This is a genomic window from Gemmobacter caeni (assembly GCF_003054195.1).
GTDB classification, from domain to species: domain Bacteria; phylum Pseudomonadota; class Alphaproteobacteria; order Rhodobacterales; family Rhodobacteraceae; genus Gemmobacter; species Gemmobacter caeni.
Genome location: NZ_QBKP01000023.1, coordinates 1 through 57437 on the forward strand (window position 1 = coordinate 1; position 57437 = coordinate 57437).

The 57437-nt window shown below is 63.7% G+C and carries 49 protein-coding genes (1 of these 49 running past the window's edge); 30 read left to right on the plus strand and 19 right to left on the minus strand.

Annotated elements, in window-relative coordinates:
* Positions 1 to 314 precede the first annotated feature (314 nt).
* The 5 genes from C8N34_RS22565 (at position 315) to C8N34_RS22585 (ending at position 6359) form a co-directional block, all read left to right on the plus strand.
* Positions 315 to 2234, plus strand: coding sequence for a polysaccharide biosynthesis protein (locus C8N34_RS22565; protein WP_108130591.1), 1920 nt, complete (start codon positions 315 to 317; stop codon positions 2232 to 2234).
* Between the two features lie 60 nt (positions 2235 to 2294).
* Complete coding sequence (locus C8N34_RS22570) at positions 2295 to 4460, plus strand: YjbH domain-containing protein (RefSeq protein WP_054304140.1); 2166 nt, start codon at positions 2295 to 2297, stop codon at positions 4458 to 4460.
* Positions 4457 to 5125 carry a YjbF family lipoprotein gene (locus C8N34_RS22575; RefSeq protein ID WP_054304139.1) on the plus strand — a complete coding sequence of 223 codons (669 nt, stop codon included), beginning with the start codon at positions 4457 to 4459 and terminating at the stop codon, positions 5123 to 5125. Before C8N34_RS22570 ends, C8N34_RS22575 begins: the two co-directional genes overlap by 4 nt.
* 77 nt (positions 5126 to 5202) lie before the next feature.
* Positions 5203 to 5415, plus strand: a complete 213-nt coding sequence (locus C8N34_RS22580; RefSeq protein ID WP_054304138.1) for a hypothetical protein — start codon at positions 5203 to 5205, stop codon at positions 5413 to 5415.
* 83 nt (positions 5416 to 5498) lie between these two features.
* Positions 5499 to 6359, plus strand: a complete 861-nt coding sequence (locus tag C8N34_RS22585) for a YihY/virulence factor BrkB family protein (protein WP_108130592.1) — start codon at positions 5499 to 5501, stop codon at positions 6357 to 6359.
* On the opposite strand, the gene C8N34_RS22590 is transcribed toward C8N34_RS22585, so the two are convergent.
* The 4 genes from C8N34_RS22590 to C8N34_RS22605 form a co-directional block, all read right to left on the minus strand.
* Positions 6353 to 10174: a translocation/assembly module TamB domain-containing protein gene (locus tag C8N34_RS22590; RefSeq protein ID WP_108130593.1), complete on the minus strand. Its 3822-nt coding sequence runs from the start codon at positions 10172 to 10174 to the stop codon at positions 6353 to 6355. The genes C8N34_RS22585 and C8N34_RS22590 overlap by 7 nt on opposite strands.
* Positions 10174 to 11988 (minus strand): autotransporter assembly complex protein TamA, encoded by a 1815-nt coding sequence (locus C8N34_RS22595; protein WP_242013890.1) that lies wholly within the window; start codon positions 11986 to 11988, stop codon positions 10174 to 10176. Before C8N34_RS22595 ends, C8N34_RS22590 begins: the two co-directional genes overlap by 1 nt.
* A 200-nt stretch (positions 11989 to 12188) precedes the next feature.
* The gene (locus C8N34_RS22600; RefSeq protein ID WP_054304134.1) at positions 12189 to 13094 is read right to left on the minus strand and encodes a LysR family transcriptional regulator; all 906 of its coding nucleotides are present in this window, start codon (positions 13092 to 13094) and stop codon (positions 12189 to 12191) included.
* A gap of 135 nt (positions 13095 to 13229) precedes the next feature.
* Positions 13230 to 14507 carry an ROK family transcriptional regulator gene (locus C8N34_RS22605; protein WP_054304133.1) on the minus strand — a complete coding sequence of 426 codons (1278 nt, stop codon included), beginning with the start codon at positions 14505 to 14507 and terminating at the stop codon, positions 13230 to 13232.
* A 213-nt stretch (positions 14508 to 14720) separates the two neighbouring features.
* Here C8N34_RS22605 and xylF point away from each other — a divergent pair, with 213 nt between their 5' ends.
* The 21 genes from xylF to C8N34_RS22710 all read left to right on the plus strand — a co-directional run bounded on the left by xylF (position 14721) and on the right by C8N34_RS22710 (position 36160).
* A complete protein-coding gene (gene xylF / locus C8N34_RS22610; RefSeq protein ID WP_054304132.1) occupies positions 14721 to 15746 on the plus strand; it encodes a D-xylose ABC transporter substrate-binding protein in 1026 nt (341 codons plus the stop codon).
* A 139-nt stretch (positions 15747 to 15885) separates the two neighbouring features.
* Entirely contained in the window at positions 15886 to 17199 is a 1314-nt protein-coding gene (locus tag C8N34_RS22615; RefSeq protein ID WP_054304131.1) for a sugar ABC transporter permease, read from the plus strand.
* A 12-nt stretch (positions 17200 to 17211) separates the two neighbouring features.
* Positions 17212 to 17970: an ATP-binding cassette domain-containing protein gene (locus C8N34_RS22620; RefSeq protein ID WP_054304130.1), complete on the plus strand. Its 759-nt coding sequence runs from the start codon at positions 17212 to 17214 to the stop codon at positions 17968 to 17970.
* Between the two features lies 1 nt (position 17971).
* On the plus strand, positions 17972 to 19411 hold the full coding sequence (gene xylB, locus C8N34_RS22625) for a xylulokinase (protein WP_108130595.1): 1440 nt from the start codon (positions 17972 to 17974) through the stop codon (positions 19409 to 19411).
* Complete coding sequence (gene xylA, locus C8N34_RS22630) at positions 19408 to 20709, plus strand: xylose isomerase (protein ID WP_108130596.1); 1302 nt, start codon at positions 19408 to 19410, stop codon at positions 20707 to 20709. Before xylB ends, xylA begins: the two co-directional genes overlap by 4 nt.
* Before the next feature lie 124 nt (positions 20710 to 20833).
* Positions 20834 to 22921 carry a xanthine dehydrogenase family protein molybdopterin-binding subunit gene (locus tag C8N34_RS22635; RefSeq protein WP_108130597.1) on the plus strand — a complete coding sequence of 696 codons (2088 nt, stop codon included), beginning with the start codon at positions 20834 to 20836 and terminating at the stop codon, positions 22919 to 22921.
* Positions 22918 to 23871, plus strand: coding sequence for a dihydrodipicolinate synthase family protein (locus tag C8N34_RS22640; RefSeq protein ID WP_108130598.1), 954 nt, complete (start codon positions 22918 to 22920; stop codon positions 23869 to 23871). Before C8N34_RS22635 ends, C8N34_RS22640 begins: the two co-directional genes overlap by 4 nt.
* A gap of 16 nt (positions 23872 to 23887) precedes the next feature.
* Positions 23888 to 24436, plus strand: a complete 549-nt coding sequence (locus C8N34_RS22645) for a 3-hydroxyanthranilate 3,4-dioxygenase (protein ID WP_108130599.1) — start codon at positions 23888 to 23890, stop codon at positions 24434 to 24436.
* Positions 24437 to 24520: 84 nt separating this feature from the next.
* A complete protein-coding gene (locus tag C8N34_RS22650; RefSeq protein ID WP_054304124.1) occupies positions 24521 to 25678 on the plus strand; it encodes an ABC transporter substrate-binding protein in 1158 nt (385 codons plus the stop codon).
* Between the two features lie 66 nt (positions 25679 to 25744).
* Positions 25745 to 26659, plus strand: a complete 915-nt coding sequence (locus C8N34_RS22655; RefSeq protein WP_054304123.1) for a branched-chain amino acid ABC transporter permease — start codon at positions 25745 to 25747, stop codon at positions 26657 to 26659.
* A 3-nt stretch (positions 26660 to 26662) separates the two neighbouring features.
* Positions 26663 to 27634: a branched-chain amino acid ABC transporter permease gene (locus tag C8N34_RS22660; RefSeq protein ID WP_108130600.1), complete on the plus strand. Its 972-nt coding sequence runs from the start codon at positions 26663 to 26665 to the stop codon at positions 27632 to 27634.
* The gene (locus C8N34_RS22665; protein WP_108130601.1) at positions 27631 to 28386 is read left to right on the plus strand and encodes an ABC transporter ATP-binding protein; all 756 of its coding nucleotides are present in this window, start codon (positions 27631 to 27633) and stop codon (positions 28384 to 28386) included. Before C8N34_RS22660 ends, C8N34_RS22665 begins: the two co-directional genes overlap by 4 nt.
* Positions 28380 to 29081, plus strand: a complete 702-nt coding sequence (locus C8N34_RS22670) for an ABC transporter ATP-binding protein (protein WP_108130602.1) — start codon at positions 28380 to 28382, stop codon at positions 29079 to 29081. The genes C8N34_RS22665 and C8N34_RS22670 overlap by 7 nt, the downstream gene beginning before the upstream one ends.
* Complete coding sequence (locus C8N34_RS22675) at positions 29068 to 29877, plus strand: aspartate dehydrogenase (RefSeq protein WP_108130603.1); 810 nt, start codon at positions 29068 to 29070, stop codon at positions 29875 to 29877. The genes C8N34_RS22670 and C8N34_RS22675 overlap by 14 nt, the downstream gene beginning before the upstream one ends.
* A gap of 12 nt (positions 29878 to 29889) precedes the next feature.
* A complete protein-coding gene (locus tag C8N34_RS22680; RefSeq protein WP_054304118.1) occupies positions 29890 to 30321 on the plus strand; it encodes an SRPBCC family protein in 432 nt (143 codons plus the stop codon).
* Entirely contained in the window at positions 30318 to 31166 is an 849-nt protein-coding gene (locus tag C8N34_RS22685) for an alpha/beta hydrolase (RefSeq protein ID WP_108130604.1), read from the plus strand. The genes C8N34_RS22680 and C8N34_RS22685 overlap by 4 nt, the downstream gene beginning before the upstream one ends.
* Before the next feature lie 73 nt (positions 31167 to 31239).
* Positions 31240 to 31914 carry a transglycosylase SLT domain-containing protein gene (locus C8N34_RS22690; RefSeq protein WP_242013889.1) on the plus strand — a complete coding sequence of 225 codons (675 nt, stop codon included), beginning with the start codon at positions 31240 to 31242 and terminating at the stop codon, positions 31912 to 31914.
* A gap of 10 nt (positions 31915 to 31924) precedes the next feature.
* On the plus strand, positions 31925 to 33985 hold the full coding sequence (flhA, locus tag C8N34_RS22695; protein ID WP_108130605.1) for a flagellar biosynthesis protein FlhA: 2061 nt from the start codon (positions 31925 to 31927) through the stop codon (positions 33983 to 33985).
* Positions 33982 to 34755 (plus strand): flagellar biosynthetic protein FliR, encoded by a 774-nt coding sequence (locus C8N34_RS22700; RefSeq protein ID WP_108130606.1) that lies wholly within the window; start codon positions 33982 to 33984, stop codon positions 34753 to 34755. The genes flhA and C8N34_RS22700 overlap by 4 nt, the downstream gene beginning before the upstream one ends.
* On the plus strand, positions 34752 to 35834 hold the full coding sequence (locus tag C8N34_RS22705) for an EscU/YscU/HrcU family type III secretion system export apparatus switch protein (protein WP_108130607.1): 1083 nt from the start codon (positions 34752 to 34754) through the stop codon (positions 35832 to 35834). Before C8N34_RS22700 ends, C8N34_RS22705 begins: the two co-directional genes overlap by 4 nt.
* Positions 35831 to 36160: a hypothetical protein gene (locus C8N34_RS22710; protein WP_108130608.1), complete on the plus strand. Its 330-nt coding sequence runs from the start codon at positions 35831 to 35833 to the stop codon at positions 36158 to 36160. The genes C8N34_RS22705 and C8N34_RS22710 overlap by 4 nt, the downstream gene beginning before the upstream one ends.
* Before the next feature lie 2 nt (positions 36161 to 36162).
* Here C8N34_RS22710 and gyrB read toward each other — a convergent pair whose 3' ends face one another.
* The 9 genes from gyrB to mutM all read right to left on the minus strand — a co-directional run bounded on the left by gyrB (position 36163) and on the right by mutM (position 46200).
* Positions 36163 to 38613 (minus strand): DNA topoisomerase (ATP-hydrolyzing) subunit B, encoded by a 2451-nt coding sequence (gene gyrB / locus C8N34_RS22715; protein WP_108130609.1) that lies wholly within the window; start codon positions 38611 to 38613, stop codon positions 36163 to 36165.
* Between the two features lie 80 nt (positions 38614 to 38693).
* The gene (locus tag C8N34_RS22720; RefSeq protein ID WP_108130610.1) at positions 38694 to 39314 is read right to left on the minus strand and encodes a LysE family translocator; all 621 of its coding nucleotides are present in this window, start codon (positions 39312 to 39314) and stop codon (positions 38694 to 38696) included.
* Positions 39315 to 39321: 7 nt separating this feature from the next.
* Entirely contained in the window at positions 39322 to 39750 is a 429-nt protein-coding gene (locus tag C8N34_RS22725) for a VOC family protein (RefSeq protein WP_108130611.1), read from the minus strand.
* A complete protein-coding gene (gene recF / locus C8N34_RS22730; protein WP_108130612.1) occupies positions 39747 to 40838 on the minus strand; it encodes a DNA replication/repair protein RecF in 1092 nt (363 codons plus the stop codon). Before recF ends, C8N34_RS22725 begins: the two co-directional genes overlap by 4 nt.
* Before the next feature lie 82 nt (positions 40839 to 40920).
* On the minus strand, positions 40921 to 42039 hold the full coding sequence (dnaN, locus tag C8N34_RS22735; RefSeq protein ID WP_054304107.1) for a DNA polymerase III subunit beta: 1119 nt from the start codon (positions 42037 to 42039) through the stop codon (positions 40921 to 40923).
* A 156-nt stretch (positions 42040 to 42195) separates the two neighbouring features.
* Positions 42196 to 43572, minus strand: coding sequence for a chromosomal replication initiator protein DnaA (gene dnaA, locus C8N34_RS22740; RefSeq protein ID WP_108130613.1), 1377 nt, complete (start codon positions 43570 to 43572; stop codon positions 42196 to 42198).
* Positions 43573 to 44083: 511 nt separating this feature from the next.
* Positions 44084 to 44350 (minus strand): 30S ribosomal protein S20, encoded by a 267-nt coding sequence (gene rpsT / locus C8N34_RS22745; RefSeq protein WP_054301982.1) that lies wholly within the window; start codon positions 44348 to 44350, stop codon positions 44084 to 44086.
* 149 nt (positions 44351 to 44499) lie between these two features.
* Entirely contained in the window at positions 44500 to 45276 is a 777-nt protein-coding gene (locus tag C8N34_RS22750) for an enoyl-CoA hydratase (RefSeq protein WP_054301981.1), read from the minus strand.
* A 72-nt stretch (positions 45277 to 45348) separates the two neighbouring features.
* Positions 45349 to 46200, minus strand: coding sequence for a bifunctional DNA-formamidopyrimidine glycosylase/DNA-(apurinic or apyrimidinic site) lyase (gene mutM / locus C8N34_RS22755; RefSeq protein ID WP_108130614.1), 852 nt, complete (start codon positions 46198 to 46200; stop codon positions 45349 to 45351).
* A 94-nt stretch (positions 46201 to 46294) separates the two neighbouring features.
* On the opposite strand from mutM, the gene ubiE reads away from it, so the two are divergent.
* Positions 46295 to 47044 (plus strand): bifunctional demethylmenaquinone methyltransferase/2-methoxy-6-polyprenyl-1,4-benzoquinol methylase UbiE, encoded by a 750-nt coding sequence (ubiE, locus tag C8N34_RS22760; RefSeq protein WP_108130623.1) that lies wholly within the window; start codon positions 46295 to 46297, stop codon positions 47042 to 47044.
* A complete protein-coding gene (ubiB, locus tag C8N34_RS22765; protein ID WP_108130615.1) occupies positions 47044 to 48567 on the plus strand; it encodes a 2-polyprenylphenol 6-hydroxylase in 1524 nt (507 codons plus the stop codon). Before ubiE ends, ubiB begins: the two co-directional genes overlap by 1 nt.
* Before the next feature lie 6 nt (positions 48568 to 48573).
* Here the strand turns inward: ubiB and C8N34_RS22770 are convergent, their stop codons facing one another.
* The 6 genes from C8N34_RS22770 to C8N34_RS22795 all read right to left on the minus strand — a co-directional run bounded on the left by C8N34_RS22770 (position 48574) and on the right by C8N34_RS22795 (position 55747).
* Positions 48574 to 50235 (minus strand): Na/Pi cotransporter family protein, encoded by a 1662-nt coding sequence (locus C8N34_RS22770; protein WP_108130616.1) that lies wholly within the window; start codon positions 50233 to 50235, stop codon positions 48574 to 48576.
* 269 nt (positions 50236 to 50504) lie between these two features.
* Positions 50505 to 51929, minus strand: coding sequence for an FAD-binding oxidoreductase (locus C8N34_RS22775; protein WP_199750754.1), 1425 nt, complete (start codon positions 51927 to 51929; stop codon positions 50505 to 50507).
* A gap of 2 nt (positions 51930 to 51931) precedes the next feature.
* On the minus strand, positions 51932 to 52831 hold the full coding sequence (gene dapA / locus C8N34_RS22780; RefSeq protein ID WP_108130617.1) for a 4-hydroxy-tetrahydrodipicolinate synthase: 900 nt from the start codon (positions 52829 to 52831) through the stop codon (positions 51932 to 51934).
* 23 nt (positions 52832 to 52854) lie between these two features.
* Positions 52855 to 54156, minus strand: coding sequence for a TRAP transporter large permease (locus C8N34_RS22785; protein WP_108130618.1), 1302 nt, complete (start codon positions 54154 to 54156; stop codon positions 52855 to 52857).
* A 3-nt stretch (positions 54157 to 54159) separates the two neighbouring features.
* Positions 54160 to 54675, minus strand: coding sequence for a TRAP transporter small permease (locus C8N34_RS22790; protein WP_108130619.1), 516 nt, complete (start codon positions 54673 to 54675; stop codon positions 54160 to 54162).
* A 46-nt stretch (positions 54676 to 54721) separates the two neighbouring features.
* Positions 54722 to 55747, minus strand: a complete 1026-nt coding sequence (locus C8N34_RS22795; protein ID WP_158640785.1) for a TRAP transporter substrate-binding protein — start codon at positions 55745 to 55747, stop codon at positions 54722 to 54724.
* Between the two features lie 266 nt (positions 55748 to 56013).
* On the opposite strand from C8N34_RS22795, the gene C8N34_RS22800 reads away from it, so the two are divergent.
* Together C8N34_RS22800 and C8N34_RS22805 are read left to right on the plus strand one after the other, a co-directional pair.
* Positions 56014 to 56637 (plus strand): helix-turn-helix domain-containing protein, encoded by a 624-nt coding sequence (locus C8N34_RS22800; RefSeq protein ID WP_054301972.1) that lies wholly within the window; start codon positions 56014 to 56016, stop codon positions 56635 to 56637.
* 1 nt (position 56638) lies between these two features.
* Positions 56639 to 57437, plus strand: partial view of an alpha-hydroxy acid oxidase gene (locus C8N34_RS22805; RefSeq protein ID WP_108130621.1) — the 5' portion only. 320 nt of this gene lie beyond the right edge of the window; only the first 799 of its 1119 coding nucleotides appear in the window; its start codon is at positions 56639 to 56641; its stop codon lies off the right edge, out of view.

Here is a 57437-nt window from a genome sequence, read left to right on the forward strand (position 1 = left end):
CGACGACAGACACCGCTCGGGGCGAAAAACGCTTGCCCAGCGAGCAAAATCAGGCGATCTTGAAGTCAAGCGGCAGGCCACTTGGGGAATGTCGGATCAGAGCGTGTGTTTCGACCTTGTGTTGCTCTGGCGTACCGGCTCGGGCGTATTGTTACGCAAAATGCTGGGAAAATAGGCTGAATCGCGCGAAAACGGGGCAAAGCCGCCATGGCCCGGCTTGTTGGACGTGTCGGCTTCAGGTAGTTTTCCACCGACTATCCCGGTTGGCCTCCTGCGAGTTCGCCTGTCGCTGCGCCGAGCAAGAAGGTTGTTGAATGAACATTATCAGACGCGGCCTTTATGCCTTTCAGTCGGGGCTGAGCCGCAAGAACAAGCAATTTGTTTTGTTCATGATCGACGCCATTCTGCCGCCGGTCATTCTGGTATTGGCCATCGCGGTTACCTACAACGGCTTTTCCCTGTTCACGCGACTGCCGCAGGTGTTTTACCTGCTGCCCGCGCTTTCACTGACCGGCGGGGCGGTCTCGGCCTGGCTGGGTATTCCGCGCGTTCAGCTCAAGTCGTTCGAAACGACGGCAATGCTGCGGACGGCGCTTTACTCCGTGCTCGTGACGGCGGTTGCCGCCGTGATCTCGCGTTTTGTCATGCCCGGTTTCGGCGTGGCGGGCATCACGATCTACGGCTTGATGCTGTTTCTCGCCGCAGTCAGCGTCCGGCTTGGCATGCTGCATCTGCTGCTGTGGGTGCTGCGCAATGGCCAACCCAAGCATCGCGTGCTCATCTATGGTGCGGGGACGACCGGGGTGCAGCTTGTCGCGGCGCTGCGCGCGCACGAGCGGATCGTGCCGGTGGCTTTCATCGACGACAACGAGGCGCTGCATTCGATGACGGTGGCGGGGCTGCGCGTGCTGCCACCCTCTGATCTGAAGGAACTGGTGGAACAGCGCGACATTGACCGCATCATTCTGGCCATGCCGTCGGTCTCTGCGCCCAAGCTGGCACGACTGACACGGAATTTGCGGCAGATGGGCCTCAAGGTGCAGTCCTTGCCGTCCTTCGCCCAGCTTGTCGGCGAGGAAGAGCTGATTGACAACCTGTCGCCTGTTGCGCCGGGGCAGTTTCTGGGGCGCGATCAGGTGGGTGACATGCTGGCCGAGGGCGAGCAGGCCTATCGCGGCAAGGCAATTCTGGTTTCCGGCGCGGGCGGTTCCATCGGGTCTGAACTCTGCCGCCAGCTTATCCCTTGCGGACCGGCCTGTGTGGTGCTGTACGAAGTCAGCGAGGTCGCACTTTATACGATCGAGCGCGAGTTGCAGGAACTTGCCGCCGGCACCGGGGTGGAGATCGTGCCGGTCTTGGGTTCTGTCACCGATTCGCGGCTGACCCGTATGGTGATCAACGATCACAGGATCGAGGTCGTGTTCCACGCCGCAGCCTACAAGCATGTGCCGTTGGTCGAGATCAATCCGCTGGCCGGGCTTGCCAACAACGTTCTGGGCACCCGCACGCTGGCGGAAGCGGCCAATGATGCCGGGGTGGGGCGGTTCATCCTGATTTCCTCTGACAAGGCGGTGCGCCCCACCAATGTGATGGGAGCCTCCAAGCGCCTGGCCGAGCTGGTCGTGCAGGATATGGCCAAACGCTCGCGCGGGACGCTGTTCTCGATGGTGCGCTTTGGCAATGTTCTGGGGTCGTCCGGTTCCGTCATTCCGCTGTTTAAGGAACAGATCGCCAAGGGCGGCCCGGTCACGCTGACACATGAGGATGTGACCCGTTATTTCATGACGATTTCCGAAGCCTCGCGTCTGGTGCTGCTGGCAGGCTCTTTCTCGGATGCCGAAACCTCGCGGGGCGGGGATGTCTTTGTGCTGGATATGGGCAAACCCGTGCGTATCCGCGATGTTGCGGTGCAGCTGATCAACGCCGCGGGCTATTCCGTGCGCGATGACGCACACCCCGAGGGTGATATCGAGATCGTCGTGACCGGCCTGCGTCCGGGCGAAAAGCTGCATGAGGAACTGCTGATCGGTGCGGGCCTGCTGACTACGCCGCATTCCAAGATCCTGCGCGCCCGCGAAGACAGCCTGTCCGAACTTGAGATGGCCAAGGCCCTGCGCGCCCTGCGGTCGGCGATTGCCGTCGGCGACCATGACGGCGCGCGCCGGGTCATCAAGACCTGGGTGCATGGCTACAGGGCACCTGTTCAGGAAACGATCCGCGCAATACGTCGGTGACAGATTGTTGAGCGCGAACGATTGCCTTAAACTGCCGCGGATAGCATAGGCGGAGCGACGATGAGTGCATTCAAGACCCCGGCGGGAAGGTTCCTGCTTGCGACCTCGGTGGTTGCCCTTTGCGCCTCGGGATTTGCGGTTGCGGAAACCGCGCCTTCGCTGAACTTCTACGGCGCGACCGGCCTGATCGACATGCCCTCGGGCGAGGCGCAGCCGGATGGCAATCTCACCGTTTCGAGCGGCCATTTCGGCCCGATCAGCCGCACGACGCTCAGCTTTCAGGTGACGCCGCGCATCTCTGCCAGCTTCCGGTTCCTCGGTATCCGTGACTGGAACAAGAACAGCGCCTGCCAGCCGAATTGCAATTCAGGCATTGATCAGTTCGACATCTACTATGACCGTTCGTTCGACCTGCGCTACAAAGTGCTGGATGAAAGCCGGTATCTGCCTTCGGTTACCGTCGGCTTGCAGGATTTCGCGGGGACGGGGATCTTGTCCGGCGAATATATCGCAGCCACCAAACATATCACCCCGAGCCTGAAGGCTACGGTTGGCGTCGGCTGGGGACGGCTGGGCAGCTATGGCTCGATGGGGTCGCCTTTCGGCCCGCGTGACCCGATTGACGTTGGTGAAGGCGGCAAGGTGAACTTCGGCCAGTGGTTCCGTGGCCCCGCCGCGCCTTTCGCGGGCGTGGAATGGCAGGCGACCGACCGGCTGTCGCTGAAGGCCGAATATTCGTCTGACGATTACGGGCTGGAGGCTGACAAGCGCGGCACCTTTGACCGCAAGAGCCCGCTGAACTTCGGCGCGGAATACAAGCTGAGCCCCTGGATCACCCTTGGCGGCTATTACATGTACGGCAGCGAACTGGGTTTCGCGGCGCATTTCCTGATGACACCGGGCCAGCGTCCGCTGGGCGGTGTGAAGGATGGCGCGCCCGATCCGGTGAAGCTGCGGCCGTCGCGGTCGGTCGATGCCGATGCCTGGTCGCCGGAATGGGTCACGCAGGAAGGCGCTGCACCCATCTTCATCACCAATCTGAACAAACGGCTGAAGCAGGACGGCATCGTGGTCGAGGCCATCGGTTACAGCGCTAACACCGCCGAAGTGCGCATCCGCAACAGCCGCTACGACGCCGAGGCGCAGGCGATTGGCCGGGTGGCGCGGGCGATGTCGCATGTGATGCCGGCCTCGGTCGAAGTATTCGAGATCGTGCCGCTGGCGAATGGCATGCCTGCCTCGCGTGTGAAGGTGCGCCGTTCCGATCTGGAGCGTCTGGAATACGATCCGAACGCCAGTGCGGCCATGCAGAATGCAGTCACCGTGTCGAACCCCGGTCAACGGGCACCGAACCTGACCTACGACCCTGATCTGTACCCGAACCTGTCGTGGTCCATCGCGCCCTATAACCGGGTACGGCTGTTTGACCAGCGCTCGCCGTTCAAGATGGACGTGGGGCTGCGCTTCGCAGGCCGGTATGAATTCGGGCCGGGCTGGGTGCTGCAGGGGTCTGCCACCAAGAAGATCGCGGGTAACCTGGACGAGCCGCCGCCTGACATCACGACGGGCCTGCAGCCCGTGCGTTCCGACGTCGACCTGTATGACGCCAACGCCGACCCGGCGCTGGAAAGCCTGTCGGTGTCGAAATACGCCTATCTTGGCGGTGATGTGTATGGCCGCGTCTCCATCGGTTATCTGGAGCGGATGTTCGGTGGTATCTCGGGCGAGGTGCTTTACAAGCCGGTCAACAGCCGCTGGGCCGTCGGGGCAGAGCTGAACTATGTTGCGCAGCGCGATACGGACGGGCTGTTCGGGTTCAGCGAGTATGATTACCGCGTGGCGACCGGCCATATCTCGGCCTATTACACCTTTGCGCCGGGCTTCCATGCGCAGCTGGATGTGGGTCGCTACCTGGCGGGCGACGTCGGGGCTACGCTGGCAGTGGACCGCGAATTCTCGAACGGCTGGCGTGTGGGGGCATTCGCCACCAAGACCAACGTCTCGTCTGAAGATTTCGGCTCCGGCTCTTTCGACAAGGGGATTCGCCTGGAGGTTCCGCTGACCTGGGGCACCGGCAGCCCGTCGCGGCGGAAGTATGAAACGGTCATCCGTCCCTTCGGCCGCGATGGCGGCGCGAAGCTTGATATCGACGGGCGCCTGTACGAGACGATTCGCGATTATCAGGACGCAGGCATTCAAGAGCAGTGGGGACGATTCTGGAAATGAAGCTGCTGAAATCTGCCCTTGCCCTGCTGACCGCCTGTGCCGTTCTTGCCGGTTGCAGCAGCGACAGCGAATCCGGTTCGCCGCTGGTCTCTACGGCAAAGAACCTGTCCTCCGCGATGCTGAAAAAGCGTTCGGCGGGTGCCGCTGCGCCTGTCACCCGTGCGGATCTGGCCAAGCTGAATGTCCCGGTCATCAAGGGAGAGTTGAAGAGCGGCAATTCGACCATCTATCTTGTGCCGATCGCGCGGAATGGCGCCGTCGACACCTGGTCGACCTCGGATGACCTGACCATTTCGTTTCGGGATGGCGTGATGCTGACGACGCGGGGATTCGGTCCCGACATCATGCAGGCGGTCGTTCCGAGCCGCGCTCAGCTGGCTTCTGGTGGCGGTTCACACCGCCGGAGTTATTTCTACCTGGACGGTGCCGATAAAATGCACCGCTTCGATTATGATTGCAGCGTTTCGGTGATTGGGGGGGAAACAATCACTGTGGTAGGACGGCAACATTCGACCCGTCATGTGGCAGAAACCTGCCGGGGCGGGGGGCGTGAATTCACCAACGAATACTGGTTCGAAGGGGGTAATTTTATTAGGAAATCCAAAGAGTTGCTGGTCCCGGAATGGGGCTATCTTGAACTGGCCCGGGTCATTGACAACGGCTAGAGAATACTACTTACTTTGAGTGTCGCGTTGTGGTATCCGAATGCCCAATCGCCAAACAAAATGTCATGGAGAGACAGATGAAAAAGTTCGCTTTCGCCGCTCTGGCAACCGCTCTGACCGCTTCGACCGCTTTCGCCGGCGGCCCGGTCATCGTTGAAGAAGAGCCCGCCCCGGCTGTGGTCGTGGCTCCGGCTTCGTCGGGTTCGCTGGGTGGCGGCGCTGCTCTGGCCGCTCTGGCCGGCATCGTTGTCGTCGCCGCTCTGGCGTCGAACGACTCGGGCAGCCACTAATCCACGCCTCTCGGCACGGACGAAAATCGTTCCACGGAAGGGCCCGGAAACGGGCCCTTTCCATTTTGTGCCCCTGATTACGGATGAAGATGCTCAAGCGACTGAAACGCAGACTGTTGCGCATCATGACGCGGGCATCACAGGCCAATCTGGGCATGGTGGCCGCCGGTGTGGCCTTCTTTGGCTTCCTGTCCCTGTTCCCGGCCATCGCATTTGTCATGGCGCTCTGGAGCTTTGCAGCCGATCCGACAGTGATCCGTGACGAGATGGCGCTGCTGGCCGATTTCCTGCCACAGGATGCCTTTTCCGTTCTGAACACCCAGGTCGAGGCGCTGCTGTCCGCAAGCAGCTCCAGCGAGCTGGGCTGGACCTCGATCCTGTCGCTGCTGGTGGCCTTCTGGTCGGCCCGCTCTGGCGTCGCAGGCATGATTTCCGGCCTGAATGCCGTGCACCATCACCCGGAGCGGTCAGGGCTTTACGCCATCCTTCTGTCGATGGGCCTGACCCTTCTGCTGGTGGTGATCGCGCTGGCGGCGTTGCTGGCGTCGATTGTCGTGCCCGTCCTGCTGCGGTTTCTGCCGCTGGGGCCTTTTGCGGCGCTGGTGCTGGATCTGGGCAATATGGCGCTTGCGCTGGGCCTTCTGGTGCTGGGGCTGGCGCTGACCTATCGCTTTGGCCCCAATCGCCCCGATCATATCGAGGTGCGCCTGTTCACCCGCGGCTTGCTGGTGGCCATGGTGCTGTGGTTCGCGGTATCACGCGGCTTTGTGCTCTATCTGGCGAATTTCAACAGCTACAACCAGGTTTACGGCTCCATCGGGGCCGTGGTGATCCTGATGATGTGGCTGTATTTCAGCGCGTATGCGGTGCTGCTGGGCGCGGCGGTCGATGCCGAAGCGGCGAATGTGCCAGAGCCGGGGTTGCCCCCGGCGCCGGATCAGTAATCTTTTTCTTTGAAGATCCCGATGCTGGTCTCGCCCTCACCACCGACGGAGCCGCGCAGCGTGACCGTCTTGCTGAGGTCGAGGTTCAGGTTGATCTTGGCCTGACCGTTCTGGTCCACCTCAATCTCGGTATAGGCCTTGGACGAGATGTATTTGCCCGCCTTCAGCGTGGTATCTCCCTGCGCATCGGTGCTGACATCCAGATCGTCGAGGCCAAAGCCCTTCCGCAGCTTGCCGATGATGCCATCGCCGCCCTTACCCGCAAGCGTTGCCACCGCGCTGGCCAGTTGCGCCGCCTGGAAGGCCGACAGCGAGGTCAGGTCGCGCCCGAACAGCAGATGCGACAGCACCTCTTCCTGCGGCAGTTCGGGCTGCGAAACGAAGGTGATCTTCGGGTCGGTCGCCTGCCCCTCGATCTTCACCGAACTCACGATCTCGCCGTCGTCGTTGGAGGCGAGAATGCTGATGAACGGGTCGAAATCGCCCTGAAGCTGCAACAGCGCCTCGGACAGTGTCAGTCGCTTGCCAAGGATGTCCAGCCGCCCGCGTACCAGGTTGAAGCTGCCGGAGGGCACGACGTTGGCTGTGGTGCCTTGCAGGCGCAGTTCACCGCCCAGTTCGGCATCCAGCCCCCGGCCCCGGATGAACAGCCGCTGCGGCGCTGAAATGCGAAGATCGAGCGGATAGGGCCGCCCGCTGCCCGCCCCATCGCCCGCGGCCGTGTCCAGCAGCCCGGCACGCGCGCGTGTGGCATGGACATCCGCAGGCTCCGACACATGGCGCAGCCCCTCCAGCCCGCCCGCAGCGCCGAGCCCGGTGGAGGGCACGACAAGCTCGGTCTCGCTGAGGTCGATATTGCCTGCGATCTGTGCCCCGCCGGTCAGCGGGCCCTGCATCGTGACCCTGCCGTTGATCCGCGTGGTGAAGAGTTGCGGGTCCTTCACGATCAGCTGCTGAAGCTGCACCACAAGATCGGCCACATAAGGCGCGGCGAGGCCGATGGCGCCGCCAATCAGGATGTTGCCGCCCGAGGTCGAACTGCCGGACAGATCCAGCGCCGCGCGGCCGCCTGACAGGCTGATCGTGCCGTTGAAGCCGGTCAGGGCGGTCGGCAGTGACGGATCGCTGACACGGATGTCTGACAGGCTGATGCGACCGCTGAGTGAAGCGGGTTGCAGCGGGCCGCGCAGCGCCAGGTCATACCGGATGCCACCCGAAACCGTGCGCGGGTCGATGAAGGCATTGCCCAGCGCGGCCTGTGCCGCGCCAACAGCTGTCAGATTGGCGGTGCGGAAATCGGGGCTCATGGTGCCTTGCACCTTGGCGTCGATCCCGCCCGGCCCCTGGCCGGTCAGATCCAGCCGATAGCTGTTGCCGTCGTCCACGATCTGACCGCGAACTGACAGGCGGCCCGGAAACTCCGGCAAGAGTGTCGCAAGATTCACCAGATCGGCGGTCAGGTTTACCTGCCGCGTGGCATCAGTGATATTGCCGTCTGCGGCGACACGCAGTTGCGGATTGTCCAGCGTGGCGGTGTTGACCTTGATCCGCCCGCCATCCAGCATCAGATCGGCGGCCAGTCGGGTTTCCCCCGCCAGAAGCCGGTCGGCCTCGGCCTGCCCTATGGCGAGGTTGCGGCCCGTCGCCTTCGCGGTCAGCTTGCCCGCTTCCGGTGTGCCGCTGAAGCTGGCCGTCGCGCTCAACGCGCCGCGATAGGCGCCGCCAAGGGCGCGCAGGTCGCTGAAATCCAGTTCCGCGCTGACATCGCTGCCGGTCTTTGCCAGTGTGCCACGCGCCGAAGCCGCAAGACTGGCGGCCTTGATATCCAGCTTGCGCAGATCAACAGTCTCTCCGGCGATGCCTGCTTCTGCGGAGATGGCTGAGTCGCCTTTCAGCAGAGAGTCGGCCTCGGGAATGCCGATCTTCAACGCCTTGCCCGTGCCATCGAAGGTCACGGTGCCCGCTTCTGGTGTGCCGGTGAAGCGTGCGCGCCCGGTCAGCCCGCCTCCATAAGGCCCGCCCAGCGCGGACAGATCGGTGAAATCCAGATCGGCAGACAGGTCACTGCCGCTGGTGGCCAGTTGGCCGCTGATCTTTGCGCGCAGGCTTGCCGCTGCAAGATCAAGCTGCCGCACCCGCAGCCCGGTTTCGTCGCGGATTACCGAAAGGTCTATGGTGCTGGACCCGGCCAGCAGGTTGTCGGCCTCGGTGATGCCCGTGCGCAGCGCAGTCCCGTTGATCTGGCCGGTCACGTCAAACTTGCCGCCCAGCAGGGCATAAGACCCGCCCAGGGTCATCTCTGCCCGGCCACCAACAGGCTGCCCGGCCAGCGCGGCAAAGCGGCTCAGATCATCGGCGCGCAGGTTACCCTGCCCGGTGAGTGACAGCGCCTCCTCAAGCCCCGCAATGTTGACGGTGCCATCAAAGCTGTAGTCGGCCCCATTGAGCGCCAGTTTCGTCAGTTGCAGCGCGTCATAACCTTCGCGCCAGCGAAACCCGACGCTGCCCTTCACACCTGCGCCCAGCGCCTGCGCCAGTGCAGGGTCCGTCGGTTCAATCCCGTCGGCGGTGATGTCGAAATCGCCCGAGACGGCGGGCTTGCCCTCTTCGCGGGTGATCAGGCCCTTGCCCGCGATTTTCGCCTCGCGCAGCTTCAGGTCAGCCCGGTCGAAGCCCGTCATCGCGATATCGGCAGTCCATGCCTCCGCCTCGGACGCATCGAAGCCGAGCGCGATATCGGCATGGGTGATCGAGGTCGGAATATCGGTGCTGAGCGGCAGCAGGACCGGCGTGCCATCCTGCCCCAGCGACCCGCGCAGGGCAAAGCGTTCGGGCAGCCCGTCCGCCGCCAGCGCCAGATTGCCCCGCAAGTCCAGCGCCTGGGTGCGCAGCGTCAGATCATCGACCGTCAGCCGGCCATCCGCGGCCTTCGTGCCCTGGGCGGCCAGTTTCACATCATCGCCGAAGAATTCGGCGTATTCCGGCAGAAACATCGGGGCCGGATCGCCGCCCAGATCGGCCGTGAAGCGCATCCCGCCATCTGCGGCTTCAGCGAGCGTCACCTTGCCGGCCAGTCGTTCCGACCCGCCCGAGGCCAGCCGGATATCAGCCGCATAGTCGGAAAGTGGGCCTTCACCTTTCACGGTCAGCTCGATTGCCGGATTGCCGGGCAGACCGATCAGCGAGGAAGCAATGCCGCCTGCGGCCTCTTCCACGGCCAGATCCAGCGCCAGAACACTGGTTTCATTGGCATAGCTGGCGGTCAGGGAGACATCGCCCGCAGGCCCGTCATCCGTCCGCCTGAGGGTCAACGTGGCCTTGCCCTCGCCTCCGGCGAGGCTGGCCGAGGCATTCAGCGTCGCCTCGACCGGCTGGCCCAGCACGGTTGGCCCCAGGACGATATGGTCGGCGCCCAGGGTGCCGATCTCGACTGAAACGGGCAGATCGGGCAGGGCAAAGGCCGTGGCCTCGGGCGCGGGCAGGCTGGTATCGGCACTGGTCGCGGGCAGGCGGTCAAGCACGATCTCCGCTGCCGTCAGCCGGTCGACGGACAGGCGTCCGGTCAGCAGGGCCGACCGGCTCCAGTCCAGCACCACCTTGTCCAGCGTCAGCCAGATGCCGGTATCATCGGCGATGGTCAGCTTTTCGATAGTGGCCTGTGACGACAGCGCCCCGGCAAAACCGGTGATCGTCACCTTGCGCCCGGCGTCGGAAAGGTTGTCCTCCAGCAGAGCGGTCAGCCAGTCGCGGTCATCCTGCTGTGCATGCGCCGCGAAGGGCAGGATGCAGAGGGCGAGAACAAGGATGCGTTTCATCAGAAGGACTGCCCGATACCAACATAAATCTGAACGCCGTCGCCGGTGCTGCCCGCGACCGGGGCCGCGACATCCAGCCGGATCGGCCCGAAGCCCGTGTTGTAGCGCAGGCCGAGGCCGGCGCCTGCATGCCAGTCGCCGTAGGAATCGCCGAAATCGGTGGCGCCGATATAGCCCGCATCAGCGAAGCCAACGATCCCGATGGTGTCGGTGACGCGGGCGCGCACCTCTGCCGAAAGCGCCGCGAAGGCCATGCCACCGATCTTTTCGCCGTAAAGCGCCTTCGAATCGATACCAAGGGATTGATAGGGCTGGCCCCGCACTGTGCCGCCGCCGCCCGAATAGAACAGATAGTCGCGCGGTGTGCCCAGAAGATCGCCGCCGAAGATCGCACCGACCTGCGCCCGAGCGGCAAGGGTGATGGGGCGCTTGTCGCCAAATGTCAGATAGGCCCTGCCGTCTGCCTTGAGCCGCGCGCCGCTGTCAGTGATGCCGAAACCCAGATAGGGACGCAGCTCGGCATCCAGGTAATAGCCTTCCCGCGCATCCATCTTGTTGTCGCGGCTGTCCCAGGTGGCGCCGATCGGCAGGGCGAGATGTTCGTAGGTATAAGAGGCGATGATGTCATCGACCTTGGCATAGGTGAATTCCAGTCCGACGCGCCCGGTCAGTTTTTCCGAGAAGTACTGGCTGAAGCCGATGCCAAGCGTGCCAATGTCGGCGGTGTAATCCTCTTCGTCCAGATGGGCCACCTTGGTTGAAAAGCTCAGGGTGGTATCCGGTGTCAGGGTTGCGGGACGATCAATCGTGACGCCCAGACCGTAGTCCACGCCACTGTTCTGCGCGCCGATATTGTCGATCTCGCCCTCGACCTTCAACCGCTCGCCGCCGCCCATCAGGTTGCGGTGCAGCCAGTAGCCGGTCAGGCTCATCCCGTCGAGGCTCGCGATTTCGGCGCCGATGGAATAGCGGCGGCGCTTTTCCTCGACCACGGTGGCGGTGATACCGATAAAATCGGGCGAGGTGATGGTTTCATCCTCGGTCAGCGTGACCGAGCGGAACACCCCGGTACGGCGCAGCCGTTCCGCGCTGCGTTTCAGGGCGTCGGGGTCAAAGACCTCACCCTCCGGCAGGCCCGCGATCTTGTGGATGCGGCGCTCGCGCATCCGCTCTTCTCCCTCGATCTTCAGCTTGCCGAAGCGCAGTTTGGGGCCGGGTTGAAGGCCGACCCGTGCGGCAAGCGTGTTGCTGCGGTGATCGGCCACAATGTCCTGACTTGCAACCTCGGCCTTGGCGTGGCCGTCGTCGCGCCATGCGTCAACGCCGGTCTGCACTGCCTCCTGCACCAGCCCGCTTTCGGCGGGTTTGCCGGGGGCGAATCCCTCGGGCATTTCGGTTCCGGCGGGAACCGGCGCGACGCGGGTTTCCGAGAATTTGAACGCCGGGCCGGGGTCGATGGTCACCCGGACCGATCCGATGGCCTTCGGCGCATCCAGCGGGGCGATGCCGGCGGCTTCCCGCCCGTCGATCAGGACGTGGACGACAGGCGAGTAATAGCCGGCGGCATAGGCGGCGCTGACCAGGCGGCCATATTCAGCGCGGGCTGCCGAAAACACATCTTCCGCAGCGGTCTTGCCTTCGGATTGCAGGCCCAGCAGGGCGGAGGCATTGCGCAGGTCTTTCTTCAGCCCGTCGGGGCCGGAAGTCACTGTAAATTCTACAGGTTCAAGCGCACCGGCCGGGGTGGCAAGGGCTGCAAGGGCGGTCATTCCGCCGATCAGGCCAACTACTGGAAACGAACGAAACCGGGCCACGCGCCTCTCCCCTGACAAGAGTTGCGAAAACTATCGCATCTTGTGGGGTGAACCACAATCGCCGCTATCCATGGGGCGGCGCAGGTTCCGGGGGGCGGGCGTTGATTCGCCGGTGCGTGCGGGTAAAACAGAAGGGCGGAGATCTTGCGATCTCCGCCCAGTTGGTCACCGCACCGTAAAGTCGTGCCGTCGCGTCGCCGTCACCAGTTATCCGGCCCCTTCTCGATGAAGCGGCGGGCGAGGAAGTCAATGAAGGCCCGGACCTTGGGCTGAGTGAAGCGTCCGGGCGGATAGACCGCATAAATGCCCAGCATTTCCACCGGCAGACCGGGAATCGCCTCTTCCACCTGACCCTTGCGCATTGCTTCGGCGCAGAGGAACGAAGGCAGGAAGGCAATGCCAAGCCCGGCAATGGCGGCATTCAGCAGCGACTGGCCATCGTTGACCGTCAGCCAGCCGTTCGAGCGCACCTGCCGCTTTTCGCCCGAAGGCGCCGTCACCTTCCAGACGTTGCCATTGGCCTGGTTGGAATAGTGCAACAGCTTGTGTTCGTTCAGGTCGTCGATCTTCAGCGGGCGGCCATATTTCTGGAAATAGCCGGGTGCCGCGATCATCCGCTTGGAGGTTTCGGTCAGCTTGCGGGCGCGGAGGCTCGAATCCTCCAGCTCGCCCACGCGGATTGCCATATCGAAGCCTTCGGAGATCAGTTCCACATAGCGGTTGTTCAGCACCATGTTCACGGTGATTTCCGGGTATTCGGCCAGAAACTCGCCGAGAATCGGCGACAGGAGGTTCACGCCGAAGTCTGTTGCCACCGAAATCCGCAAGAGGCCCGAAGGCGCGCTTTGCATCGAGGTGACCAGCGCATCGGCCTCTCCCGCATCGTTCAGCACGCGGCGGGCGCGGTCATAATAGGCAAGCCCGATTTCGGTCGGGCTGACGCGGCGCGTGGTGCGGTTCAGCAGACGCGCGCCAAGCCGCGCCTCCAGCGCCGAAACGTGCTTGGACACGGCGGATTTCGAGATGCCCATTTTCTTGGCTGCATCCGTAAAACCACCCTGATCCACCACGGTGGCGAATGCTTCCATCTCGGTCAGTCTGTCCATTGTCGTCCCCATGCGTCTTATGCAGGTCCATGAGGGACTATTGGTTTCGAATTGGGGCGAGACAGGGGCAAGGACGCGACGAACCGGCGGTATATTGGCGGATCGTTCATGGCATGGCACCAATCCTGACCCGGATTATTGTGCCGCCACCTCTCGCGACGGGGCCAGAAGGCGTTCGCTGACCTCATGCAGGGCCAGTGCCGCCGCGCCATGCGCCCAGAGCAGATCGCCCCAGGCGTGGATCTTGACCGGCGGTTTCGGGCGCCCGGTCGAGATGGCAAGCTGTTCCATCTCGGCCAGAGTTTCGGCGGCATACAGATAGTCGTAGCGCATCCGTTCCCCCGACAGGATGATCAGCGAGGGGTCGAACAGGTTCACCACATTCGACAGCCCGACCGCGAGATATCGCCCGGCGCGGCGAAAGATCGACCGCGCGGCGGTATTGCCTGCCTTCGCATGGTCATACAGGCTTTCCAGAAGGACATTCATCGACTGCCCTTCCTTGTGCGCCCAGTTCAGCGCGGTGGTCGCCTCGCGTGCAAGCGCATAGTCGGCGACATAGGCTTCAAGGCAGCCGCGTTGCCCACAGCGGCACAGCGCGCCATCCAGTTGCACCTTGGTATGGCCAAGCTCCATCCCGAGTCCGCGTGCCCCGCGATAGATCCGGTGATTGATGACGCAACCCATACCGACGCCGTGTTCAATGGTGACCACGGCGAAATCGGCAAGGCTGCGGCCCGCGCCGAACCATAGCTCGGCCAGCGTCACCAGATTTGCGTCATTGTCGATATGTACCGGCAGGCCGATGCGCGCGGTAGCGGCCTGGGCCAGCGCCACACCCCGGTCCGCCAGAACCGAGGACCACATCACCATTCCCTGTTCGCAGTCCACAAAACCCGGAACGCCGAGGCCCATGGCCGAAAGATCGCGCGGGGTGATGCCCGCCTTGGTGCAGACGCGGTGCAGCAGGGTATCCATCGCGTCCAGCAGTTCGGGCAGGTTCATGGCGCCCGGTCGGCGCGGGATCACGTCGCCCGCGATCAGCTTGCCCGCGAAATCGACGACCACGGCAGTATGTTCGCGGTCCGAGAGTTTCATGCCGGCCACAAGATGTGCTCCGGCGCGCACGCCCAGCGCTACCGCAGGGCGACCACGACCGGGCTGGTCGCCGTCACGCGGGGCCGCGACCTCCTCAATCAGACCGCTTTCGATCAGTTCCTGCGTGATCGTCGTGACAGAAGCAGGCGAGACGGCCAGTTCCTTGGCGACCTGAACGCGCGGGATCAGCCCGGCGGCGCGTACCCGTTCGAAAACCTGCTGCCGCAGGGGGCGCGTCTGTTCGGAAAGCGGGGCAATCAGCGGGCCGCATCCAACCCGGTCCGGGGTCCGACGCTCGGGTTCATGCGGTTTCATTTATTTGACCTCCAAATAAAAACGCTGCATTGCGGCGCGTATGTGGCGGAATTTCTGCGCTGCGGCGTCATGTTTCGGTCTTTTTTTAAGCGTATCCAGTGTTTGACGATTATTTTTATTTTGACAACTGAAATTATTATGGGCAGTTTCAGGGCGTGCCGACGAATCCGTCGGACCGGCCATTCGCTGGCCGCATCCATAGGGAGGAGAAACATGCGTAATGCGCTGATCGCCGCGGTCGTGGCGGCTGCCGGGTTCAATTCGGCCGCGCTGGCCGAGGGGCTGACCATCGGTGTGAGCTGGTCGAACTTTCAGGAAGAACGCTGGAAAACCGATGAGGCCGCGATCAAGGGTGCGCTGGAAGCAGCGGGCAACAGCTATATCTCGGCCGATGCCCAGGCATCTGAGGCCAAGCAGCTGACGGATATCGAGGCGCTGATCACCCAGGGCGCCGATGCGCTCATCGTGCTGGCCTATAACAAGGACGCCATCGGCCCGGCCATTGAGAAAGCCGCAGCCGAGGGGATTCCCGTTGTGGCCTATGACCGGCTGATCGAAGACCCGCGCACCTTCTATCTGACCTTCGACAACAAAGGCGTTGGCAAGATCATCGCCGAGAAGGTCGTCGAGGCGGCGCCGAAGGGCAATTATGCCATCATCAAGGGTGATCCGGGCGACGCCAATGCGGGCTTCCTGCGCGAAGGCATGGAAGAGGTTCTGGCGCCGAAAGTGGCCGCGGGCGATATCACCATCGTGGGCGAGCAGTTCACCCAAGGGTGGAAGCCCGAAGGTGCGCAAGAGAACATGGAGCAGATCCTGACCGCCAACGACAACAAGGTCGATGCGGTTCTGGCGCAGAATGACGGCATGGCCGGCGGCGCCATCGCTGCACTTCAGGCGCAGGGTCTGAATATTCCGATCGGCGGGCAGGATGGCGACCTCGCCGCGCTGAACCGCGTGGCGCGGGGCACCCAGACTGTTTCGGTCTGGAAAGACTCGCGTCAGCTTGGCGCCAAGGCGGCCGAGATCGCTTCGGCACTGGCCGGTGGCACCGCGCTGGATGCCGTTGACGGTGCGTCCAAGTTCTCGGGCGGGGAAAAAGGCGTTGAAATGAACGCCATCTTCCTCGCGCCGACCCCGATCACCAAGGAAAACCTGAATGTTGTGATCGACGCTGGCCATATCTCGAAAGAGCAGGCCTGCGAGGGGGCTGCCGACGACGTGGCGGCCTGCAAGTAAGACCTGCATCGGCGGGGGTCTTTGACCCTCGCCGACTTTCATGGGCGGCGAGGCTGCCCGAGCTGCGACAACGGCCCGGCGGATATGGCCCTTCGCCTCGCCCGTCTGCACCCTTTTCACCGTAGTGCCGGACGATCCCATGTCATCATCCTCGAATACCCGCGCCGGAGCGACCTCCGGCCCCGTGTCCCGTTTCCTGAAAGCAACCGAAATCGACACCCGCCTGTTGGGCATGATCGGCGCGCTGTTGCTGATCTGGGTCGGCTTCCACCTTTTCGGTGTTTTCTTCAAGGGTTCGGGTTCGTTTCTGACCCCCCGCAACCTGTGGAACCTGTCGGTCCAGACCGCCTCTATCGGCATCATGGCCTGTGGTATGGTGCTGGTCATCGTCACGCGCCATATCGACCTGTCAGTCGGTTCGGTTCTGGGCTTCTGCGCCATGGTCATGGGCATCGTGCAGGCTCGCATCCTGCCCGAGTTTCTGGGGCTGGGTCACCCGCTGATCTGGGTGATTACGGCGCTGGTCGGCATGGCGCTGGGCGCGGCCATCGGGGCCTTCCACGGCTGGCTGGTGGCCTATCGGGGTATCCCGGCCTTCATCGTGACGCTGGGCGGCCTGCTGGTCTGGCGTGGCTTTGCCTTCCTTCTGGCGCGTGGTGAGACGATCTCGCCGCTGGACAGCACGTTCTCGCTGCTGGGGGGCGGGCCTTACGGGGCGATTGGCGCCATGGGAAGCTGGATCGTTGCCCTGATCGCCTGTGCCGCAATCCTGTGGATGTTGTGGAATGGCCGCCGCACCCGTGCGCTGCATGATTTCCCGCAACGCCCGGTCTGGGCTGAGGGCGTGCTGGCTGCGCTGGGCTGCGGTCTGGTGATCGGCGCGACGCTGCTGGTCAACGCCTATCCCTGGCCCAAGGGAATCGTGCGCCAGTATGCAGCTGCAAATAATCTTGAAGTGCCCGAGGCGGGACTGTTCATCAGCCATGGCTGGGCCATCCCGGTGCTCATCATGCTGGGGGTTGGTGTGGTGATGACAGTCGTTTCCACCCGCACCCGCTTTGGCCGCTATGTCTTTGCCATGGGTGGCAACCCCGACGCGGCCGAGCTTTCTGGCATCAACACCAAATGGATGACGGTCAAGATCTTCGCCGTCATGGGCTTCCTGACGGGCCTGTCCTCGGTCGTGGCCTCGGCCCGCCTGAACTCGGCCACCAATGCGCTGGGCACGCTGGACGAGCTTTATGTCATCGCGGCGGCGGTCATCGGCGGCACCTCGCTGGCGGGCGGCGTCGGCACCATCTACGGCGCGATCATCGGGGCGCTGGTGATGCAGAGCCTGCAAACCGGCATGGTGCTGATCGGCTTCGACGCGGCGCTTCAGAACATCGTCGTCGGCTCGGTTCTGGTGCTCGCCGTGTGGCTGGACATCGTTTACCGCAAGCGCGCCAAGTAAGGGGGACGGAACATGACGAACAAGGGAACCCCGCTGGTCGAGATGCGCGACATCTCCATCTCCTTCGGCGGCATCAAGGCGGTCGATCATGTGACGATCGACCTGTATCCGGGCGAGGTTGTGGGTCTGCTGGGCCATAACGGCGCCGGGAAATCGACGCTGATCAAGTGCCTGTCAGGCGCCTACCAGATGGACAGCGGCGAGATTTTCATCAACGGCAACAAGGCCGAAATCCGCAGCCCCCGCGATGCGCGCGGTTATAATATCGAGACGATCTACCAGACGCTCGCGCTGGCCGACAACCTCGATGCCGCCTCGAACCTGTTTCTGGGGCGGGAACTGATCGGGCCGGGCGGCTTTCTGAACGACATCGCGATGGAGGCCGAGACCCGCAAGATCATGGGACGGCTGAACCCGAACTTCCGCAAGTTCAACGTGCCGGTTTCGGCACTGTCGGGCGGACAGCGGCAGTCGGTCGCCATCGCGCGCGCGGTCTATTTCAACGCCAGAATCCTGATCATGGACGAGCCGACCGCCGCGCTTGGCCCCCACGAGACGCAGATGGTGGCGGAACTCATTGCCGAACTGAAAAAGCAGGGTCTGGGCATCTTCCTGATCGAGCATGACATCCATGCGGTGATGGAACTGTGCGACCGTGCCGTGGTGATGAAAAACGGCCAGCGTGTCGGCACGGTGAACGTGAGTGATGTGACGGATGATGACATTCTGGGAATGATCATCCTGGGCAAGAACCCCCCACAGGCCTATTGATATGTATATCGGGCTTGATCTTGGCACCTCCGGCCTCAAGGGCGTGGTGATCGACGAAAACCAGGGGGTCGTGGCGGAAGCCACCGCCTCTCTGGCGGTTTCGCGCCCGGCAGAAGGACAGAGCGAACAATCCCCGGCCGACTGGATCGCGGCGGCGGAAACGGTGATGGATGGTCTCGCGCGCCGGACCAGCCTTGCGGCCGTCAAGGGGCTCGGCCTGTCGGGCCAGATGCATGGGGCGACGCTGCTGGATGCGGCGGACGAGGTTCTGCGCCCCTGTATCCTGTGGAATGACACGCGCGCCCATGCCGAGGCGGCAGTGCTGGACGGCGACCCGATGTTTCGCCGCATCACCGGCAATATCGTCTTTCCCGGCTTCACGGCCCCCAAACTCGACTGGCTGCGCCTGCATGAACCGCAACTCTGGCAGCGCGTTGCCAGGGTGCTGTTGCCGAAGGATTATCTGCGGCTCTGGCTGACCGGGGAGCATGTGGCCGAGATGTCGGATGCCGCCGGCACAAGCTGGTTCGATACCGGCGCGCGCGACTGGTCTGATGACCTTCTGGCAGCTACTGGCCTTTCTCGGGCGCAGATGCCCCGGCTGGTCGAAGGGTCCGAGGTTTCGGGCGTGCTGCGGGCGGAACTCGCGCGGCGCTGGGGCCTGCCCGAGGGTGTGGTCGTCGCGGGCGGCGGGGGCGACAACGCGGCCTCCGGGGTTGGCGTCGGCGTGGTGCGGGCGGGCGATGCCTTTGTCAGCCTGGGCACCTCGGGCGTGCTGTTTGCCGCGAATGACGGCTATCAGCCCGCGCCGGAAACCGCCGTGCATACCTTTTGCCACGCCCTGCCGCAGACCTGGCACCAGATGGGGGTGATCCTGGCCGCGACCGATGCGCTGAACTGGTATGGCCGGTTCGTGGATCGTGATGCGGCGGCGCTGACCTCTGAACTGGGCGCGGTGCAGGCGCCGGGCAAAACGCTGTTCCTGCCCTATCTGGGAGGCGAGCGCACGCCGCTGAACGATGCTGCCGTGCGGGGGGCATTCATCGGACTGGAACATGCAACCGACCGCACGGCGGGAACGCGCGCGGTGCTGGAAGGCGTGACTTTCGCTTTCCGCGATTGCCGGGATGCGCTGGCCGCCACCGGCACGCGGCTGGAGCGGTTGATCGCGGTCGGGGGCGGCTCCCGCTCCGCCTACTGGCTGCAAGCCATTGCCACCGCGCTGGGCGTGCCTGTGCTGCTGCCCGAGGCGGGCGATTTCGGCGGGGCCTTTGGTGCCGCCCGTCTGGCCCTGATGGCCGCCACCGGGGCGGGGGCGGAAATTGCCACCCTTCCCCCCATCGCGCATGTGATCGAGCCGGTCGCCGCGCTTTCCGATGCTTTCGACGCGGGCCATGCCCGGTTCCGCGCCGCACAATCCGCAATCCGAGGACTGACATGACCGACTTCTTCAAGGGTATTCCTGCCATCCGCTTCGAAGGCCCTGACAGCACAAATGAATTTGCCTTCCGGCACTACAATCCTGACGAGGTGATCCTCGGAAAGCGGATGGAAGAGCATCTGCGCTTTGCTGTCGCCTATTGGCACAGCTTCGCCTGGCCGGGTGGCGATCCGTTCGGAGGTCAGACGCTTGATCGCCCCTGGTTCGGGGACACCATGGCGCTGGCGAAACTCAAGGCCGATGTGGCTTTTGAGATGTTCGATATCCTGGGCGCGCCCTTCTACTGCTTCCACGATGCCGATGCGCGCCCCGAAGGCGCCACCTTCGCCGAAAGCCTGCGCAATCTTGAGGAAATCGTGGATTACCTCGGCGAAAAGCAGGTCAGCCACAAGGCAAAGCTTTTGTGGGGCACCGCCAACATGTTCAGCCACAAGCGCTGGATGTCAGGCGCGGCTACCAACCCCGATCCGGATGTCTACGCCTATGCCGCCGCCAATGTGAAGGCGAACATGGATGCCACGCATCGGCTGGGCGGGCAGAACTATGTGCTCTGGGGCGGGCGCGAGGGCTATGAGACGCTCTTGAACACCGATCTGAAGGCCGAACGGGAACATGCCGGGCGCTTCCTGCAACAGGTGGTCGACTACAAGCACAAGATCGGCTTCAAGGGCGCCATCCTGATCGAGCCGAAACCGCAGGAACCTTCAAAGCACCAGTATGATTACGATGTGGCCACCGTTTATGGCTTCCTTGTCCAGTTCGGTCTGGAAAAGGAGGTGCAGGTGAACATCGAGCAGGGCCACGCCATTCTCGCCGGGCATTCCTTTGAGCATGAGATCGCGCTGGCCGCCTCGCTGGGCATCTTCGGGTCCATCGACATGAACCGGAACGATTACCAGTCCGGCTGGGATACCGACCAGTTCCCGAACAATCATGCGGAAAAGGCGCTGGCCTTCTACGAAATCCTGCGCGCGGGCGGCTATACCACCGGCGGCACCAATTTCGATGCCAAGATCCGGCGACAGAGCCTCGACCCCGAGGATCTGATCCTTGCCCATGTCGGTGGTATGGATACCTGTGCGCGGGCGTTGAAGGCGGCGGCAGCCTGTCTGGAAGATGGCGGGCTGGAGACCGCGCGCGCCGCGCGCTACGCGGGCTGGCAGACGCCTGCTGCCAAAGCGATGCTGGAAGGCTCGCTGGAGCAGGCGGCAGCGCGGGTGACGGCGGAAGGGATTGAGCCGCAGCCGAAATCCGGGCGGCAGGAGCGGCTTGAAAACCTGTGGAACCGCTTCATCTGAGACTGTGCGGCCGGGCATATCAATATGTCCGGCCATACATATTGTTTGCACTATCAAAATATAGAATAAATCCGTCTTTTTGAATGTGCACGAACATGGTCTGCTGCCGGTATCGGAGGATCGGATGCAGCAGACAGTCTCATGGATCGGCAAGGCGATGGCGCGGCGCGAAGATGCGCGGCTGCTCAAAGGCGCGGGCCGTTTCGTTGACGACCATCAGCCCGAGGGCTGCCTTTTCCTGGAATTTCTCCGCAGCCCCTATGCAGCGGGGCGGATCACCGATCTGGATGTCTCGGAGGCGGCCGTGGCAGAAGGCGTGATCGCCGTGCTGACCGCCGCAGATTTTGCCGGGCTGGGGCAGGCGGCCGTGAATGCGCTGCTGCCCGGCGCCGAGGTGCATCCGCTGGAGCCGCTGGCCTCGGGCCGGGTGAAGGCGGTCGGTCAGGCCATTGCCGCCGTGATCGCTGAAACCCGCGAGGCCGCGCGCGATGCGGTGGAACTGATTGCCTTTGACATCGCAGAAGAGCCGCTGGCCATCCGCCGGGTGCTCCGTCACCGCTGGCAATCCGGCGTGCCGCAGACCGGGCGCGAGATTTCGGTGCAGCTTGACCATGCGCTTGTCGCCCCGATGGCGCTGGAGCCGCGCGCGACGGTGGCGCTGCCCGAGGGCGCGGGGCTGAGGGTGCATCTGTCCACCCAGACGCCGCAGCGCTGCCGCACCGATCTGGCCGCGATCCTTGGCCTTGCGCCCAGCGCGATCCGGGTCCTGACGCAGGATGTGGGCGGTGCGTTTGGCGGCAAGGCGTCCCTGATGCCCGAGGATGCGGTGGTGGCGCTGGCGGCGTTACGGCTTGGCCGTCCGGTGAAATGGACCGCCGCCCGGTCCGAGGAGTTTCAGGCGGCGACGCAAGGACGTGGCGGTGAAACCCGCGCCGTGCTGACGCTGGATCATCAGGGCGTGCCTGTTGCACTGTCGGCAGAGCTGCGCTTTCCGCTGGGCCACTGGATGCCTTATTCAGCGCTGGCGCCGCTCCGCAATGCGGGGCGCATCCTGCCCGGTCCCTATGCGATCGAGGCGGTGGATATCGAAGCGCAGGCGCATCTGACGCCGGGCGCTGCCGTCAACATCTATCGCGGCGCAGGGCGACCCGAAGCGGCGATGTTGATGGAGCGGCTGATCGACAAGGCGGCGCAGGCGCAGGGCCTTGATCCGCTGGAGATGCGGCGCCGCGCGCTTTATCGCGGTGCCTTTCCGCGCGCGACGCCGACGGGTGAGGCGATCTGTTCCGGTGATTTCGCGGCGCTGCTGGACCGCCTGGAACGCGAAGCCGATTACGCGGGCCTACGGGCGCGTCAGGCTGAGCGTCGCGCGAAGGGCGCGGTCTGCGGCCTTGGCCTCGCGCTCTATATCGAGCCCTGCGGGCAGGGCTGGGAAAGTGCCGAATTGCGGCTGGAGGCTGATGGTACCTTCACCGCGCTGACCGGATCGTCGGCACAAGGGCAGGGGCGTGAAACCGCCTTCGCGCAGATCGTGGCAGAGATCATGGGCGTGACCCCTGACCGCGTGCGTGTGGTGCAGGGCGATACCGAGGCGGTGCCCGAAGGCATCGGTGCGCTGGCGTCGCGTTCGACCGCCATCGGCGGCACCGCCATGGCCCGCGCCACTCGGCGGATGCTCGACCAGCTTGGCCCGCGGAATGACTGGTCGGGTATCGGCCCGGTTTCGGTCAGGGAACGCTATGAGGCGCCGGGCGAGGCCTGGGCCTCGGGTGCGGTTCTGGCCGAAGTGGCAATCTGCCCCGATACCGGCCATCTGACGGTCGAGGGGATCACTTGGGTCGATGATGCGGGGCGTGTGCTGAACCCGATGCTGGTGCAGGGCCAGCTGATCGGTGGTCTGGCCCAGGGCCTTGGCGCCGCTACTATGGAACGTATGGCTTATGCCGACGGCCAGTTACTGACCGGCAGCCTGATGGATTACGCGGTGCCCCGCGCCAGCGACATGCCGCCCGTGCGGCTGATCAGCCAGCCCCTGCCCAGCACCGCCAACGAGATGGGCTTCAAGGGCGTGGGTGAGGCCGGTTGCATCGGCGTGCCCGCCGCGCTGCTGAATGCGGTGCAGGATGCGCTGTTGCCCTTCGATGCCCCTGATCTTTCACTTCCGCTGACGCCGGAAAAACTCTGGCGCGCCATGACAGGACTTGAGCCATGAAATATACCCGTGAAACCGCCAAATCCCACGCTTTCGCCCATATGCGCGGCATCTGGGCAGCGGCGCTGATGCCGTTCCGCGAGGATCTGTCGATCGACGAGGATGGCTTTCGCCGCAACATGGATCACTGGATCGAGGATCTGGGAATCGACGGCTTCTTCATCGCTGGCAAGCAGGGAGAGTTCTTCTCGATGTCGCTGGACGAGCGCAAGCGCAGCTTCGACCTTGCGGTGGAGGCAGCAGGCGGCCGCGCGCAGACGATCATGTCCTGTTCCGATCAGAACATGGATGTGGTGATTGATCTGGCGAAACACGCGCAGGCCTGTGGCGCCGACTACATCGTCGTCCACGCGCCGATTCTGCATTTCTTCAAGGAACAGGATGAAACCCTGCTGCGCTATTACGAAACCATCGCCAGCAAGGTGGACATCGGCATTGCCCTGTGGAGCCACCCGGACAGCGGCTATCTGATGAGCCCGCAGCTTTGCAACCGGCTGGCCGACATCGAAACCGTGGTGGCGATCAAATATTCCGTCCCGCGCGAGATGTATGCCGAACTGACCCGGCTGGCCGGCGACCGCATCATCGTCTCTACCGCGTCAGAGGAGGAATGGCTGGACAATATCCTTGAGCTGGACTGGCGGCTCTACCTGTGTTCCTCGCCGCCCTATCTGATCCAGACGAAGAACGACCGGCGGATGCGGCAGTATACAGACCTCGCTTTTGCCGGAAAGGCAGGGGAGGCGCGGGCGATCCGTGACAGCCTCGACCCCGTGCGCCATGCGCTGAAATCCACCCGTCCGGCGGAAAAGCCGCACAGCCACCAGAAGTACTGGCAGGATCTGCTGGGCCAGACCGGCGGCCGCGTGCGCCCGCCCTGCCTTGAACTGACCGAAGATGAGAAACGCGCGACCCGTGCGGCCTTTGAAGCCTGCGGCCTGAAACTCTGATCACAGGGAGATCACGATGACCCGCCTCGCTGCCTTCAATTTCCAGAAATGGATCGACGAACACAAACACCTGCTGAAACCGCCGGTCGGCAACCAGATGGTGTTCAGGGATTCGGACCTGATGGTCACCGTGGTCGGTGGTCCGAACAAGCGTACCGATTACCACGATGACCCGGTGGAGGAGTTCTTCTATCAGCTCAAGGGCGACATGCTGCTGAAGCTGCATGATACCAAAACCGGCGATTTCTACGATGTGCCGATCCACGAGGGTGATATCTTCCTGCTGCCTGCGCATGTGCGCCACTCGCCGCAGCGCCCGCAGGAAGGCAGCATCGGCCTCGTGATCGAACCGGCCCGCCCGGAAGGCGCGCTTGACGCGGTGGAGTGGTATTGCTTTGAATGTCAAAGCCTTGTGCATCGGGCCGAGGTTGAGCTGGAAAGCATCGTCGATGACCTGCCGCCGATCTACAAAGCCTTCTACGCCGATGAGGCCGCGCGCACCTGCCCGAATTGCGGCACGATCCATCCGGGCAAGGAACCGCCGGAGGGCTGGGTAAAGCTCTAGATATTTTATGCTTGAAATATTTGCCCGCTGTGGCATGCTACCTTCAACAACAAGGCCAAAACGGCCCCAACATGGGAGATATCAATGAAGAAACTGCTGACGGCAGCGAGCCTTCTCGCGCTGACTACCCTTCCGTCGCTTGCCGAGCCGCTGAAGATTGGCGTCATCACCACGCTGTCCGGCCCGGCCGGATATCTGGGCGAACAGGTGCGGGATGGCCTGCAACTGGCCATCGACCAGGAAGGCGGCAAGCTGGGTGGCGTTGATGTGGAACTGGTGGTCGAGGATGATGGCCTGAAGCCCGGCAATGGCCTTCAGATCGCCGACAAGTTCATGAACGAGGAAGGCATCAAGCTGATTACCGGCATCATCTTCTCGAACGTCGCGGGTGCGACGGTGCCGGAAGTCGTGGAAAACGACGCCATCTACATCAGCCCGAACGCCGGTCCCTCGAACCTCGCAGGTGCGGGCTGCAACAAGAATTACTTCGTGGTCAGCTGGCAGAACGACTCGCTGCACGAGGCGACGGGGGCTGCGGCCAAGGCGCTGGGTTACAAGAAGGTCGTGGCGCTGGCCCCCAACTATCAAGCGGGCAAGGATGCCATCGCCGGCTTCAAGCGGGAATTCGGTGGCGATGTGACCGAGATCTACACCCAGCTTGAACAGACCGATTTCGCGCCGGAAATGGCACAGATCCGCGCCGCCGCGCCGGATGCGGTGTTCCAGTTCCATCCCGGCGGCATGGGCATCGCCTTCCTCAAGCAATATGTGCAGGCTGGCCTGTCGAAAGACATCCCGATGATCGTGTCCGAGCCTTCGGCTGATGGCGTGATCCTGAATGCCGTGGGCGAGGCGGCGGTGGGTCTGAAGGCCACGACGCACTGGAATGCCGACTTCGACAACGAGGCCAACAAGGCCATGGTCGCCGCCTGGGCCGCCAAGCACCCCGACAAGCCGCTGACCACCTATGGTCAGCAAGCTTATGACGTGGGTCTGCTGATCGCTTCGGCGCTGAAGAAGACCGGCGGCATCGACGATCTGGATGCCTTCCGTGCCGCGCTGAAAGAGGCCGATTTCACCTCGACCCGCGGCGATTTCAAGTTCGGACCGAACCAGCACCCGGTGCAGGACTGGTTCATGGTCGACATCGTGGCCGGGCCGGATGGCAAGCCCATGTGGGTGACCAAGGAAAAACTGCGCGACGATGTGGGTGACGTCTACGCTGCCGAGTGCAAGATGTGACGATGCCGGGCCGGGGTTTTCCCCGGCCTGTTTCCTGACAATCCAGACATCTGATCGGGCGGGCGTATGATCCTGTTTCTCGAACAATTGCTCAATGGCTTGCAGTATGGCGTGATGCTGTTCCTGCTGGCCGCGGGGCTGACACTGATTTTCGGCATCATGGGTGTGATCAACCTCGCCCATGGCTCGCTTTACATGATCGGCGCCTATGCGGGCACGCTGGCCGCCATGCAGACCGGCAGCTTCTGGCTGGGGGTTCCGGTGGCGCTGATTGCTGCCGCTCTGACCGGGCTCGTGATGGAGGCGGTGGTGATCCGGCGCCTTTACGCCCGCGACCATCTGGATCAGGTTCTGGCGACCTTTGGTCTGATCCTGTTCTTCAACCAGTCGATCATCCTGTTGTTTGGTCGTCAGCCGATGTTTACCCAACTGCCTGATCTGTTTTCCGGCGCGGTCGAGGTCATTCCCGGCCTGCCTTACCCGAGCTACCGTCTGTTCATCATCGCGGTCGGCCTTCTGGTGGCGCTGGGGCTTTACCTGATCATCAACCGCACGCGGATCGGCATGCTGGTGCGCGCAGGATCGACCAACCGCGAGATGGTGCGGGCGCTCGGTGTCGACATCCGGCTGCTGTACACGCTGGTTTTCGGCCTTGGCGCGCTGCTGGCGGGGTTGGCCGGATTTCTGGCCGGGCCGGTGCTGGCGGTGCAAGTGGGGATGGGCGAGCAGATCCTGCTGTCGACCTTCGTCGTCGTGGTCATCGGCGGTGTCGGTTCTATCAAGGGCGCCTTCGTCGCCGGTATCTCGCTGGGCGTTATAGACACGATGCTGCGTGCCTTCCTGCCCGGTATGCTGCGGCAGGTGATGGCCGGCCCCGAGGCTGATGCGCTGGGCGTCGGGATCTCGTCCATGGGGATTTATCTTCTGATGGCACTTGTGCTTCTTGTCCGGCCCAAGGGCCTGTTCATGGCGGGGAGCTGAGCGATGAACAGCCGTATCCTTGCCGCCGTCCTGCTGATCCTTCTGGCCGCGCTACCGTTCATCGCGCAGGCAACCGGGCAATCCGCGCTTCTGTCGCTGGCCTCGCGAATCCTGATCTATGGCATGGCCGCCACCAGCCTGAACTTCGTTCTGGGCTATGGCGGGATGGTCAGCTTTGGTCACGCCGCCTTCTTCGGGATCGGGGGGTATGTGGTGGGCATCCTGTATCACCACGCCGATACCGAAACGCTGTTCTGGGGTTTCATCCCCGGTACGACACAAATGCTGATCACGCTGCCTGCCGCCATTCTGGTCAGCGGTGCCTTCGCCGCCGCCATCGGCGCGCTGAGCCTGCGGACGGGCGGCGTGCAGTTCATCATGATCACGCTGGCCTTCGCCCAGATGCTGTTCTTCCTTTTCGTCTCGCTGAAAACCTATGGCGGCGAGGACGGAATCATCGTGCGCCGCACCAATGAGCTGCCCTTCCTCAACACCCGTGACCGGGCGGTGATGTATTGGGTGGTGCTGGCGATCACCGTCGCCTTCGCGCTGGGCCTGCGGCGTCTGACGAAATCCAGCTTCGGCACGGTGATCTCGGGCATCCGCCAGAACGAGCGTCGCATGGCCGCGCTTGGCATTCCGGCCTACCGCTACAAGCTGTTCGCCTTCATCCTGTCAGGCATGGGCGCCGGACTGGCCGGGGCGTTGATGGTCAATGTGTTGCGCTTTGCCAGCCCTGACATGATGCACTGGACCAAATCGGGCGAGCTGATGATCATGGTCATTCTTGGCGGGGTGGGCACGCTGGTCGGGCCGTTCCTCGGCGCTGCCGCACTGCTGTCACTGGAAAGTGTGCTGGCCTCGTGGTCGGAACACTGGCCGCTGGCCATGGGCCTGATCCTGCTGGTGGTCGTTCTGGGCACCAGGGGCGGGCTGATGGCGCTTGTCACGCGTCTCACGGGGGGCCGCAAATGACCGCGATCCTGAAGATCGAAAATCTGGTGAAGCGGTTCGGCGGGCTGGTGGCGACCGACAATGTCAGCCTTGAGGTCATGCCGGGTGAAATTCACGCCCTGATCGGGCCGAATGGCGCGGGCAAGTCGACGCTGATCAACCAGCTTTGCGGCGAGTTGCAGCCGAACGAAGGCGCCATCCATCTGGCCGGGAGGGATATCACCCATCTGCCGGTGCCTGCGCGGGTAGACCTCGGGTTGGGGCGGACCTTCCAGATCACCTCGCTGCTGGACGAGATGACGGTGCGCGAGAATATCGGCATGGCTGTTCAGGTACGCGAAGGTGGCAACTTTCGCATCTGGGATGCGCTGCGCAAGCGCCGTGCGATCTGGGACGAAACCGACCGCCTGCTGGCGGGGGGCCAACTGGCCGACCGCGCCGATGTGGCGGTGGCCGATCTGAGCCATGGCGAAAAGAAACAGCTTGAGCTTCTGGTCGCGATGGCGATGCAGCCGCGCCTGCTTTTGCTGGACGAGCCGATGGCCGGTCTGGGCCATCTGGAAAGCCAGCAGATGATCGGCATGTTGCGCGACATCAGCAAAGAAGCGGCCATCTTGCTGGTCGAACATGACATGGAGGCCGTCTTCGCGCTGGCCGACCGGATTTCGGTGCTGGTCTATGGCCGGATCATCGCGCAGGGCTCGGTGGATGAGATCCGCAACGATCCGGCAGTGCGCGAGGCCTATCTGGGTGCGGAGGACGAACTGTGCTGAGCGTTTCCGAACTGAAAGCCGCCTATGGGGCCAGCCAGGTGCTGTTCGACATTCATCTGGACATTCGCGACGGCGAGGTGGTCACGCTGATGGGCCGCAACGGCATGGGCAAAACCACGACGGTCCGCTGTATCATGGGCCTTCTGGGCGCGCGGGGCGGAAAGATCGAGTTCGAAGGCGTGAAAACGCTGGGCCTTACGCCGGAACGCATTGCCCGGCTCGGTGCCGGTCTGGTGCCCGAGGGGCGGCAGATCTTCCGCACCCTGACCGTGCGAGAAAACCTTGTGGCGACGGCGGCGAACCGTTTGAAGCGCAATAATCCCTGGACGCTGGAGCGGGTCTATGACCTGTTCCCCCGTCTGCGCGAAAGGGCAGGCCAGGTGTCGGGCACGCTGTCGGGGGGAGAGCAGCAGATGCTTGCCGTTGGTCGCGCGCTGATGACCAATCCTCGCCTTCTGATCCTTGACGAGGCGACCGAGGGGCTCGCCCCGGTGATCCGCACCGAGATATGGCATTGCGTGGAGCGGCTGAAGGCCGAGGGGCAGTCGATCCTGCTGATCGACAAGAATCTTGGCGTGCTGAAGCGGCTCGCCGACCGGCATTACATCGTGGAAAAGGGGCGCACCGTCTGGGTTGGCACCGGAGCCGACATGGACCGCGACAGCGAAAAGGTGCAGGGCTATGTCGGGCTTTGATCTGCCCATCGCGCTGATCGGCTGGGGGGCCATCGGATCGCGCGTCGCTGATCTTCTGGCGGAGCGTCGCGCGCCGGTGAAGTTGCTGGCAGTGGGGTTGCGGCAGGGCAGCAGCCTGCGCAGCCCGTTGCCGCGGGGCGTAGAACAGGTTTCCGATCCCGCCAGCCTGATCGCCCTGCGCCCCGCGCTGGTGATCGAGGTTGCGGGGCGTGCTGCCGTTGACCCCTGGGTCCTGCCGCTTCTGGAAGCGGGGATTGATGTGGCCGTCTCCTCGACCTCGGCGCTGGTCGATCCGGCCTTGCTGGATCGGCTGACCGGGGCCGCGCGCATGTCCCGCGCGCAATTGATCGTGCCGCCCGGTGCACTGGGCGGTATTGATGCGCTGGCCGCTGCCGCGCGCCTGCCGCTGGACCGCGTGCGGCACGAGGTGGTGAAGCCGCCCCGCGCCTGGAAAGGCACCCCGGCCGAAACGCTGCTGAACCTCGACGCGCTGACTGAGGCGACCACTTTCTTCGAAGGCCCCGCCGGGCAGGCTGCCACCGATTTTCCGCAAAACGCCAATGTGGCGGCGATTTCGGCGCTGGCCGGCATCGGGCTCGACCGCACCACGGTTGCCCTGATCGCCGACCCGCAAGCGGCGGTGAACCGCCACCGCATCACCGCAGAGGGGGCTTTTGGCCGCATGGAGGCGGTCTTTGACAACCGGCCTCTTGCAACAAACCCCAAATCCTCCGAAATGACGGCACTTTCATTGGTGCGCCTGATCGAAAACCGCGCCAGCCCGCTCGTCATCTGAAGGAACCGGCCCATGAATGAACAAACCGTCTTTATCGCCGCGGCACCCGATGCCGTTTGGAGCGCTCTGCACGATCCCCAAGTGCTGAAAAAGGCGATCCCCGGCTGTGAAGAGGTTAGCCGCAAGGGGCCGACTTTGTTTCAGGTGAAGGCCGCGGTCGAGATCGCCTTTTTCCGGCGGGTGGTGAACGGCACGCTGCGTCTCGATGACGAGGTGCCGGGGCAGAAAATGCGCATGGAGGCAAACCTGCGCGAGCGTGCCAAGGGTCTGGTGAATGTGACGCTGCTGCCGGAAAACGGCGGAACGCGCGTCCGCTACACGATCACCGCCGATGTGCGGATCAATATTGCCGGGCTTGGTGATTTTGTCATCAACCGCGCGGCGCAGAAGCTCGGCGGACAGTTTTTTGAAACGATAGGCAGTGAGGTCACAAAGGTCGCATGATCCATCAGGAAGCAGAGTGGGCGCGGGACAGGCTGGAGGCTGATTACACCGCGCGGGACTGTTGCACGACCGAGGCCTTCGAGGCGACGATCCGGGCCTATGCCGATTCAAGTGCGGCGGCGCGTGCCACGCTTCCCTGTCAGTCCGATCTGCTTTTTGATGAAACGACCGGGCAGCGGCTGGATCTGCTGGGCGCGGACCCGGCCTCGCCACGACCGCTGATGGTTTTTGTACATGGCGGCTACTGGCGGGCGCTGTCGAAGGGGCATTCGACCTTCGCGGCACCTATGCTGGCGGCGCAGGGTATCGCAACTGCCGCACCGGATTACCGGCTGGCACCTGATGCCAGCATTGTCGAGATCGTGCATGACGTGCGTCAGTCCATCGCCTGGCTCTGGCACAATGCGGCGGATCTCGGGATCGACCGGCGCCGGATCGTCGTTGCGGGCAGTTCCGCAGGCGGGCACCTGGCCGGGGCGCTGGCTGCACCGGACTGGCCGGCACGCTACGGGATGCCCACCCATCCGCTGCACGGGGCGTTGCCAATCAGCGGGTTGTTCGAACTCGCACCGCTGGCGGCCATGCATGTGCAGGACTGGATGAACTTCACCCCCGATCAGATCGCCGGTTGCAGCCCGATGCGGCATTTGCCGCCCGCTGGCATGAAGCTGGGTGTCGCTGTCGCCGAGCAGGAGACGGCGGGGTTCCATCGCCAAAGTGCGGCTTATGCCGAGGCGACCGGCGCACCGCTGCTGCAGGTGACGGGACGGCATCATTTCGATGTGATCCTTGATCTCTGCGCGCCGCAGACCCCGTTGTCGCGGATGCTTTTGTCCCTGTTCTGAGGGCGGCGCTTACCTGTTGGAAAGATTCGGATTCTAGGCTGGTGCAGAATGGTGCCATCGGAGAATCCGGTTCATGCCCTACGCGCTTGCGCTGCTCTGCCTCTGTTTTCTTGCCATGCCTGTGCTGGCGCTGGCGCGGGCCGCTGATTTGTGTGACCGCGCGGCGGAAAGGGCGGCGCGTGAAACGGGCGTTCCGCTGGACGTGTTGCTGGCCCTGACGCGGGCCGAAACGGGCAGGGCCAGCGGTGGCAGGCTCGATCCTTGGCCTTGGGCTGTCAATCAGGGCGGGCAGGGACACTGGTTTGACAGTGCCGCAGCGGCTCGCGACTGGGTGGAAAGCCAGTTTCAGGCGGGGGTCAGCAATATCGACATCGGGTGTTTCCAGGTCAATTACCGCTGGCATTCCGGTGCATTTCCATCGCTTGATGCCATGTTCGACCCGGAGGAGAACGCGCTGTATGCGGCGCATTATCTGGCGGCAAAATACGAGGAAACCGGCGATTGGGAGACGGCGGCAGGCGCTTATCACTCCGCAACGGAGGTTTATGCCCGTCGCTACACCGAGCGGTTTCGCGAAATCCGCGCCGGATTGGCCGCTGCACCGCGACCCGAACTGAGGCTTGCCTCTGCCGACGCTGGGCCGCGTGTGAACCGATACCCGCTGTTGCAGGCAGGCGGAGGCGGCGGGCATGGCTCGCTGGTGCCGCGCAGCGCGGGCGGCATCTCGCTCTTTGCGCGCCTGCCCTGAGGTGTCTGGGATGACCGCCCTGTTGCCCCGGCCCACCGTGCTGCTGGCCCTCGCCCTGATGGCGGTAATCGGCATGATGATCCTGCCGGTGCCGACCTGGTTGCTGGATCTCGGGCTGGCCGTCTCCTTTGCCCTGGCGATCCTGATGTTCACCGTGACACTGTTCGTTGAGCGTCCGCTGGATTTCTCGGCCTTCCCGACCATCCTTCTGTCTTCACTGATGTTGCGGCTGGCGCTCAACGTCTCATCCACCAAACTGATCATCGGACAAGGTCATACCGGCACGGCCGCCGCCGGCCATGTGATTGAAGGATTTGCAAATTTCATCATGGGCGGCAATCTGTTGCTGGGTGTCGTCGTGTTCTGCGTGCTGATGATCGTGAACTTCACCGTCATCACCAAGGGGGCGGGCCGCATGGCCGAGGTGGGTGCGCGCTTTGCCCTGGACGGTATGCCGGGCAAGCAGCTGGCCATCGACGCTGACATGGCCGCCGGGGCGATTACCCATGAAGAGGCCAAGGCGAGACGCGAGCGTGAACTGGCCGAGACGAACTTTTTCGGATCGCTGGATGGTGCCTCGAAATTCGTCAAGGGCGACGCCGTGGCGGGGCTTCTGATCACCGGGCTGAATATCGTGATGGGTCTTGTCATGGGCATCGTCATCCATGGCATGCCTGCGGGCCGCGCCTTTGAAACCTATGCCATCCTGACGGTCGGCGACGGGCTGGTGAGCCAGATTCCCGCCGTGGTGATCTCGGTCGCGGCTGCAATCCTGCTTGCGCGCGGCGGGGCGACAGGCGCTGTGGATGTGTCCTTTTTCCGCCAGCTGGGGCAATACCCGGCCGCGATGGGTACGGTGGCCTTGCTGCTGGCGCTGTTTGCGCTGGTGCCCGGCCTGCCCTTCCTGCCCTTCATGCTGGGCGCCGCGTCCCTGGGTGGGCTGGCATGGCAGGGTCTGCGCCGCCCGCCAAAGACCCTGGCCGCCAGGGCGGAGCCGACCGCCGAACCCGTGAGGAAATCCATGGGCGACCTTTTGGATTTTGATGATATCCACATTGAATTTGCCCCCAACCTCATCCCGATGGTGCTGGACCCCGCAACGGGTCTGGATGCCCGCATCCAGAACATGCGCAACCATATCGCCACGGGCTTCGGCCTCATCCTGCCGGAAATCCGGCTGACCGATGACGCGCTGCTCCCGCCCGGCAGCTACCGTATCCGCCTTCAGGGGGTGGAGCGGGTGCGTGACCGGCTTGTGCCGGACCGGGTTCTGGCGCTGTTGGTTGAAGGTATTCCGCCGCCTGACGGGCTGGAGGTGCGTGAGCCGGTCTATGGCGCACCGGCCCGCTGGATTGCCGCCGATGGGCAAGAGGATGCGGCCATCGCGGGGCTGACGGTCGTCACCCCGGCAGAGGTGCTGGCGACGCATCTGCTGGAGGTTCTGAAATCAAATCTGGCGCGGCTGCTGACGCTGAAGGGGTTGCGGCGCCTGTTGGATGAATTCGTCAAGGTCAGTGATCCGGCCCGTGCCGAAGCGAACCGGCGGTTGCTGGACGAACTGGTCCCCGACAAGGTGCCGATCGACCTGCTGCTGGGTGTTCTGCGTCTCTTGCTGGAAGAGCGTGTCTCGATCCGCAATCTGCCGCTTATTCTAGAGGCGATTGCCGAAGCGCGTGGCCTCGGCAATCCGGAGGCAATCTGTGAGCATGTACGCCAGCGGCTTGGCTTTCAGCTGGTGGCCGAGCTGAAGCGGGAGGATGGCACGATCCCGCTGCTGCAACTTTCCCCGGAATGGGAGAAGACTTTTTCCACTTACCAGATCGAAGGGGAGCGTGGTCTGAGCGATATCGCCCTGCCGCCCGAGCAGTTTGGCCGGCTTGCGAATGCGCTGGCTGAACGCCTGTCGCGCGCGGCAGAGGGCGGCACCTTTCCGGCGATCGTCACATCGACCCTGCGGCGCAGGTTCCTGCGCACGGTTCTTGCGGCGCGTGGTCTCACCACCCCGGTGCTGTCCTACGAGGAAATCGGGCTGGAGGCCCGCCCCGCCATGGTCGGCACGGTGCCGGCATGACGGATTTGTTCGCCCTCCTGTCACAACTGGGTGCTTTTACCGCACCGCTGTTCGCGGCGGCCTTCGTGCTGCTGCTGCGCGTCGGCGGCACGGTCGCACTGATGCCGGGTTTCGGTGAAACGCTGCTGCCAGTTCGTATCAAACTTGTGGCGGCACTGGCTTTCACGCTGGTCGTCGCGCCGGTCGTGATGCCGCAGGGTATGCCGCCTGACACAATCGGCTTCTCCCTGTTCCTGTCGGAACCGGCCATTGGCCTGATGTTCGGGATTGGCCTGCGTCTCTTCATCTTCGCCCTGCAAACGGCAGGAGCGATTATCGCGCAGGCGACATCCTTGTCGCAATTCTTTGGCGGGATGGGGGAATCCCAACCTGCGATGGGCCATGCGCTAAGCCTCGCTGGGATCACGCTTTTCATGGGGATGGGTTTGCATGTGCGCGCAGCACAATATCTTGTCGAAAGTTACGCTACTTTCCCGTTAGGGACGATTCTGCCGTCGGGCGATCTGCTGGAATGGGGGCTATGGCAGGTTGGCCGATCATTCCGCCTCGGCCTTGGTTTTGCGACGCCCTTCGTCATCGGATCGCTGATCTACAACATCGCCATAGGGGTGGTGAACAAGGCGATGCCGCAATTGATGGTGGCTTTCATCGGCGCACCGGCCCTGACCCTGGGGGGGCTGGCGCTGTTCGCGCTGACTGCGCCTCTTTTCCTGCCCGTCTGGGGCGCGGCCATAGAGGCCTATTTTCTTGATCCTCTGGCCGCGCCATGAGTGGTGAAGACAGTGACGACAAGACGTTCGAGGCCTCGCAAAAGCGGCTGGACGATCAGCGCCGCGAAGGCAGGATTGCCAGATCCCAGGATCTTCTGTCCGCCGCGGCCTATGCGGGCTTCCTGCTGGCCCTTGTACTGACGGGGGGGTGGGCTGTGGCCGGGCTCGCGGCCCGTCTGGCGGGTTTTCTGGGAAATGCCGATCTTCTGGGGCAGCAGATGGCGGCAGGGGCGCAGGCGGTAATCGCGAACGGGATGTCCGGGCTGGCACTGCCGCTTCTGCCCGTGTTCGGTCTGCCTGCCGTGCTGGTCTTGCTGATGCTGATGGTGCAGCGTGCCTTTCTTTTCACACCGGCCAACCTGCTGCCGAAACTGTCGCGCATCTCGCCCGTGGCGACGGCGGCGCAAAAGTTCGGGCGAAAGGGGCTGTTCGACTTTGGCAAGAACCTGATCAAGCTGGCGCTCGTTGGTGGTCTTCTGGCTGTCTTTCTGGCTGGCCGGCTGGACGAGATCGTAGCGACCCTGCACCTGTCGCCTGAACAGGGGGTTCTGGTGCTGGATGATCTGTTGACCGGAGTTCTGCTTCTGGTGGTGCTGACAGCCATCGTGATCGGTGCGCTGGATTACATGTGGCAGCACTATGAACATCGCCGCCAGAACCGCATGTCCCGACAGGAGATGAAGGAAGAGCATAAGGATACGGAGGGCGATCCGCAGGCGAGGGCGCAACGGCGGCAGCGTGGGCAGGAGATTGCGACCAACCGGATGCTGCGGGATGTGGGCGAGGCCAGCGTGGTGATCGTGAACCCCACGCATTATGCGGTTGCGTTGAAGTGGAGCCGAGCCTCCGGGCGGGCGCCGGTCTGTGTTGCCAAGGGCACGGATGAGATTGCGGCGCGGATTCGGGAACGCGCGGCAGCGGCAGGTGTACCGTTGCACAGCGATCCGCCTACAGCGCGTGCGCTGCATGCCACGATGCGGATCGGCGATGAAATCCCGCAGGATCACTTTCGGGCGGTGGCAGCCGCGATCCGATTTGCCGAGGCGATGCGGAAACGTGCAAAACGGAGGATGGAATGAAGGACCGGCGGCTCAGGCAGCTTCTGGTGCTGACCGATCTGATCCGTGACCGTTCGTTGGAAAATCTGCGCCGCGCTGCGGCAGAGCGGGATCTGACGCGCGCGCTTATCGCCGGGCTGGAGGCCCCGCCGGCATCCGATCTGCCCGCACTGGCAGCGGCACAGGTTGCCCTGTCCTATCAGCGCTGGGCCGATGAGCGACGACGCGAGCTCAACATGCAGTTGGCCCGGCAGATGGTGAGTGTCGCGCAGCGGCAGGCAGAGGCGAGGCTGGCATTCGGGCGGGCCGAGGTGTTGCACCGTCTGGCCACGCCCGGTCGTCGCTAGCTTCAGAAGTCGAGGTTCTCGACGTTCAGCGCGTTCTGCTGGATGAACTCGCGACGCGGTTCTACCACGTCGCCCATCAGCTTGGTGAACAGGTCATCCGCCTCGGCCACATCGTCGACGCGCACCTGCAACAGGGTGCGGGCATCAGGGTCCAGCGTGGTTTCCCAAAGCTGTTCGGGGTTCATTTCGCCCAGACCCTTGTAGCGTTGCAGGGTCAGGCCCTTCTCACCCTCTGCCAGTACGGCGCGCAGCAGATCGCCGGGCCCGTGGATCGGCAGTTCGCGGTCCTTGCGGGTCAGACGGGATTCGGTGGCGAAATATTCCTTCACACCGCCCGCGACCTGCGACAGCTTGCGCGCCTCGCCAGACCGCAGGACGGCACCGTCCAGCGTGCGCAGCTCCTCGACCCCGCGCAGCACGCGGCTGAGGCGGATACCGTGGTCCTGGGTGATGCGGCCCTGCCAGCCACGCTCATACTCCACTGCCACCGCATCCAGCCGCCGCGCGACGGATTCGGCCACGGCCTGAAGATCGGCATCGGCGCGACCCGCATCGAAAGCCCCCGCGAGTGCAGCCTGTTCCAGGATGTTGCGCGGGTAGTGCGTCGGGAAAGCCTCCAGCACGCGGCGGAAGGCGCGGGCGCCATCGACTACGCGGCCCAGATCGGCCCCGGCAATCTCGGTCCCGTCACCAAGGCGCAGCACGGCGCCATCGGTGCCCTGTTCGATCAGGTAATCCTCGAAGGCGGCCTGATCCTTTAGATAAACCTCTGATTTGCCACGAGAAACTTTGTAGAGTGGCGGCTGCGCGATATACAGGAACCCGCCCTCGATGATCGCGGGCATCTGCCGGTAGAAGAAGGTCAGCAAGAGGGTGCGGATATGGGCGCCGTCAACGTCGGCGTCGGTCATGATGATGATCTTGTGATAACGCAGCTTACCGATGTCGAACTCGTCGCGACCGATTCCGGTGCCCAGGGCTGTGATCAGCGTGCCCACGGTTTCGGACGACAGCATCCGGTCAAACCGCGCGCGTTCGACGTTGAGGATCTTGCCGCGCAGGGGCAGCACCGCCTGTTGCTTCCGCGAGCGACCCTGCTTGGCGGAACCACCGGCCGAGTCGCCCTCGACGATGAACAGTTCTGACAGAGCCGGATCTTTTTCCTGACAATCGGCCAGCTTGCCGGGCAGCGAGGCGACATCCATCGCCGTCTTGCGCCGCGTCAGTTCGCGCGCCTTGCGCGCGGCTTCACGGGCCAGCGCGGCCTCGATGATCTTGCCGACGATGATCTTGGCCTGTGCCGGATTTTCCTCGAACCACTCGGCCAGCTTTTCGTTCACGAGGTTCTCGACGGCGGGTCGCACCTCCGACGAAACCAGCTTGTCCTTGGTCTGGCTGGAGAATTTGGGGTCCGGCACCTTCACGCTCAGCACGCAGGTCAATCCCTCGCGCGCGTCGTCGCCGGTGAAATCGACCTTCTCGCGTTTGGCGATGCCGCTGTCCTGCGCATATTTGGTGATAGTCCGCGTCAGCGCGCCGCGCAGACCCGCAAGGTGGGTGCCGCCGTCGCGCTGCGGGATGTTGTTTGTGAACGGCAATACGGTTTCATGGTAACTGTCATTCCACCACATTGCCACCTCGACGCCGATTCCGCTGCGTTCGCCCACCATATAGATGGGCTCCTGCATGACCGAAGTCTTTGAGCGGTCGAGATATTTCACGAATTCCCGAACGCCGCCATCATAATAGAGCTCGGTCCTGACCGGCTCGGCATGGCGATCATCCTCAAGGATGATCCGTACTCCCGAGTTCAGGAAGGCCAGTTCGCGCAGCCGGGTTTCCAGCGTTTTGAAGCTGTAGTCGAGATTGGAAAAGGTGCCATCGGGGCGGTTGGTCTTGGCCGAAGCGAGAAACCGCACCTCGGTGCCGCGTTGCCCCGGTGCAGGGCCAACTTCATGCACATGCACCACGCATTCGCCGTGTTCAAACCGCGCGCGATATTCAGTGTCATTGCGCCATACCGTCAGCTCCAGCCATTCCGACAGCGCGTTCACCACCGAAACGCCGACCCCGTGCAGACCGCCCGAGACCTTGTAGGCATTGCCGCCATCATCGGTGTTGTTGAATTTTCCGCCCGCGTGCAGTTGCGTCATGATGACTTCGGCCGCCGAAACGCCCTCTTCCGCGTGCATGTCGACCGGAATGCCACGCCCGTTGTCGCGCACCGAAACACTGTCATCGGCGTGGATTTTCACATGCACATAATCGGCGTGGCCCGCCAGCGCCTCGTCGATGCCGTTATCCACGACCTCGTAGACCATGTGATGCAGGCCGCTGCCATCATCGGTGTCGCCGATATACATGCCGGGGCGCTTGCGAACGGCCTCCAACCCCTTGAGAACCTTGATGGAATCGGCGCCGTATTCACTCGGCTTCTTCGCGGCTTCGGCCATGTATCGAACATCCCTCGAATTGTCCGCGACTTATAGCGGCTGGGGTCGGGAATGTCACCCCTAGGGGGCGGAATTGGCCATCAAAGGAAGGGGATCAACAGCGCCACCGCAATCAGCATCACGCCCGACCCGACGTTCAGCCGGTGCAGGTTCTTCGGGCTGGACAAAAGCGCGCGCGCGCGGTCCAGAAACAGAGCGAGGCCAAGGTTGCCCAGCATCGGCACAAGGGCGGAAATCGTGATGATAGCGATGATATCCGCCACCGTCAGCCGCCCCAGATCGAAGAAGCCGGGCAGCGCGCCCATGTAGAACAGGATGGCCTTGGGATTGCCGATCACCGCTGCCAGCCCGACGGAGAACCCGGCCCAGAGGCCCGGCCGCGTCAGTCGGCTGTCACTGCCCGGCGCCTGCGGTTTCTTGCGCAGCAGCAGCACGCCCATGGCCAGAAAGATTGCCGCTGCGACCCAGCGCAGGAGGCCCAGAAGATCGCCATAAAGCGTGGTGATCCAGCTCAGACCCAAGATGGCACTCAGCGGCCAGAACAGATCGCCCAGTGCCACGCCCACAGCGAGCGGCCATGCGGCGGCGAACCCGCCGGACAAAGCGCGTGCCGTCAGGGCAACCCAGACCGGGCCGGGAATGGCCCACAGCGCCGCCATGCCGCCTGCATAGACGAACAATTGCCAGAAGCTGATGCTCAAGATCGGTTTACTCCGGCAGGTGAAGCGAGCCGTCGGCCTCCAGCGGCCAGAACGGGTTCATGGCCACTTCCCAGACATGCCCATCCGGGTCGGCCCAATAGCCGGAATAGCCGCCCCAGAACACCTTCTCTGGCGCCTTCAGCGCGGTGGCCCCGGCGGCCAGCGCTGCGGCAAAGGCCGCGTCCACCTCTGCCTCGGTGGCAAAGTTCTGCGCCAAGGTGATCGCCCCGGTACCGAGCGTGGCACCCTTACGGCCCTGATCCTCTGCCAGATCTTCGCGTCCGAACAGTGCGAGCGCCATGCCGTTGATCTGGAAGAAGGCCACACCCGGTTGGCTTTGCGCATGCTCCTGCCAGCCGAGGCGGGCATAAAACGCACGCGCGGCGGCCAGATCGGTCACACCAAGGGTAATCAGCGTCACGCGCTGCGGGGTCATGGCACCTCCCGGATGCTCGACTGGCCGATGTCATCGGCGATGGCGAAGCTTTGCCCGCGCGCACCCAGACTGTCAAACAGTCCCGGCTCCGTCCCGGTCATGATCGCCTGCGCACCCAGGGCGCAGATCTCGTCATAAAGTGCGGTACGACGCCCTGCGTCCAGATGCGCGGCCACTTCATCCAGCAAAAGGATCGGCGGGCGGCCCAGATCGGTGGCCAGCGCCCGCGCATTCGCCAGCATCAGGCTGATCAGCAGTGCCTTCTGCTCGCCTGTTGAACATTGATCGGCGGGTACGCCCTTGGCGCTGAACACAGCTTGCAGATCAACACGATGTGGCCCCAGCAGTGTGCGCCCCGCCGCCAAGTCACGGCGCCGGTTTTCCGCCAGCGCCGTGGCAAGGTCATCCACCTCGCCTTCGGGGTGAACCAGCGTCAGTGATGCACGGGGAAAAGCCGTCTCCGCCCCCTCCTGCGCTGCCATCAGACGTGCCAGCGCATCGGCGCGGTTTGCCGCAATCACCGCAGCTGAGGCGGCCATCTGCGCCTCCAGTGCGCCATACCAATGCGGGTCGCGCACCTCGTCCTTCAACAGCCGGTTGCGGTCGCGCATGGCCTTTTCGTAAGCCAGCACCGCTTCGGCATGATCCGGCGCAAAGCTCAGCACCGAGCGATCCAGAAACCGCCGCCGCCCCTCTGCCGCCTCGATCCACAGCCGGTCCATCGCAGGTACCAGCCAGACCATGCGCAGAATGCGCGCGAGTGCCAGTTGCGGCGCGGTCTTGCCATCCACGCGCACCTGTCGCGGTCCGCCTTCGGCCCAGGTTTCCAGCTCATGCGCCGCGCTCAAGCCCGCCACGGTGGCGGCAACTTTCCAGCCGATCGCCTCGGGCCGCCGTGCCAGATCCTCGACCGCCGCGCGCCGCAATCCGCGACCGGGCGACAGCAGCGATACCGCTTCAAGGATATTGGTCTTGCCCGCGCCATTGGCTCCGACCAGCGCCACCGGCCGCCCGTCGAACTCCAGCCGCGCAGCGCGATGGCTGCGGAAATGCGAAAGCTGAAGCGTCAGGATCGCCAGACCGCTCACCCGAACCCCTTTTGCTTCTTGCCCAAATACTCAAAAAACGGCGGCCACAGGTGCCGCCGTTGCCCGGTCTGCCCTGACGGTGTCAGACGCGCATCGGCATCACAACATAGACTGCCGAAGTGTCATTGCCTTCGCGCATCAGCGTCGGATCGCCCGAAGAATTGAACAGGAACACCGCATTTTCACGGTCCACCTGGCTCGCAATTTCCAGCAGGTACTTGGCGTTGAAGCCGATCTCCAGCCGCTCATCCCCGTAGGCCACCGCCAGTTCTTCCTCGGCGGCGCCGCTGTCAGGCGCGTTGACTGACAGGATCAGCCGGTCTTCATCGAGGCTCAGCTTCACGGCGCGCGAGCGTTCCGACGACACGGTTGCCACACGGTCAACCGCCTTGGCAAAATCGGTGGCATCCACCTCCAGCCGGCGCGAGTTGTTCATCGGGATGACGCGGGTGTAATCGGGGAAGGTGCCGTCGATGACTTTCGAGGTCATGGTGATGGCTGGCGTCGCAAAGCGCACCTTGGTCTCGGAGACCGAAACCGCGATCTGTGCTTCGTCATCGTCCAGCAGCTTGCGCAACTCGTTCACCGTCTTGCGCGGCACGATCACACCGGGCATGCCCTCGGCCCCGGGGGGAAGAGCGGCGTCGATCCGGGCAAGGCGGTGTCCGTCGGTTGCCACGCACCGGAGCACCGGGCCATCCTCGCCGGTCGAGACATGCATGTAGACGCCGTTCAGATAATAACGGGTTTCCTCGGTCGAGATGGCGAATTTCGCCTTGTCGAACAGACGGCGCAGCACCGGGGCCGGGGCTGCGAAATTCGTCGCATATTCCGACGAGGCCATGACCGGGAAATCTTCTTTCGGCAGCGTCGCCAGATTGAAGGTCGATTTGCCCGCCGTCACCGTCAGTCGGCCAGCCGCCGGATCGTCGGCCAGCGTGACCAGCGCGCCATCAGGCAGCTTGCGCACGATTTCATGCAGCATCACGGCCGAGACGGTGGTGGCACCGGGGCGTTCCACCATGGCGGGGGCGCGGTCCACCACCTCGATGTCAAGGTCGGTGGCGCGGAAGCTGACCTGATCGCCCTCGGCCTCCATCAGCACATTGGCGAGGATCGGGATGGTATTGCGCCGTTCCACCACCGACTGCGCCTGAGCCACGGCCTTGAGCAGCGTGCCGCGTTCAATGCTGATCTTCATCCCTGTCATCCTTCGCTTGCGGGATACCAAAATTAGCCGGTTCCCGCCGGTTCTCAAGCAATTTCGGCGACATTCGGCCGGAACGGCGGGGCCGTCAAGTCACGGCGGCCCTGCATTGCCCGGCGTTGCATTCCTGCCCCGCCTTTTGAAGGGCCTTCAGCCCTGCAAAAGGCGCCGCAACAGTTGCAGATCATCGGCCAGCTGGCTGTCGGTGGCCATCAGCTCCTCGATCTTGCGGACCCCATGCATGATGGTGGTGTGGTCGCGCCCGCCGAAGCGGCGACCGATTTCCGGCAGGCTGCGCGGGGTCAGCTGCTTCGCCAGATACATAGCCACCTGACGCGGGCGGGCGATGTTGCGCAGGCGTTTCGGCCCGATCATGTCGCTGAGACGGATGTTGTAGTGTTCGGCCACCTTCCGCTGGATTTCCTCGATGGTTACCTTGCGGTCCGAGGCGCGCAGGATATCGGCAAGACAATCCTGCGTCAGATCCAGCGTGATCTCGCGGCCGACAAGGCTTGCGAAAGCGAACAGGCGGGTCAGCGCACCTTCCAGCACGCGGACGTTGGTGCTGATGCGATGAGCCAGAAACTCCAGCACGCCCGGCGCGATTACCAGACCCTTGTACTGGTCGCGGTAGAATTCGGCCTTCTGTTGCAGGATGCCAAGACGCAGCTCGTAATCGGTCGGGTGCAGATCCACCACGAGGCCGCATTGCAGGCGGCTCTTGATCCGTTCCTCCAGATCCTTGATCTCGCCCGGCGCGCGGTCGGCGGAAATCACGATCTGCTTGTTCTGGTCGACCAGCGCGTTGAACGTGTGGAAGAACTCTTCCTGTGTCGAATCCTTGCCGGCGATGAACTGAACGTCATCAACCATCAGAACGTCGACCGAGCGGAACATCTCCTTGAAATCCATGACAGAACGGTCGCGCAGCGACTGCACGAAGCGGTACATGAACTGTTCTGCGGACAGATAGAGCACGCGGAGTTCCGGTTTGCGCTGCTGAAGTTCATGCGCGATGGCATGCATCAGGTGCGTCTTGCCGAGACCGACGCCGCCATACAGGAACAGCGGGTTGAAGGTCACCGGCCCGCCTTCGGCCACGCGGCGCGCGGCGGCATGGGCGAGCTCATTGGGTTTGCCGACCACGAAACTGTCGAAGGTGAAACGGGCATCCAGCGGCGCGCCCGGCAGATCCTCGTCGCGCGCGCGGGAGCGGGCGGCGGGCTTTTCGGCGGCACGCGGCGCAGCGGCTGCGGCACGGGCAGGTTTGGCAGGCGCCGCACCGGCGGAACCCACGGCAAATTCCAGGCGGACGATCTCGGCCCCGGCTGCGTTCAGATGGGTGCGGATATGTTCGCCATAGTTGCGCGACACCCAGTCACCAAAGAAGGTTGTCGGCACTTCGAAATGCGCGACGCCGTTCTTCAGCGCGGAAAGCTTCAGCGGCTCGATCCAGGTCGTGTAGTTGTGCTTGCCCAGCCTTTTTTCCAGTTGCTCACGAATCTCGCCCCAAGTCTCGTTTGTCATTCTCTTTTCAACCCGTCCCGTGCCGTTCTTTTGGCTACGTTGGGGCGCATACGGCGCCCGATCCCCACATACTTCGCGGCAACGCCGCGCGCTTTTCGCGTGATCAGGGGGGAACGACGGGCACGCCACGGCCGGAAGCTCCGGTCATGTGCGCCAAATGGCGTATTCTGCGCAAAAATAGCGCAGGCCATGTCATAAGTGACCGCGATCAAAGCCCGGTTCCCTGCATGGGCAGCATGCAGGGCGGCAGCCCGTGGATTCGGATCACGATCTTGGTTGTCCCCCAGGACAGCGGAATCGCAGGGCCAAGCTAGCCCGCCGCACGCGGCGCCTGCAACCGAACTTCGTTGTTGACAGAACTTTGTGGCAGCGAATCCCGAGTCGCGTGCAAACGTGCCACGAACCCCTGAAAAAACGCTGAAAATGCGTGAAAATGGGCTTGAAAACGCAAAAAGCGCGCCATTTGGCGCGCTTAGGGCGTGACCTTCATGTCACGGCAGATTCGGGCAGATCAGGCGTTCAGAGCCTTCACGCGCGAGGCCAGACGCGACATTTTGCGCGCCACGGTGTTCTTGTGCAGCACGCCTTTGGTGACGCCGCGGGCCAGTTCCGGCTGGGCATTCTTCAGGGCTTCGGCGGCAGCGGTCTGGTCGCCCGAGGCAATGGCTTCCTCGACCTTGCGCAGGTAGGTACGGATGCGCGAGCGGCGGGCCTTGTTGACGGCATAACGCGCTTCGGACTGACGGGCGCGTTTCTTGGACTGGGGCGTATTGGCCATGGGCTGAATCCTTCGGGTCGTATGTTGCGGTTGCTGCAATAGACCCAAGGCAACCGTCCCCTCGGGGAAGGTCATGATTCTTGCCTAAGCGGGCCCACGCGCATGTACCGTGGGCCTATAGGTCAGATTCCCGGCGAAGGGAAGCGGAATCAGCGGTCGCGGAACTGCGGCTGCCGCTTTTCAAGGAAGGCGGCCATGCCTTCCTTCTGATCCTCGGTCGCGAACAGGGCATGGAACACCCGGCGTTCGAACAGGATGCCCTCGCGCAGCGTGGTTTCATAGCTGCGGTTCACGCATTCCTTCACCGCCATGCTGGTCAGCATGGATTTCTCGGCGATCTTGGCGGCGGCCTTCTTCGCTTCTGTCAGCAGATCCTTGGCGGGGACCACGCGACTGACCAGGCCCGAGCGTTCGGCCTCGGCGGCATCCATGAAGCGGCCGGTCAGGTGCATGTCCATCGACTTCGACTTGCCGACAAAGCGTGTCAGGCGCTGGGTGCCGCCGATTCCGGCCACCACGCCAAGGTTGATCTCGGGCTGGCCAAATTTCGCGGTGTCCGAGGCGATGATGAAATCACAGGCCATGGCCAGTTCGCAGCCGCCGCCCAGCGCATAGCCGGAAACGGCCGCAATGATCGGCTTGCGGGTGCGCATGATGGCGTCGGATTCGCGGGCGAAGAAATCCTCGCCGAACATTTCGACAAAGGATTTTTCCGACATTTCCTTGATGTCGGCCCCGGCGGCAAAGGCTTTTTCCGATCCGGTGATCACGATGCAGCGCACCGAATCGTCCTTGTCGGCCTCACCCAGCGCCACCGCCAGTTCGGAAAGCAGCTTGCTGTTCAGCGCATTCAGCGCGTCCGGCCGGTTCAGGCGGATCAGCGCGATATAATCCTCGATCTCGACGATCAGCGTTTCATAGGCCATGCGGAGGCTCCCCTTTGGTCTGGGCCGAGTCCTATCAGCCTCACGGAAACGTGCAAGCCCGCAGTCCCGACGTTACTTCTGGCAGACGGGGCAGAAGAAGCTTGACCGCCCCGATTGCACTATCCGGTGCAGATGTGCCGTGCAACCGGGCGTCGTGCAGGGCTGACCCTCGCGGTCATAGACCCGGAAACTGTGCTGGAAATAGCCCAGTTCGCCATCGGCTTGCCGGTAATCCTTCAGCGACGAGCCGCCCGCCTCGATCGCTTCGGCCAGAACCTCGCGGATCAGCGGCACAAGGCGCGCGGCCTCTGCGGGCGAAATGTCGCGCGCAAAGCGGGCAGGGTGGATACCGGCGCGGAACAGCACCTCGCAGACGTAGATGTTCCCCAGCCCCGCCACCAGGTGTTGATCCAGCAGTGCCGATTTGACTGGCGTGGCACGGCCTTTCAGGCGGGAGGCCAGATAATGCTCGTGGAAATCGTTGCCCAGAGGCTCCGGCCCCAGCACGGACAACAGCGGATGCGCCTCGGCCCCCGCCGTCGGCAGCAGATCCATCGCGCCAAAGCGGCGGGCATCGTTAAAGGTGACGCGGGCGCCCCCATCCATATCCAGCACGACATGATCATGCTTGGCAGGCGCGGGGTGGTCATGGTGAAAACCGCCCACCTGCGTCCCGGAAATCAACATGCGCCCCGACATGCCCAGATGGATCAGCAGCGTCTCGCCCGTCGAAAGATCGGCCAGGATGTATTTTGACCGACGCCGCAGGGTGTTCACCCTGGCCCCGGTCAGCCGGTCGGCCATGCCGGGCGGGAAGGGCCAGCGCAGGTCGGGGCGGTTCACCTGCGCGCGGGCGATCACCTGCCCCTCCATCACCGGCAAAAGGCCACGGCGGACGGTTTCAACCTCGGGCAGTTCGGGCATGGTTTCCCCTTCGGACAGATCGGCGCATTGCGGCGGGCGCGCTCTGGCCTATAAGGAGGTCCAGCGCCGCGACGGCAAGCTCTGCGAGTATCCGATGACCGACGATCAGAAAACCACCCATTTCGGCTTTCAGACGGTGAATGAGGCCGAAAAGGCCGGGATGGTGCATGGTGTCTTCACCCGCGTCGCCAGCAAATACGACGTGATGAACGACGCCATGAGCCTTGGCATCCACCGCATCTGGAAGGATGCGATGATGGACTGGCTGGCCCCGCGTCCGGGGACGAAGCTTCTGGATGTGGCGGGCGGCACGGGCGATGTGTCCTTCCGCTATCTCAAGCGCGCGCCGGGCGCCCATGCCACCGTGCTGGACATGACCGAGTCGATGCTCGTCGAAGGCCGTCAGCGGGCCGAGGCGGACAGCATGGCCGACCGGCTGGATTGGGTGGTGGGCGATGCGATGGCGCTGCCCTTCAAGGCCAATACCTTCGATGTCTACACGATCAGCTTCGGCATCCGGAACGTGACCCGCGTGCAGGATGCGCTGAACGAGGCGTTCCGTGTGCTGCGCCCCGGCGGGCGGCTGATGGTGCTGGAATTCAGTCAGATCCCCAATGATCTGATGCAGAAGGCCTATGACCTTTACAGCTTCAACCTGATCCCGGTGATGGGGCAGGTGATCGCGGGGGACCGTGACAGCTATCAGTATCTGGTGGAAAGCATCCGTAAGTTCCCTGATCAGGAAACCTTTGCCGGGATGATCCGGCAGGCGGGCTTCGGGCAGGTGAAGTATCGCAACCTGACCATGGGCATTGCCGCGCTGCATTCCGGCTGGAAGATCTGATGCGCGGGCCGCACAACATCATCCGCCTCGTACGGACGCTGGCCACGATGGAACGCACGGGCGCCATCGGGCAGGTTCTGGCCGCGATGGATGCGCCGCCGCGCCTGCGTGCCGTCGCACGCGTGCTTGGCTGGCCGTTCAAATGGCTGGGGCTGAAGGGCGACCCGGCGCTGCCGCCGACGACCCGCGCGCTGACCGCGCTGGGCCCGGCCTATATCAAGTTCGGCCAGATCCTTTCGACCCGCCCTGACATCGTGGGCGAGGAACTGGCCGAGCAGCTGAAATACCTGCAAGACAAGCTGCCCCCCTTCCCGGTGGAAACCGCCAAGCGGATGGTGGAGGACGAATTGGGTATCTCGGTCCCGGCGGAGTTCAGCGAATTTTCCGAACCTGTGGCTGCCGCCTCTATCGCGCAGGTGCATCGTGCGCGTCTGGCCGATACCGGCGAGGAAGTGGCGGTCAAGGTCTTGCGTCCCGGCATCGAACGCGCCTTTCGCAAGGACATTGATGCCTTCTGGTTCGCCGCGCAGGCGATCGAACTGATCTCGCCCGCCTCGCGCCGGTTGCGGCCCAAGGATGTCATCGCCCATTTCGAGGGCGTGGTGATGGGCGAACTTGACCTGCGGCTGGAAGCCGCCGCCGCCGCCGAATTTGCGGCCAATACCGAAGGCGATGCGGGATTCCGGGTGCCGAAACCCGTCTGGGCGCTGTCCAGCCGCAATGTGATGACGCTGGGCTGGGCCGAGGGTATCGCGCTGGCCGACAATGCCGCGCTGGATGCTGCCGGGCATGACCGCGTGGCGCTGGGCGCGCGGGTGCTGGAACTGTTCCTGAGCCATGCGCTGCGCGACGGCTATTTCCACGCCGACATGCATCAGGGCAATCTGAAGGTCGGGGCTGACGGGGCGATCATCGCCTATGATTTCGGGATCATGGGGCGGCTGGATGATTATACCCGCCGGGTCTATGCCGAGATCCTGTTCGGCTTCATCCGCAAGGATTACCGCCGCGTCGCCGAAGTGCATTTCGAGGCTGGCTATGTGCCCGCCGACCGCGACATCGACGAATTTGCCCGCGCACTCCGGGTTGTGGGTGAGCCGATCTTCGGCATGGAGGCCAGCCGCATTTCGATGGCGCGGCTGCTGGCCTATCTGTTTGAAGTGACGGAACGCTTCGGAATGCAGACCCGGACCGAGCTGATCCTCTTGCAGCGCACCATGGTGGTGGTTGAGGGCGTGGCGCGCGGTCTGGACCCGCATATCAACATCTGGCAGGTCGCCCGCCCGGTGGTGGAGGGCTATATCAAGACCAACATCGGCCCTCGCGCCCTGCTGCGTGATCTGGTGCAGACGGCGCAGGTTCTGGGCCGGTTCGGGCCGAAATTGCCCGCCCTGGTCGAGGCGCAGCTTGTGCGTCAGTCGCGCCCCGAGGCCGAGCCGAAACGCCCGCTGCACCCTGCGCTCTGGATGCTGGCGGGGGGCGCACTGGTCGGGGCAGGTGTGGTTCTGGGCGCACTGGTCTGAGGCGGTTCAGCTTGCCTTGCTGAGCCGACTCGACAGCAGGTCGCCGGTTTCCGACAGGATCGGATAGGCGATCATGGTGAAGGCCGAGTTCACCTGTTTCAGCGCGCGCAACGTCTCCTGATGCACGCTTGAGGTCTCGATGCTTTCGGAAAGCCCCTCGCGCAGTCGTTCCAGATGCGACCGCTGCAACTGTTGTTCCAGATCGCGCACATGGTCCTTTTCCTCGACCAGCGCGCGGGCGGCATCGGGGTTCAGCGTCATCAGCACGTTCAGCGCGGCCTGCGCGTTGGACAGGACACGGTCGTGGAAATCGCATAGCTCCTTCCAGCCGGTCGTGGAAAAGCGCGTGCCTTCCTGATCCAGCCGCTTGGCCAGACCCACGATGGAATCGCTGATCGTGTTGCTGGCGCCATCCATGTTGACTGCCATTTCCGCCAGTTCCATCACACGGCCATTGGTATCCTCATCCGGTGCCGCGCGCTGGATGCGGGCCAGATACAGCTTCACCTCAAGGTGCATCCGGCTGATTTCGGCCTCTTTGGTCTTGATGGCGGCGGCGGTGTCGTCATCCCATTTCTGGAAAAGCGAGATGACGGGCCGCAGCATCGCCTCGACCATCTCGCCCATCATCAGCACCTCGCGCGCGGTGCAGGCCAGCGCCCGGTCAGGCTTGGTCAATGCCACTGGGTCGAGCGCTGACAGCCGGGTCAGTTGCGCAGCATCAGCCGGGGCCTGCACCCAGGCGGATACCGCACGCAGGATTGGGCCAACGAGCGGCAGCGCGATCAGGGCCAGTGCAAGGTTGAATAGCAGATGCAGGTTGATCACCTGCCGGGCGGGCGTGGTGCCGATCATTTCCAGCGGTGGCGCCAGCAGCAGCAGCAGGATCAGTGCAATCAGGGCCCCGCCGCCGCGCAGCACCAGATTGGCAAGGATTACCCGCCGTGCCGCAAGTTCTGCGCCGAGTGTCAGCATATAGGCGATAACTGCACCGCCCAGATTGGCGCCCAGCACCATGGCGACGCCCGCCGTGACAGGCAGCACGCCCTGCGCCGCCAGTGTGACGAACAGCAGCACCGCTGCGACCGAGGAATACATCATCCACGCCAGTAACGCGCCGATGACGAAGGCCGTCATCGGATCGCCGCCCAGATAGCCCATGGCCGCAACCAGCGCCGGGCTGTCCCGCAACGGCTCTGTCGCATCGCGCAGCATCGACAGGGACACGAAAACCAGCGCCAGCCCGATCAGGATGCGCCCGCCCATACGCGAATGCCGCTGTTTGCCCTTCAGGAACAGCCCGACCCCGCCGATCAGCAAGAGCGGCACCAGCCAGTCGGCGCGGGTCATCAGAAGCTGCGCCACGATGGCCGACCCCACATCGGCGCCCAGCATGGTCGCCAGCCCCGCCACCGCAGGAAGCGCGCCGGAGGCCACGAAATTCGCGGTCAGAATCGCAACGGCGGTAGAGCTTTGCAGCAGAACCGCCGCCATGACGCCGATGCCGGCAGAGAAAAGCCGGTTCTCCGCCCCATGCCGCAACAGCTTGCGCAATTGCACTGACCAACCACGCTCCACCCCGGTGCGCACAAGACGCACCGCCCACAGCAGCAGCGCGGCAGCGCCGGAAACATGGATCAGGAACAGCAGGGGGGAGCTTTCGGTCATCTTGTCTCTTGATCCGCGGCCAATTCGGCGTTGCTACGGCAGCCTGTCATAAAAACGTTACAAAACCCGGTGTAGCCTGATGAGCGGTGGGGGTCGACCCGCCGGGCGGTCCGGCATCAGGCTGGGCAACCGGGGCATCTTCGTGCATCCGGCGTTTGCGCGTTTTGCAGGCATATTGCCGCGCTTCTGCGCGCTTTACCAGCGTTCAGATTGCAAAAGCGGATCGCACACGGGGCGATCCGCTGTCCGGGCCTTGGGTCGGGGCGCGTTCAGCCGCCGAGTGGCAGCAATGCGCCGGGATTCATCAGGCCCTGCGGGTCAAAGACCGCCCTGATCCCCGCCATCAGCTCCAGCCGCACAGGATCGACAAGCCGCGCCATTTCCTCCGTCAGCTTGCGGCCGATGCCATGTTCTGCGGAAAAACTGCCGCCATGGGCGATGGCCACGTCGTGAATGGCACGCTCGACCTCCAGTTCCATCGCCTCCTTGTCGGGGAGGGCGGTCCAGAAATCACGCGGGAACATCAGGATGTAGTGTACATTGCCATCGGCCAGATGCGCGACGATGGCGCGTTCGGCCTGCGGAAACCGCGCGGCGGCCACGCGGTCGGCATCGGCGATGAAGCCCGCCACCTCGGAGGGTCGGACCGAAGTATCCAGTACCACGCCCACCCCGGTCAGCTTGTTCGCCTCGGTTACCGAGTGACGGAAATGCCAGATGTTTTCGGCCTGCGCCTCGTTCTGGGCAACCACCGCATCGGCGATCAACCCGTCGTCCATCGCTGTCGCGAGCAGGGTTTCAAGCTGCGCCACAAGGGCGTCTTTGGTACGCGAGGATGCCAGTTGCACCATCAGTGACCAGTCAGGAAGCGCCGCCAGCGGCATGCGGATGTCAGGGAAGTGGCGCACCACATAGCTGGCTTCCGCACGGTCGATCAGTTCCAATGCCTCGACCAGAGTGCCGAAAGCGGCACGGATGCGCGTCGCCACCTCCAGCGCCTGATTGACCGAAGCGAAGCCCAGCCAGCAATCGGCGCGGCTTTGCATCCGGGGCGCAAGGCGCAGCACCGCGCCGGTAATCACGCCCAGGGTGCCCTCGGACCCGGCGACAAGCTGAGTCATGGAATAGCCGGTGTTGTTCTTGCGCAGACCACCCAGATCGGACAGCACGCGCCCGTCGGCCAGCACCAGTTCCACCCCCGCCACCAGATCACGCATCGCGCCATAGCGCAGCACGCCGGTGCCGCCTGCATTGGTCGCGATCAGACCGCCGATCTGCGCCGTGCCCTCAGACCCAAGGTAAAGCGGGAATTGCAGGTTCAGCTTTTCGGCCTCGGCATGGACCTCGGCCAGCGTCATCCCCGCATCGACGGTTAGCAGGCCGGAATGCAGGTCGGCCTGCCGCAACCGGCGCATCCGTTTCAGCCCGATCACCACCCCCGCCTGCGGCACCGCGCCATAGCAAAGGCCGGTGTTGCCCCCCTGCGGGAACACCGCGATGCCGCGTGCCGTGACCGCCCGGATGGCCGCCGCGGCTTCTTCTGTCGTGGCAGGCAGCAGGACGGCAAGCGCCGTGCCGCGGCGACGGCCACGAAAATCGGTGACATAGGGGGCAATGTCCGCCGCTTCGGTCAGCAGCCCCTTCGGCCCGAGGATCGCGGCAAGCTCGGACAGCAGCGCGGAATCGGCGGTCATGGTCAGGCGGCCTCACTTTGCCCGATGCGGCCCAGAACGGCGGTCAGCATCGCCATCGTCTCGGCCGAAGGGGCAGTCAGCGGCAGGCGCACCGGGCCGACATCCTGCCCGGCCATCTTCATCAGCGCCTTCAGCGGGCCGGGATTGGTTTCGCGGTAGATCGCCGTCAGCACCGGGTCGATGCGGTGTTGCATCTCCAGCGCCCCGGCCAGATCGCCGCTGCGGGCAAGGTCAAAGACCTTGATCCAGTATTCCGGGTAAAGCGAGGCCGAGGCCAGCACGCCACCCTTCGCGCCCAGTGCGACATGGGTGGCGAACAGCGGCTCTTCACCGCTGAGCACGGCAAGCTGGTCGCCCGCCTCGCGCAGCGTGGCGATGAAGCCCGGCACGTCGTAGTTGGAGAATTTCATGCCAATGATCGTGCCATCTTCGGCCAGACGGCCATAGGTTTCCGGGCTCAGCCCCGCATTGGTGCGGCGCGGAATTTCATAGGCCATGAGCGGCAGGTCCACCACATCGCGGTAGCGGGCGAAATAGGCGCGCATGCCTTCCTGCGGGCCGACGGCGTAGTAGGGTGTCACCAGCATCAGACCGGCAGCCCCCGCCGCAAGAAAATCGTGCCCGGCCTCCAGCGCATCCTCATAGCCGGTAGAAAGCACACCGGGCAGCACCGGGGCACCTTCTGCCGCCTCGACACAGGCCGAAACCACGCCCGCGCGTTCCCCCCGCGACAGGGCCGGGTATTCGCCGGTGCCGCCGATCGGCACGATCCCGGTGGCGCCCGCCGCAAGCTGCCGCTTCACCAGCGCCTTGACCGCCTCGTAATCCACCGCGCCGTCGGCGGTGAAGGGCGTCACGATGGCGGTGAACAGCCCGTGCAGGTCATCCTTGGTCAAAGTCATGGTCTTGGTCCTTGGTCTAACGATCAGAAAAAGCCCAGCAGTCGCGGCAGCGTCAGCGAAATCGCCGGGACATAGGTCACCAGCAACAGCACCACGAGGTTGGAGCAGAGGAAGGGAAGCGAGGCGCGCACGATCCGCCCGAGCGAAACGCCCGAGATCGACGAGCCGAGGTAAAGCGCCAGCCCGTAGGGGGGTGTCATCAGCCCGATCATCACGTTCATCACCATGATGACGCCGAAATGCACCGGATCGACGCCCATCTGTGCGAGGATCGGGGTGAACAGCGGCGCGAACAGCAGCAGCTGCACGGAATCGCCAATCCACAGCCCGTTGATGAGGAAGAAGATGTTCAGCGCCAGCAGCAGCATCCAGGGTTGCAGGTTATAGGCCGCCACCAGATCGCCCAACTGGTTCGGCAGCCGTTCATTCGCCAGCACCCAGGAAATGATCGTGGCGAAACCGACGATCAGGTAAACCGAGGCCGAGGTGCGCGCCGAACGGTCGAGAATTGCCCACAGCGCCTTTAGGCTGAGGTTGCGATAGGCCAGAAAACCCACCAGCAGCGCATAGGCCACGGCCACCGCCGCCGCCTCGGTCGCGGTGAAGATGCCCGAGATGATGCCGCCGATGATGATCATCGGCATGAAGATGGCGAAGAACGCGTTGCCGACGATGTTCAGCGCCACCGCCAGCGTCAGGTTGGCGATGGGATTGGCCTTGAAGCCGAACCGCCGCGCCATGACGAAGATCAGCGCCATCTGGCCCAGCCCCAGCATGATGCCCGGCACGGCACCCGCAAGGAACAGCGCCGCGACCGAGGTGTTGGTCAGCGCCGAGAACATGATCAGCGGGATCGAAGGCGGGATGATCGGCCCCTGAATGGCGGAACTGACGGTCAGCGCGGCCGAGAAATCCTTGTCGTAGCCGTCTTTCTCCATCATCTCGATCTCGACCGGACCCAGCGCCGAAATGTCGGCCAGCGCCGAGCCGGAGACGCCCGCGAACATCATGGACCCCACGACGTTCACATAGGCCAGCCCGCCGCGCAGCCGCCCGACCAGCAGGCGCGACAGGTTCACCAGCCGCTCGGTCATGCCGATGGCGCTCATGATCTCGCCCGCAATGATGAACAGCGGGATCGACAGCCAGATGAACACATCCATCCCGGTGAAGAACTTGTGGGCGTAGATATCCAGCATGTCGGTCATGCCGGGTTTCACGAAGAAATAGGCAAGACCCGCAAACCCGATGGCAAAGATCACCGGACTGCCCAGAAGCATCAGCGCCAGTAACAGGCCGACGATGGCAAGAAGCGGCTGGTCCATCGGTCAGATCTCCGAATTCAGGATGGAGGGGCCGGTATCGACCGGGCCGCGGATCAGATCGCGCAGCGCCAGCACCAGCATGTGAAACAGCATCAGGGCGGCGCCGACCGGGACCGAGAGGTAGATCCAGAAGAACGAGATTCCCAGCGTGACCGCCTGACGGCGCTGACCGAACAGCGCATTCTCAAAGCCTTTCCAGACCAGAACCGCCAGCATCGCCGCCAGCATCAGGCGGAAGGCTGCGTTGCGGTAGCCCAGCAGCCGTTGCGGCCAGAAGTGATCGAAGAAATCGACGCGCACCAGCTGGTCGTCGCGCACCAGCAGGCTGCCCGCCAGCATTACGACCCAGACCATCAGGTAACGCGAGACTTCCTCGGGCCAGGGCAGCGAGAAGCCGAAGGCGTAGCGCAGCACAACCTGAAGAAACAGCACGCCGAAGATGATCAGCAGCAGAACCCGCGCGACGGCGGAGGTGACCCACGAGAGGACCGTGGCAAGGCGTTCAAGTAGCGGAAGCATGGGCACCCCGAGGGAAGGGGCGGGCGGCGAACCGCCCACCGTTGGCTCAGTTGGCCTGCGCGGCGGCGACGGCGGCGGTCAGTTCGTCAATGATTTCCTGCCCCGTGGTCTGGGCCAGGATCTTGGCCACCGGCCCGCGCGCTGCATCGACGAATTGCTGGAACTCTTCCGGCGTCGGCTGGTAGATTTCCACCCCGGCTTTGCGGATCACGGCCAGATCCTGCGATTCCTTCGCGGCGATCACGCCCAGCATGGCAAAGGCGGCCTCATCGGCGGCGGCCTTGAAGGCGCGCTTGTCCTCTTCGGGCAGAGCCTTCCAGTAATCCTCGTTGATAGTGATCAGCGGCATGTTGATCAGGTGGTGATCCAGCGTGTAATATTTCTGCACCTCCTGCAAATTCGCCATCAGCATCGTGTAGGGCGCGTTTTCCTGCCCGTCGACAACGCCGGTCTGAAGCGCGCTGTACAGTTCGGCCCAGGCAATCGGCGTGGGCGAGGCGCCCAGAGCCTCGACCATTGCGACGTGAATTGGCACCTGCTGTGTGCGCATCTTCATGCCTTTCATGTCGGCGGGCGACTTGATCAGCTTGGTCGAGGACGAGAAGTTGCGGAAGGCCGAGGGCAGATAGGCAAGGATGCGCACGCCCGATTGTTCGGCGACCAGATCGGACAGCTTCTGCCCGAAGGGCCCGTTCAGCACATCGCGTGCCACGGCGGTGGAAGGGAAGCTGTAGGGCAACTCCAGCACCGAGGCGACAGGCGCATAGGCGGCAAGGTGCCCGGCATTCAGCCCGCCCACCATTTGCAGCGAACCGCGGACGTTCTGTTCGGCCAGCGACTCCAGATCGCCCATCTGGCCGTTGGGAAACACCTGCACCTCATATTTGCCGCCGGTCTGCGCGGCGAGCGAGCTGGAGAAAACCTCTGTATAGGTCCAGTAGGTATTGGCCAGCAGATCGCCTTCGCCATCGACATGGGCGAAGCGCACGGTTTCGGCATGGGCCGCGACGCCCCCGATGATCAGGGCGCAAGCAGTCATTGCGCCAAGGCGCATCTTACGGAAATAGCTCATATATTTTCCCCGTCGGCTTTGGATTTCGTTGTGGCGGCTGTTCCGCGCCTGGGAAAAAGCCTGTGCAAAAATTCTCGTTTCGTCAATAATTTTATTATACGAAAACTGCATTTCCTTTTTGACCGATGTTTCGCTAAGATGCATGCATGGGTGAGGAACACCCCGCGAAGACCGTCAGCGCGGTCCGGCATAAGCCTTCGGGTGAAGCGGGTTACGCGAAATATTGATCCGGCCCGGGTGACAGGGCGCTGTTTGAAAGGTGTGCAATGCTGGTCAGCGGTCAGACGCTTCTGAGTCAGACGGAAACGCTTGCGGCAAGCGAGCCTGCGGAGCCCGCCGAAGAGGCGATCGGCGAGCGAATCATCGGTCTGCGCAAGACCCGTGGGCTGACGCTTCAGGAATGCGCGCGCCTGTCCGGTGTGGCTGCCTCCACCCTGTCGAAGATCGAGCGCAACGAACTGTCGCCCACCGTTTCAACTCTTGTGAAAATTGCATCGGGTTTCGGTGTCGAGCCCGCCGAACTGCTGGCGCCCAGCCGGGTCGCTACCGCGCCGGGGCGCCGCGCGGTCAGCCGTCAGGGCGAGGGCAAGGCGCATACCTCGCAATCCTGCCAGAACCGCCTGCTGTGCAGCGAACTGAAGAACAAGCGCATGGTGCCGGTGCGCACGCGTGTCACCGCGCGCAGCACCACCGATTACCCTGTCTGGCCGCAATCGGACGCCGAAATCTTCCTCTGGGTCGTTTCGGGCCGGATGTTGCTGCACTCCAAAGTCTATGAGCCGCTGGAACTCGGTCCCGGCGATTCCGTCTATTACGATGGCAATGTCCCGCATTGCTGGACGACGGCAGGGGACGAGGATGCCGAGGTCATCTGGGTGGTGAGCGCCTGAAATGGCGACCTTCCTCAGCTTCGATGCGGCCCGGCGCAGCGCGCGCCGTCGCCTGCCGCGCGGGCTGTTCGATTACATCGACCGGGGCGTGGGAGAGGAAGCCAGCCTGCGGGCCCTGCGTGCCCGGCTGGATGCGGCCGGGATCGTGCCGCAGGTCTTGCAGGGGCGCACCGGGCCGGACACCGGCTGCACCCTGTTCGGCCAGCGATACGCTGCCCCCTTCATCATCGCCCCCACAGCCATGGCCGGGCTGGTGCATCGGCAGGGCGAGGCCGCACTGGCGCGGGCGGCCGGGGCGGCGGGCATCCCGTTTTCCCTGTCCACCCAATCGGTCAGCGGGGTAGATGATATCGCCCGCGCCGCGCCCGAAACTGCAATCTGGATGCAGATTTACCTCTGGCGTGAGCTGAGCTTCACCGAGGCGCTGCTGGTCAGGGCCCGGAATGCCGGGGTGCGGGTGCTGGTGATGACGGTCGACACGCCCGCCGGGTCGCGCAAGGAATGGAACCTGCAAAGCGGCTTCAACATGCCTTTTCGCATTTGCGCGCGCAGCCTGACCGATCTTGCGCTGCGCCCCAACTGGCTGGCCGGGGTGATGCTGCCGCAAGTGCTGCGTGGAGGTATCCCGCAGATGGACAATTATCCCGAAGGCATGCGCCCGCGCCTGATTGGCCCGCCCGTCGATCCGCGCCTGTCGCTGATGCCGGGACTGAACTGGGATCACGTTGCGTGGCTGCGCGACCGCTGGTCCGGCACGCTGATCCTGAAGGGCATCCTGTCGCCCGACGATGCACGGCGCG

Excerpts from the sequence above, each read along its gene's own strand:
- C8N34_RS22565 (WP_108130591.1), top strand. The coding sequence starts at position 315 with ATGAACATTATCAGACGCGGCCTTTATGCCTTTCAGTCGGGGCTGAGC.
- C8N34_RS22570 (WP_054304140.1), top strand. The coding sequence starts at position 2,295 with ATGAGTGCATTCAAGACCCCGGCGGGAAGGTTCCTGCTTGCGACCTCG.
- C8N34_RS22575 (WP_054304139.1), top strand. The coding sequence starts at position 4,457 with ATGAAGCTGCTGAAATCTGCCCTTGCCCTGCTGACCGCCTGTGCCGTT.
- C8N34_RS22580 (WP_054304138.1), top strand. The coding sequence starts at position 5,203 with ATGAAAAAGTTCGCTTTCGCCGCTCTGGCAACCGCTCTGACCGCTTCG.
- C8N34_RS22585 (WP_108130592.1), top strand. The coding sequence starts at position 5,499 with ATGAAGATGCTCAAGCGACTGAAACGCAGACTGTTGCGCATCATGACG.
- C8N34_RS22590 (WP_108130593.1), bottom strand. The coding sequence starts at position 10,174 with ATGAAACGCATCCTTGTTCTCGCCCTCTGCATCCTGCCCTTCGCGGCG.
- C8N34_RS22600 (WP_054304134.1), bottom strand. The coding sequence starts at position 13,094 with ATGGACAGACTGACCGAGATGGAAGCATTCGCCACCGTGGTGGATCAG.
- C8N34_RS22605 (WP_054304133.1), bottom strand. The coding sequence starts at position 14,507 with ATGAAACCGCATGAACCCGAGCGTCGGACCCCGGACCGGGTTGGATGC.
- xylF (WP_054304132.1), top strand. The coding sequence starts at position 14,721 with ATGCGTAATGCGCTGATCGCCGCGGTCGTGGCGGCTGCCGGGTTCAAT.
- C8N34_RS22615 (WP_054304131.1), top strand. The coding sequence starts at position 15,886 with ATGTCATCATCCTCGAATACCCGCGCCGGAGCGACCTCCGGCCCCGTG.
- C8N34_RS22620 (WP_054304130.1), top strand. The coding sequence starts at position 17,212 with ATGACGAACAAGGGAACCCCGCTGGTCGAGATGCGCGACATCTCCATC.
- xylB (WP_108130595.1), top strand. The coding sequence starts at position 17,972 with ATGTATATCGGGCTTGATCTTGGCACCTCCGGCCTCAAGGGCGTGGTG.
- xylA (WP_108130596.1), top strand. The coding sequence starts at position 19,408 with ATGACCGACTTCTTCAAGGGTATTCCTGCCATCCGCTTCGAAGGCCCT.
- C8N34_RS22635 (WP_108130597.1), top strand. The coding sequence starts at position 20,834 with ATGCAGCAGACAGTCTCATGGATCGGCAAGGCGATGGCGCGGCGCGAA.
- C8N34_RS22640 (WP_108130598.1), top strand. The coding sequence starts at position 22,918 with ATGAAATATACCCGTGAAACCGCCAAATCCCACGCTTTCGCCCATATG.
- C8N34_RS22645 (WP_108130599.1), top strand. The coding sequence starts at position 23,888 with ATGACCCGCCTCGCTGCCTTCAATTTCCAGAAATGGATCGACGAACAC.
- C8N34_RS22650 (WP_054304124.1), top strand. The coding sequence starts at position 24,521 with ATGAAGAAACTGCTGACGGCAGCGAGCCTTCTCGCGCTGACTACCCTT.
- C8N34_RS22655 (WP_054304123.1), top strand. The coding sequence starts at position 25,745 with ATGATCCTGTTTCTCGAACAATTGCTCAATGGCTTGCAGTATGGCGTG.
- C8N34_RS22660 (WP_108130600.1), top strand. The coding sequence starts at position 26,663 with ATGAACAGCCGTATCCTTGCCGCCGTCCTGCTGATCCTTCTGGCCGCG.
- C8N34_RS22665 (WP_108130601.1), top strand. The coding sequence starts at position 27,631 with ATGACCGCGATCCTGAAGATCGAAAATCTGGTGAAGCGGTTCGGCGGG.
- C8N34_RS22675 (WP_108130603.1), top strand. The coding sequence starts at position 29,068 with ATGTCGGGCTTTGATCTGCCCATCGCGCTGATCGGCTGGGGGGCCATC.
- C8N34_RS22680 (WP_054304118.1), top strand. The coding sequence starts at position 29,890 with ATGAATGAACAAACCGTCTTTATCGCCGCGGCACCCGATGCCGTTTGG.
- C8N34_RS22685 (WP_108130604.1), top strand. The coding sequence starts at position 30,318 with ATGATCCATCAGGAAGCAGAGTGGGCGCGGGACAGGCTGGAGGCTGAT.
- C8N34_RS22690 (WP_242013889.1), top strand. The coding sequence starts at position 31,240 with ATGCCCTACGCGCTTGCGCTGCTCTGCCTCTGTTTTCTTGCCATGCCT.
- flhA (WP_108130605.1), top strand. The coding sequence starts at position 31,925 with ATGACCGCCCTGTTGCCCCGGCCCACCGTGCTGCTGGCCCTCGCCCTG.
- C8N34_RS22700 (WP_108130606.1), top strand. The coding sequence starts at position 33,982 with ATGACGGATTTGTTCGCCCTCCTGTCACAACTGGGTGCTTTTACCGCA.
- C8N34_RS22705 (WP_108130607.1), top strand. The coding sequence starts at position 34,752 with ATGAGTGGTGAAGACAGTGACGACAAGACGTTCGAGGCCTCGCAAAAG.
- C8N34_RS22710 (WP_108130608.1), top strand. The coding sequence starts at position 35,831 with ATGAAGGACCGGCGGCTCAGGCAGCTTCTGGTGCTGACCGATCTGATC.
- gyrB (WP_108130609.1), bottom strand. The coding sequence starts at position 38,613 with ATGGCCGAAGCCGCGAAGAAGCCGAGTGAATACGGCGCCGATTCCATC.
- C8N34_RS22725 (WP_108130611.1), bottom strand. The coding sequence starts at position 39,750 with ATGACCCCGCAGCGCGTGACGCTGATTACCCTTGGTGTGACCGATCTG.
- dnaN (WP_054304107.1), bottom strand. The coding sequence starts at position 42,039 with ATGAAGATCAGCATTGAACGCGGCACGCTGCTCAAGGCCGTGGCTCAG.
- dnaA (WP_108130613.1), bottom strand. The coding sequence starts at position 43,572 with ATGACAAACGAGACTTGGGGCGAGATTCGTGAGCAACTGGAAAAAAGG.
- rpsT (WP_054301982.1), bottom strand. The coding sequence starts at position 44,350 with ATGGCCAATACGCCCCAGTCCAAGAAACGCGCCCGTCAGTCCGAAGCG.
- C8N34_RS22750 (WP_054301981.1), bottom strand. The coding sequence starts at position 45,276 with ATGGCCTATGAAACGCTGATCGTCGAGATCGAGGATTATATCGCGCTG.
- mutM (WP_108130614.1), bottom strand. The coding sequence starts at position 46,200 with ATGCCCGAACTGCCCGAGGTTGAAACCGTCCGCCGTGGCCTTTTGCCG.
- ubiE (WP_108130623.1), top strand. The coding sequence starts at position 46,295 with ATGACCGACGATCAGAAAACCACCCATTTCGGCTTTCAGACGGTGAAT.
- ubiB (WP_108130615.1), top strand. The coding sequence starts at position 47,044 with ATGCGCGGGCCGCACAACATCATCCGCCTCGTACGGACGCTGGCCACG.
- C8N34_RS22770 (WP_108130616.1), bottom strand. The coding sequence starts at position 50,235 with ATGACCGAAAGCTCCCCCCTGCTGTTCCTGATCCATGTTTCCGGCGCT.
- C8N34_RS22775 (WP_199750754.1), bottom strand. The coding sequence starts at position 51,929 with ATGACCGCCGATTCCGCGCTGCTGTCCGAGCTTGCCGCGATCCTCGGG.
- dapA (WP_108130617.1), bottom strand. The coding sequence starts at position 52,831 with ATGACTTTGACCAAGGATGACCTGCACGGGCTGTTCACCGCCATCGTG.
- C8N34_RS22785 (WP_108130618.1), bottom strand. The coding sequence starts at position 54,156 with ATGGACCAGCCGCTTCTTGCCATCGTCGGCCTGTTACTGGCGCTGATG.
- C8N34_RS22790 (WP_108130619.1), bottom strand. The coding sequence starts at position 54,675 with ATGCTTCCGCTACTTGAACGCCTTGCCACGGTCCTCTCGTGGGTCACC.
- C8N34_RS22795 (WP_158640785.1), bottom strand. The coding sequence starts at position 55,747 with ATGAGCTATTTCCGTAAGATGCGCCTTGGCGCAATGACTGCTTGCGCC.
- C8N34_RS22800 (WP_054301972.1), top strand. The coding sequence starts at position 56,014 with ATGCTGGTCAGCGGTCAGACGCTTCTGAGTCAGACGGAAACGCTTGCG.